The sequence below is a fragment of the Rugamonas sp. FW305-51 genome (assembly GCF_058786935.1).
Map to the genome: position 1 here is coordinate 1 of NZ_JBYSZG010000006.1, position 56,715 is coordinate 56,715.

General features: G+C 65.9%; 51 protein-coding genes (1 of these 51 only partly in view). 20 read left to right on the plus strand and 31 right to left on the minus strand.

The features are described 5' to 3' along the window. On the plus strand, positions 1–1,589 hold a 1,589-nt coding region (locus AC3WOS_RS06145), incomplete at its 5' end, for an alkaline phosphatase family protein (protein WP_492714991.1). A 206-nt stretch (positions 1,590–1,795) separates the two neighbouring features. Here the strand turns inward: AC3WOS_RS06145 and AC3WOS_RS06150 are convergent. Together AC3WOS_RS06150 and AC3WOS_RS06155 are read right to left on the minus strand one after the other, a co-directional pair. Further along, positions 1,796–2,107, minus strand: coding sequence for a PsiF family protein (locus AC3WOS_RS06150; RefSeq protein WP_492714992.1), 312 nt, complete (start codon positions 2,105–2,107; stop codon positions 1,796–1,798). A 74-nt stretch (positions 2,108–2,181) separates the two neighbouring features. Further along, complete coding sequence (locus tag AC3WOS_RS06155) at positions 2,182–2,598, minus strand: YidB family protein (protein WP_492714993.1); 417 nt, start codon at positions 2,596–2,598, stop codon at positions 2,182–2,184. 202 nt (positions 2,599–2,800) lie between these two features. Between AC3WOS_RS06155 and AC3WOS_RS06160 the strand changes: the two genes are divergently transcribed. Continuing rightward, on the plus strand, positions 2,801–3,463 hold the full coding sequence (locus tag AC3WOS_RS06160; protein WP_492714994.1) for a glutathione S-transferase family protein: 663 nt from the start codon (positions 2,801–2,803) through the stop codon (positions 3,461–3,463). A 5-nt stretch (positions 3,464–3,468) separates the two neighbouring features. Here AC3WOS_RS06160 and AC3WOS_RS06165 read toward each other — a convergent pair whose 3' ends face one another. Further along, the gene (locus tag AC3WOS_RS06165) at positions 3,469–4,374 is read right to left on the minus strand and encodes a DMT family transporter (protein ID WP_492714995.1); all 906 of its coding nucleotides are present in this window, start codon (positions 4,372–4,374) and stop codon (positions 3,469–3,471) included. A 249-nt stretch (positions 4,375–4,623) separates the two neighbouring features. On the opposite strand from AC3WOS_RS06165, the gene AC3WOS_RS06170 reads away from it, so the two are divergent. From AC3WOS_RS06170 to AC3WOS_RS06190, 5 genes are all read left to right on the plus strand, one after another. Next, positions 4,624–5,637 carry a porin gene (locus AC3WOS_RS06170; RefSeq protein ID WP_492714996.1) on the plus strand — a complete coding sequence of 338 codons (1,014 nt, stop codon included), beginning with the start codon at positions 4,624–4,626 and terminating at the stop codon, positions 5,635–5,637. A 99-nt stretch (positions 5,638–5,736) separates the two neighbouring features. Further along, the gene (locus AC3WOS_RS06175; RefSeq protein WP_492714997.1) at positions 5,737–5,946 is read left to right on the plus strand and encodes a DUF3460 family protein; all 210 of its coding nucleotides are present in this window, start codon (positions 5,737–5,739) and stop codon (positions 5,944–5,946) included. 93 nt (positions 5,947–6,039) lie between these two features. Next, complete coding sequence (locus AC3WOS_RS06180; protein ID WP_492715183.1) at positions 6,040–6,918, plus strand: segregation and condensation protein A; 879 nt, start codon at positions 6,040–6,042, stop codon at positions 6,916–6,918. 43 nt (positions 6,919–6,961) lie between these two features. Beyond that, positions 6,962–7,801 carry a pantoate--beta-alanine ligase gene (gene panC / locus AC3WOS_RS06185; RefSeq protein WP_492714998.1) on the plus strand — a complete coding sequence of 280 codons (840 nt, stop codon included), beginning with the start codon at positions 6,962–6,964 and terminating at the stop codon, positions 7,799–7,801. 252 nt (positions 7,802–8,053) lie between these two features. After that, the gene (locus AC3WOS_RS06190; RefSeq protein WP_492714999.1) at positions 8,054–8,779 is read left to right on the plus strand and encodes a transposase; all 726 of its coding nucleotides are present in this window, start codon (positions 8,054–8,056) and stop codon (positions 8,777–8,779) included. Between the two features lie 290 nt (positions 8,780–9,069). On the opposite strand, the gene AC3WOS_RS06195 is transcribed toward AC3WOS_RS06190, so the two are convergent. The 16 genes from AC3WOS_RS06195 to flhD form a co-directional block, all read right to left on the minus strand. Next, positions 9,070–10,278: an EAL and HDOD domain-containing protein gene (locus tag AC3WOS_RS06195; protein WP_492715000.1), complete on the minus strand. Its 1,209-nt coding sequence runs from the start codon at positions 10,276–10,278 to the stop codon at positions 9,070–9,072. A gap of 55 nt (positions 10,279–10,333) precedes the next feature. Next, on the minus strand, positions 10,334–10,981 hold the full coding sequence (gene cheZ / locus AC3WOS_RS06200) for a protein phosphatase CheZ (protein WP_492715001.1): 648 nt from the start codon (positions 10,979–10,981) through the stop codon (positions 10,334–10,336). Between the two features lie 4 nt (positions 10,982–10,985). After that, on the minus strand, positions 10,986–11,375 hold the full coding sequence (gene cheY, locus AC3WOS_RS06205; RefSeq protein ID WP_008450066.1) for a chemotaxis response regulator CheY: 390 nt from the start codon (positions 11,373–11,375) through the stop codon (positions 10,986–10,988). 125 nt (positions 11,376–11,500) lie between these two features. Continuing rightward, positions 11,501–12,571, minus strand: coding sequence for a protein-glutamate methylesterase/protein-glutamine glutaminase (locus tag AC3WOS_RS06210; RefSeq protein ID WP_492715002.1), 1,071 nt, complete (start codon positions 12,569–12,571; stop codon positions 11,501–11,503). A gap of 36 nt (positions 12,572–12,607) precedes the next feature. After that, positions 12,608–13,204 carry a chemoreceptor glutamine deamidase CheD gene (gene cheD / locus AC3WOS_RS06215; RefSeq protein ID WP_492715003.1) on the minus strand — a complete coding sequence of 199 codons (597 nt, stop codon included), beginning with the start codon at positions 13,202–13,204 and terminating at the stop codon, positions 12,608–12,610. 9 nt (positions 13,205–13,213) lie between these two features. Continuing rightward, on the minus strand, positions 13,214–14,086 hold the full coding sequence (locus tag AC3WOS_RS06220; protein WP_492715004.1) for a CheR family methyltransferase: 873 nt from the start codon (positions 14,084–14,086) through the stop codon (positions 13,214–13,216). 52 nt (positions 14,087–14,138) lie between these two features. Continuing rightward, positions 14,139–15,839, minus strand: coding sequence for a methyl-accepting chemotaxis protein (locus tag AC3WOS_RS06225; protein ID WP_492715005.1), 1,701 nt, complete (start codon positions 15,837–15,839; stop codon positions 14,139–14,141). A gap of 133 nt (positions 15,840–15,972) precedes the next feature. Next, positions 15,973–16,461, minus strand: a complete 489-nt coding sequence (locus AC3WOS_RS06230; protein ID WP_492715006.1) for a chemotaxis protein CheW — start codon at positions 16,459–16,461, stop codon at positions 15,973–15,975. 29 nt (positions 16,462–16,490) lie between these two features. Continuing rightward, positions 16,491–18,719: a chemotaxis protein CheA gene (gene cheA, locus AC3WOS_RS06235; RefSeq protein WP_492715007.1), complete on the minus strand. Its 2,229-nt coding sequence runs from the start codon at positions 18,717–18,719 to the stop codon at positions 16,491–16,493. A gap of 45 nt (positions 18,720–18,764) precedes the next feature. Beyond that, positions 18,765–19,130, minus strand: coding sequence for a response regulator (locus tag AC3WOS_RS06240; RefSeq protein ID WP_492715008.1), 366 nt, complete (start codon positions 19,128–19,130; stop codon positions 18,765–18,767). Positions 19,131–19,201: 71 nt separating this feature from the next. Continuing rightward, positions 19,202–19,750, minus strand: coding sequence for a chemotaxis protein (locus AC3WOS_RS06245; protein ID WP_492715009.1), 549 nt, complete (start codon positions 19,748–19,750; stop codon positions 19,202–19,204). Between the two features lie 45 nt (positions 19,751–19,795). Further along, positions 19,796–20,722, minus strand: coding sequence for a flagellar motor protein MotB (motB, locus tag AC3WOS_RS06250; protein ID WP_492715010.1), 927 nt, complete (start codon positions 20,720–20,722; stop codon positions 19,796–19,798). Between the two features lie 49 nt (positions 20,723–20,771). Beyond that, entirely contained in the window at positions 20,772–21,632 is an 861-nt protein-coding gene (gene motA / locus AC3WOS_RS06255; protein ID WP_492715011.1) for a flagellar motor stator protein MotA, read from the minus strand. A 187-nt stretch (positions 21,633–21,819) separates the two neighbouring features. Next, positions 21,820–22,611 (minus strand): class I SAM-dependent methyltransferase, encoded by a 792-nt coding sequence (locus AC3WOS_RS06260; protein WP_492715012.1) that lies wholly within the window; start codon positions 22,609–22,611, stop codon positions 21,820–21,822. 40 nt (positions 22,612–22,651) lie between these two features. After that, a complete protein-coding gene (gene flhC, locus AC3WOS_RS06265; RefSeq protein WP_492715013.1) occupies positions 22,652–23,197 on the minus strand; it encodes a flagellar transcriptional regulator FlhC in 546 nt (181 codons plus the stop codon). Positions 23,198–23,269: 72 nt separating this feature from the next. Beyond that, positions 23,270–23,587, minus strand: a complete 318-nt coding sequence (flhD, locus tag AC3WOS_RS06270) for a flagellar transcriptional regulator FlhD (protein ID WP_008450090.1) — start codon at positions 23,585–23,587, stop codon at positions 23,270–23,272. A gap of 656 nt (positions 23,588–24,243) precedes the next feature. On the opposite strand from flhD, the gene kynU reads away from it, so the two are divergent. The 4 genes from kynU to AC3WOS_RS06290 all read left to right on the plus strand — a co-directional run bounded on the left by kynU (position 24,244) and on the right by AC3WOS_RS06290 (position 27,724). Further along, the gene (kynU, locus tag AC3WOS_RS06275; protein ID WP_492715014.1) at positions 24,244–25,494 is read left to right on the plus strand and encodes a kynureninase; all 1,251 of its coding nucleotides are present in this window, start codon (positions 24,244–24,246) and stop codon (positions 25,492–25,494) included. Between the two features lie 14 nt (positions 25,495–25,508). After that, positions 25,509–26,402 carry a tryptophan 2,3-dioxygenase gene (gene kynA / locus AC3WOS_RS06280; protein ID WP_492715015.1) on the plus strand — a complete coding sequence of 298 codons (894 nt, stop codon included), beginning with the start codon at positions 25,509–25,511 and terminating at the stop codon, positions 26,400–26,402. Positions 26,403–26,484: 82 nt separating this feature from the next. Then, positions 26,485–27,030 (plus strand): RBBP9/YdeN family alpha/beta hydrolase, encoded by a 546-nt coding sequence (locus AC3WOS_RS06285; protein ID WP_492715016.1) that lies wholly within the window; start codon positions 26,485–26,487, stop codon positions 27,028–27,030. Between the two features lie 100 nt (positions 27,031–27,130). Then, positions 27,131–27,724: a CHRD domain-containing protein gene (locus AC3WOS_RS06290; RefSeq protein WP_492715017.1), complete on the plus strand. Its 594-nt coding sequence runs from the start codon at positions 27,131–27,133 to the stop codon at positions 27,722–27,724. Positions 27,725–27,878: 154 nt separating this feature from the next. On the opposite strand, the gene htpG is transcribed toward AC3WOS_RS06290, so the two are convergent. Then, positions 27,879–29,798, minus strand: coding sequence for a molecular chaperone HtpG (gene htpG, locus AC3WOS_RS06295; protein ID WP_492715018.1), 1,920 nt, complete (start codon positions 29,796–29,798; stop codon positions 27,879–27,881). Positions 29,799–30,299: 501 nt separating this feature from the next. On the opposite strand from htpG, the gene AC3WOS_RS06300 reads away from it, so the two are divergent. Beyond that, positions 30,300–30,734, plus strand: a complete 435-nt coding sequence (locus AC3WOS_RS06300; RefSeq protein ID WP_492715019.1) for a phosphatase PAP2 family protein — start codon at positions 30,300–30,302, stop codon at positions 30,732–30,734. Here the strand turns inward: AC3WOS_RS06300 and AC3WOS_RS06305 are convergent. Together AC3WOS_RS06305 and AC3WOS_RS06310 are read right to left on the minus strand one after the other, a co-directional pair. Then, positions 30,703–34,047 (minus strand): thioester reductase domain-containing protein, encoded by a 3,345-nt coding sequence (locus AC3WOS_RS06305; RefSeq protein ID WP_492715020.1) that lies wholly within the window; start codon positions 34,045–34,047, stop codon positions 30,703–30,705. The genes AC3WOS_RS06300 and AC3WOS_RS06305 overlap by 32 nt on opposite strands. A gap of 71 nt (positions 34,048–34,118) precedes the next feature. Continuing rightward, positions 34,119–35,645, minus strand: coding sequence for an aminotransferase-like domain-containing protein (locus tag AC3WOS_RS06310; protein ID WP_492715021.1), 1,527 nt, complete (start codon positions 35,643–35,645; stop codon positions 34,119–34,121). A 114-nt stretch (positions 35,646–35,759) separates the two neighbouring features. Here AC3WOS_RS06310 and AC3WOS_RS06315 point away from each other — a divergent pair, with 114 nt between their 5' ends. The 5 genes from AC3WOS_RS06315 (at position 35,760) to AC3WOS_RS06335 (ending at position 41,496) form a co-directional block, all read left to right on the plus strand. Continuing rightward, positions 35,760–36,728 carry a threonine dehydratase gene (locus tag AC3WOS_RS06315; protein ID WP_492715022.1) on the plus strand — a complete coding sequence of 323 codons (969 nt, stop codon included), beginning with the start codon at positions 35,760–35,762 and terminating at the stop codon, positions 36,726–36,728. A gap of 151 nt (positions 36,729–36,879) precedes the next feature. Further along, a complete protein-coding gene (locus AC3WOS_RS06320) occupies positions 36,880–37,809 on the plus strand; it encodes a DMT family transporter (protein WP_492715023.1) in 930 nt (309 codons plus the stop codon). A 180-nt stretch (positions 37,810–37,989) separates the two neighbouring features. Further along, on the plus strand, positions 37,990–38,451 hold the full coding sequence (locus AC3WOS_RS06325; RefSeq protein WP_492715024.1) for a RidA family protein: 462 nt from the start codon (positions 37,990–37,992) through the stop codon (positions 38,449–38,451). A 101-nt stretch (positions 38,452–38,552) separates the two neighbouring features. Further along, the gene (locus AC3WOS_RS06330; protein ID WP_492715025.1) at positions 38,553–39,746 is read left to right on the plus strand and encodes an aminotransferase-like domain-containing protein; all 1,194 of its coding nucleotides are present in this window, start codon (positions 38,553–38,555) and stop codon (positions 39,744–39,746) included. 391 nt (positions 39,747–40,137) lie between these two features. Further along, entirely contained in the window at positions 40,138–41,496 is a 1,359-nt protein-coding gene (locus AC3WOS_RS06335) for a diguanylate cyclase (RefSeq protein ID WP_492715026.1), read from the plus strand. A gap of 12 nt (positions 41,497–41,508) precedes the next feature. On the opposite strand, the gene AC3WOS_RS06340 is transcribed toward AC3WOS_RS06335, so the two are convergent. From AC3WOS_RS06340 to AC3WOS_RS06350, 3 genes are read right to left on the minus strand one after another with little or no spacing between them, the layout of a single operon-like run. Next, entirely contained in the window at positions 41,509–43,071 is a 1,563-nt protein-coding gene (locus AC3WOS_RS06340; protein ID WP_492715027.1) for an FGGY-family carbohydrate kinase, read from the minus strand. 6 nt (positions 43,072–43,077) lie between these two features. Further along, positions 43,078–44,766: a glycerol-3-phosphate dehydrogenase/oxidase gene (locus AC3WOS_RS06345; protein WP_492715028.1), complete on the minus strand. Its 1,689-nt coding sequence runs from the start codon at positions 44,764–44,766 to the stop codon at positions 43,078–43,080. After that, entirely contained in the window at positions 44,763–46,373 is a 1,611-nt protein-coding gene (locus AC3WOS_RS06350) for an FAD-binding oxidoreductase (RefSeq protein ID WP_492715029.1), read from the minus strand. The genes AC3WOS_RS06345 and AC3WOS_RS06350 overlap by 4 nt, the downstream gene beginning before the upstream one ends. A gap of 132 nt (positions 46,374–46,505) precedes the next feature. Here AC3WOS_RS06350 and AC3WOS_RS06355 point away from each other — a divergent pair, with 132 nt between their 5' ends. Continuing rightward, complete coding sequence (locus AC3WOS_RS06355) at positions 46,506–47,543, plus strand: AraC family transcriptional regulator (protein WP_492715030.1); 1,038 nt, start codon at positions 46,506–46,508, stop codon at positions 47,541–47,543. Between the two features lie 15 nt (positions 47,544–47,558). Here AC3WOS_RS06355 and AC3WOS_RS06360 read toward each other — a convergent pair whose 3' ends face one another. The 6 genes from AC3WOS_RS06360 to AC3WOS_RS06385 form a co-directional block, all read right to left on the minus strand. After that, positions 47,559–47,990 carry a hypothetical protein gene (locus tag AC3WOS_RS06360; protein WP_492715031.1) on the minus strand — a complete coding sequence of 144 codons (432 nt, stop codon included), beginning with the start codon at positions 47,988–47,990 and terminating at the stop codon, positions 47,559–47,561. An 89-nt stretch (positions 47,991–48,079) separates the two neighbouring features. Continuing rightward, complete coding sequence (locus tag AC3WOS_RS06365) at positions 48,080–49,534, minus strand: cytochrome P450 (RefSeq protein WP_492715032.1); 1,455 nt, start codon at positions 49,532–49,534, stop codon at positions 48,080–48,082. 64 nt (positions 49,535–49,598) lie between these two features. Continuing rightward, complete coding sequence (locus tag AC3WOS_RS06370; protein ID WP_492715033.1) at positions 49,599–50,537, minus strand: sulfurtransferase; 939 nt, start codon at positions 50,535–50,537, stop codon at positions 49,599–49,601. A 161-nt stretch (positions 50,538–50,698) separates the two neighbouring features. Then, positions 50,699–50,899, minus strand: a complete 201-nt coding sequence (locus AC3WOS_RS06375; protein ID WP_492715034.1) for a hypothetical protein — start codon at positions 50,897–50,899, stop codon at positions 50,699–50,701. Positions 50,900–51,027: 128 nt separating this feature from the next. Continuing rightward, positions 51,028–53,850, minus strand: a complete 2,823-nt coding sequence (locus AC3WOS_RS06380; RefSeq protein WP_492715035.1) for a M16 family metallopeptidase — start codon at positions 53,848–53,850, stop codon at positions 51,028–51,030. Positions 53,851–53,947: 97 nt separating this feature from the next. Next, a complete protein-coding gene (locus AC3WOS_RS06385) occupies positions 53,948–55,351 on the minus strand; it encodes an MFS transporter (RefSeq protein ID WP_492715036.1) in 1,404 nt (467 codons plus the stop codon). Positions 55,352–55,475: 124 nt separating this feature from the next. On the opposite strand from AC3WOS_RS06385, the gene AC3WOS_RS06390 reads away from it, so the two are divergent. Both AC3WOS_RS06390 and AC3WOS_RS06395 read left to right on the plus strand, forming a co-directional pair. Further along, positions 55,476–56,342, plus strand: coding sequence for a LysR family transcriptional regulator (locus AC3WOS_RS06390; RefSeq protein ID WP_492715037.1), 867 nt, complete (start codon positions 55,476–55,478; stop codon positions 56,340–56,342). 61 nt (positions 56,343–56,403) lie between these two features. Further along, a protein-coding gene (locus tag AC3WOS_RS06395; protein WP_492715038.1) for an MlaE family ABC transporter permease crosses the window boundary here: on the plus strand, positions 56,404–56,715 show its start. 480 nt of this gene lie beyond the right edge of the window; 312 of the gene's 792 nt are visible here — the first part of the coding sequence; its start codon is at positions 56,404–56,406; the stop codon falls past the right edge of the window.

Consider the following 56,715-nt stretch of genomic DNA (forward strand, 5'->3'; position numbering starts at 1 on the left):
CCCCCGCCCTCCCTGCCGCGCAGCCCAAGCTGGTCGTGGTGCTGGTGGTGGATGGCCTGCCCAACGAGCAGGTGCTGCGCTACCGCGAGCAGTTCGGCCAGGGCGGCCTGCGGCGCCTGATGGACCAGGGCGCGTGGTTCAGCAACGCCCACCAGGCGCACGGCGTCACCGTAACGGCGGTCGGCCACAGCGCCGTGCTGACCGGCGCCTATCCGTACCAGCACGGCATCATCGGCAACAACTGGATAAACCCCGTCACCAAGCAATCGGTCTACTGCACGGAAGACCACAACTACCACTACATCGGCGCGCCGACCAAAAGCGACGACGGCACCTCGCCCGCCCGCCTGCACGTGAGCACGGTGGGCGACGAGCTGCGCTACGCCACCGGCAACCGCGCCAAGGTGGTGACCGTGTCCGGCAAGGACCGGGGCGCCATCCTGCTGGCCGGTAAAACGGGCACCGCCTACATGTACATGGAAAGCACGGGCAACTTCGCCAGCAGCACCTACTACATGCAAAGCCACCCGGCCTGGGTGCAGCACTACGAAGCGAGCAAGCCGCAGGATCGCTACTACGGCAAATCCTGGGTGCCCCTGCTGGCCGATGCGGCCTACGCGGGCGACGCCGCCGACAACCTCACGCCCTCCAAGCCCGGCGTGCGCAACACCTTCCCGTTCTCCTACTACAGCGAGAGCGGCGAACTCGATGCCGGCTATTACAAGCGCCTCAAGAGCGGCCCCTTCCTCGACGAGCTGACGCTGGACTTCGCCCGCGCCGCCATCGAAGGCGAACATCTGGGCGCCAATCCGGCCGGCGTGCCGGACCTGCTGGGCGTGAGCCTGTCGGCGCACGACTACGTGAACCACGCCTTCGGCCCGGAAAGCAAGATGTCGCACGACCACCTGCAGCGGCTGGACCGCATGCTGGCCGGCTTCTTCGGCTACCTCGACCAGCGCGTCGGCCTCGACAACATGCTGGTGGTGCTGACGGCCGACCACGGCTTCCCCAACGTGCCCGAATTCGCCCAATCCCAGCACCTGGACGCACAGCGCCTGGACGGCGACAAGCTGATCGCCGCGCTGAACCAGCACCTGGAAGCGCAATACAAGGTGGGCAAACTGGTGAACGCCTGGTCGCTGCCCAATGTGCACCTGGACTACGCCCTGATCGACAAGAGCGGCCTGCGCCGCGAGGAAGTGGAAAACACGGCCGCCCGTTTCGTGCGGGACCAGGCCGGCGTGGCCGAAGTCTACACCCGCACCCAGTTCGACAACGGCGCCGTGAACGGCACCCGCATCGCCACCCTGATGCGGCGCGCCTGGAACCGGGAAGCGTCGGGCGACCTGATGGTGGTCACCAAGCCCTACTGGTACTTCGGCACGGGCACCACGGGCACCTCGCACGGCTCGCCGTACGCATATGACACCAACGTCCCGCTGATGCTCATGGGCAAACGCTGGATCAAGCCCGGCTACTACGGCCAGTATGCGGAAGTGGTCGACCTGGCGCCCACCTTGGCCAACCTGCTGCACGTGCGTCCGCCGGCCGCCGCCGAAGGCCGCGTCCTGACCGAAACGCTGCGCTGACCGGAAAAATGGGGACGTACCCCATTTTTCCCCTTTTCGCAGTGCGGCGGGCCGTGCGCAGCGACCAGCCCAAGCAGATTAAAAAAGGGGGACGTAACACGGTTTTCAGCTTGCCTGAAAACCGTGTTACGTCCCCCTTATTGAACACCGCGTTATGTCCCCAACCTTTTTAGGGACGGGGTCAGGCGTACCGTCTATTGGTTCCCTTATTTGCCCGAGCTCAGGCACTTCTTCATGAAGACTTTGCGCTCGTCGCCTTTCATCGGACCGGCGTCGGCATTGCAGGTCTTCATCTTGCTCTGCTGGGTGGCAGGCTCGGCGGCGGCGGCCGGTTTGTTGCTCAGGCACTCTTTCATGAAGGCCTTGCGCTCATCGCCCTTTTTGCCTGCGGCGTCCGCGTTGCAGGTGGTCATCTTGCTCTGCTGGGCTGTCTTGGAGGCGGAGGCCGCTTCAGGCGCGGCAGCCAATGCGGCGGTCGACACCAGGGCGGCCAGACATACGGCGATCATCTTTTTCATGAAATATCCTCGTTTTTTGAATTGAATTAAAGTTATTACTGCACCCGCCACGCAGCGCACCGAGCGCCGCGCGGTTATCCCAACAATCGTCCTGCCAGCATGCTCAAGCCTTGCGACAGCATGCTGCCTTCCGGCATCTGGCCACCCGGGCTCAGCTGGTCGATGAGTTGCGGCAGCAATTGCGCCAGGCCGCCGGCAGCATGTTCCGGCGCCACACCGGCTTGCCGCGCCACCTGCGCCAGCTGGTCCGCGCCCAGCGCCTCAGCCAGCTGGCCGGCCGACACCGGCAGATTCGCCCCGCTGCCTATCCACGACGCCACATGGTCGCCCAGGCCGCTCGCCCTGAGCTGTTCCAGCAGGGCCGGCACGCCGCCCGCATTGTCTATCATGGTCATCACGCCGGCCATCAGGCTGCCTTGCGGCGCGCCATCCTGGCCTTGTGCTCCGGCCGCAGCCGTGATCTGCCCCACCAGCTGATCTAGTAATCCCATCATGTTCTCCTGAATTGGCGCTGCGCGGAAAGTGGCCGATATGCCGCCCCGTCAAACTTGCGGCATATTAACAACCTTATGTTACTGCAAATGGATGAGCTGGTAACACGAATTTCAATTGGGACAGCGCCGTGCGCCGCGTCTGCCCAAATTGCGTTAGATTGGCCAGTACGCAAGCATTCTTGGCTCGAGGAGGAAGACGATGTCGCTGACGTTGTACTATCACCCGCTGGCATCCTACTGCCACAAAGTGTTGATTGCGCTATATGAAAACGGCACGCCATTCGAGAAGCGGCTGATCGACCTGGGCAAGCCCGAGGACCGGGCCGAACTGCAAGCGCTGTGGGCGCCGGCCCGTTTTCCCGTGCTGCGCGACCATGGGCGCGCGCGCGACGTGCCGGAATCGACCATCATCATCGAATATCTGGACCACCATTACCCGGGCCACCGTCCGCTGATCCCCGCCGACTGGGACGAAGCGCTCGAGGTACGGCTGTGGGAACGCTTCTTCGACGGCTATGTGCAAGACCCCATGCAGCGCATCGTGGCCGACCGCCTGCACCATGCGCAGGCCGACATGGCGCCCCAGCGCACCATGCTGGCCACGGCCTACGGCATGCTGGAGCGGCAACTGGCATCGCGCACCTGGGTGGCGGGACCGGGGTTCAGCATGGCCGATTGCGCGGCGGCGCCGGCCCTGTTCTATGCCAGCACGCTGCGCCCCTTGCCGGATGACCACCACCACCTGCACGCCTATTTCACGCGGCTGATGGAGCGCCCTTCCGTGCGCCGGGTGCTGGAGGAAGCGCGGCCCTATTTCCAGTTCTACCCGTTCCAGGAAGCGATACCGCAGCGCTTCCGCTAGCTACACTAACGCTTGCCGCGCGACGACACGACGATGCCGCCCACGATCAGCGTGAACGCGGCCACGTGGTAGCCGTGCGGCGCCTCGCCCAGAAAGGCCGACGACATCACGGCCGCGAACAGGGGCGTGAGGTTGACGAAGAAGGCGCCGATGGCCGGCCCCGCCTCGCGCACGCCCTCCCCCCAGCAGCGGAACGCGATCACGGCCGGGCACACGGCCACATACAGCAAGGCCGCCGCCAGCGTCCAGCTCCACTGCACGGGCACGCTGCCCAAGGCCCACTCGCCGGCCGCGAACGCGCCCGACCACACCGTGCCAAACGCCACCTGCGCCAGCAGGAAACTGGCCCAGTTGGCCCGAAGGTCGGCTGGTTCATGGGCTCGCGTCAACAGCCAGCTGTAGAGCGACCAGGCGATGGTGGCCAGTATCATGAACATGTCGCCCGCCACCAGCCGCAGCGCCAGCAGATGCTGCCATTGACCGCGCGCCAGCACCAGCAGCACGCCGGCGATCGACAGCACGGCGCCGGCCACCTGGCGCCGCGTGACCCGCACGCCGAAGAACAGCCAGCCCGTCAACATCATCCACACCGGCATGCCCGAGGCCACCAGCGTGACGTTGATGGGCGTCGAACTTTGCAGCGCCATGTATTGCAGCGCGTTGTACATGCCGATGCCCAGCAGTCCCAGCACGGCGAAGCGGCGCCAGTGCGGCCACAGGCTGCTGCCGCGCCGGAAGATGGGGCCGGCCAGCGGCAGCAGGATCACGCAGGCGATCAGCCAGCGCAGGAAATTGAGCAGGATGGGCGGCACCATCTCGTGCACCAGGCGGCCGACGATGGCGTTACCGGCCCATAACAGGGGCGGGATGGTCAGCAACAGGGCGGTCCGGGGCGTGAGGCGGTGGGTCATGCGGCGTGTCCAGAAAGGTGAATCGAGCAAGATTGAACCCTTGAGCATAACCGATCCCGCCCGGGCTTGCCGGCCGCGCGCGGCCGCCTGGCTGTACCGGCGCCGCCACAGTGCCGGCGCGATCGGCATAATTCACGTCAATTGAAGGTAAAATAAGATTCCGCCTTTTATAACGTTGCATGCGTGTAGTGACCGGTTTTCCGGACGCACCGCCTCCTCCCCTCGCCCGCCGGACTGAAAGGATTTGCCATGCGCCCTACCCTGTCCGGCCTGCCGGCCGCGTTGTTGCTGTGCCTGCCCGCACTGTGCCTGGCACAACAATCGGAGCTGCGGGTCTACGGCATCCTCGACGTATTTGCCGGCAATTCCAACAACAGCGGCGGCGTGGCGACCAGGGCCGTCAACAACGGCGGCATGACGACATCCTATTACGGCATCGGCGGCCATGAAGAGCTGGGCAGCGGGCTGAAGGCCGTGTTTGCGCTGGAAGGCGTGGTACGGCTCGATACGGGCGAATCGGGCCGCTTTCCCAACGACCCCATGTTCTCCCGCGCGGCCTATGTGGGCTTGAGCGGCAGCGGCGGTACCTTCAAGCTGGGGCGGGTGCCCAATCCCCTGTTCCAGGCCTCGGCCGCCGTCAATCCCTATGCCTTCTCGACCCGCTTTTCGCCATTGATGACCCAGCTGTGGAGCGCGCCCTACGGCAGCGCCGTCACGGGCGACACGGGCTGGAGCAACGCGCTGCACTACACCTCGCCCACCTTGGGCGGCGTCACCATCGTGGGGCAATACGCCCCGGGCGAAAATCCCGCCACGCCCAGTCATAACGCGGCCGCCGTGCTGCGCTACGAGGCCGGGCCCCTGCTGCTGCTGGCCGGCGGCCAGCGGGTCGAGGCCGGGCTGGGTATCACGGCCGCCGCGCCGCGCCAGGATACATGGCTGACCGGGGTGGCATACGACCTGCACGCCGTCAAACTGTACGCCAGCTACGACCGCAACCGCACCGACGGCACGGGTCGCCGCACCCGCACCGCCCAGCTGGGCCTGCAAATACCGTCCGGCGCCGGACGCTACCTGTTGTCCTGGGCCCGTTCGCACGAGGAAACCCTGGCCAAACCGCAATTTCGCCGCGACACGGCCACGGCTGGCTACGACTACAGCCTGTCGGTGCGGACCGACGTGTATGCCGTGTTCGTGTACGACAAGCTGAGCACGGCCAGCGACGGCAACACGACGGCGCTGGGCATACGCCACAAATTCTAGCGGCCGGCAGCGCGCACTTTCCTGGCGGCAGCGATAGAATTACCGCCGCCGCGCCGGGCGCGGTAAAATACGCGCTGCAGACTCACCCACCTAGCCAATATGAAACTCACTAAACAACACCAGTTGTACGAATCCGACCACACTTTGTTCATCAAGTCGCTGAAGGCCAAGAACCCCGGTATTGAAAAAGGGCAACAAGAAGGTCGCGCCCTGCTGTGGGACCGTCCGCCCGTGCCGCTGGCCGAGCAGGAACGCCAGCTGGCCTCGGCGGTCAAACAACAAGCCTACGTTTACCAGAACAAGCTCTAAGCACCCCAGGCGGGCACCATGTTGCCAGAGGAAACGGCGAGCGCCGACGCGCTGACGCCGGCCGGGGAAGCCGCGCTGGCCGTGGCCGATCCGCTGGCCGCAGCGCTGGCCGCCACGGCGGCCGTTGCCCTTGCGCAAGCGGCCGCATCGGGTGACGCATCCGGCGCCGACGGCGTCCCGGTCCAGGCCGGTGGCGCCGCCTTGGCACGCCTGTACGGCGAACCGCTGCTGCGCCTGCCGACCGACCTCTACATTCCGCCCGACGCCCTGGAAATCTTCCTGGAAGCGTTCGAAGGTCCGCTGGATTTGCTGCTGTACCTGATCCGCAAGCAGAATTTCAACATCCTCGACATTCCGATGGCCCAGGTCACCCTGCAGTACCTGAAATATGTCGACCAGATCCGCCTGTCCAACCTGGAACTGGCGGCCGAATACCTGCTGATGGCGGCCATGCTGATCGAGATCAAGTCACGCATGCTGCTGCCGCAGAAGAAGGCCGAGCATGAGGACGAGGCCGGCGATCCCCGTGCCGAACTGGTGCGCCGCCTGCTCGAATACGAGCAAATCAAGCTGGCCGCCTACGACCTGAACACGATACCGCAGGTGGGGCGCGATTTCGTGCGGACCCAGATCTTCATCGAACAAAGCCTGGTGCCCCACTGGCCCGACGTGGCCGCCATCGACTTGCAGCAAGCCTGGCTGGACGTGCTCAAGCGCGCCAAGCTGACCCAGCACCACAAGATCAGCCGCGAGGAACTGTCGGTGCGCGAACACATGACGGGCATCCTGCGCAAGCTGCAAAACGCCCGTTTCGTCGAGTTCGCCGACCTGTTCGACCTGGCCGGCGGCGTGCCGGTGCTGGTGGTCAACTTCGTCGCCCTGCTGGAGCTGGCCAAGGAAACCCTGATCGAAATTACCCAGGCCGAACCGTTCGCGCCTATCTACGTGCGTCTGGCCTACTCGCCCGCCTGACGGCCGCCCATCGAATTCTCTTTATGCCCATCGCACCCTAGCCATGAAAATCATCTCCTCCATCGAAGAATTGCGCGACCAACTGAGCGGCCAGCTGCGCACCGCGTTCGTGCCCACCATGGGCAACCTGCACGAGGGACACTTGTCGCTGATGCGGCTGGCGCGCAAGCACGGCGACCCCGTGGTGGCGTCCATCTTCGTCAACCGCCTGCAGTTCGGCCCCAACGAAGACTTCGAGAAATACCCGCGCACCTTCCAGGCCGACGTGGAAAAGCTGGAAAAGGAAGGCGTCTACGTGCTGTTCGCGCCGACGGAAAAGGACCTGTATCCCGAGCCGCAGGAGTTCCGCGTCCGTCCGCCTGACGACCTGGGCAACACGCTGGAAGGCGAATTCCGTCCCGGCTTCTTCACCGGCGTGACGACGGTGGTGATGAAGCTGTTCGCCTGCGTGCAGCCGCGCGTGGCCGTGTTCGGCAAGAAGGACTACCAGCAGCTGATGATCATCCGCAACATGGCGCGCCAGTTCGCGCTGCCGACGGAAATCATCGCCGCCGAGACCTACCGTGCCGACGACGGCCTGGCCCTGTCCTCGCGCAATATGTACCTGTCGGAAGCGGAGCGGGCCGAAGCGCCGGCCCTGTTCCAGAGCCTGAACTTCGTGGCCAACGAAATGCGGGCCGGCCACCTGGACATCTTCCAGCTTGAGCACAAGGCGATGGAAGAGTTGGCCAAGCGGGGTTGGAAGCCGGACTACATCTCGATCCGCAAGCGCATCGACCTGCAGCCACCGAGCGCCGGCGACCTGGCCCAGGGCACGCCGCTGGTGGTACTGGCCGCGGCCAAGCTGGGCGGCACCCGCCTGATCGACAACCTGGAAATCTAAGCCAGGCCGCCACCCGGGGGAAACGGGCAAAAAAATGGGGACGTACCCCTTTTCCGAAAAATGGGGACGTCCCCCATTTCTGCCCTTGGGCGCGCGCTTGACGGCCTGCAAATAGCTAGGCCCGGCTGTCCCTGGCGCGCCCTTGACCAGGTCGCACATGACAATCATTCGCTTGTGCCAAGTCAGCGCCATATCAACATCGACCCGCCGACATCGTGCTAACTTCGGTCAACACGACTAGCGGATCCAATCATGCCTCGCCATGCCCGCATCATCCTCGCCAATGTGCCCATTCACCTGATCCAGCGCGGCCATAACCGGCAAGCCTGCTTCTTCGCCGACCAGGACTACTACACCTACCTGGAATGGCTGCGACGTCATGCGGTGGAATCGGACTGCACCATCCACGCCTACGCATTGATGAACAACCATGTGCATCTGCTCCTGTCCGCGGCCACGCCAACCGCACTGGCCGCCATGATGAAAGCACAGAATCAACGCTACGTCCAACACGTGAACAAGACGTATCGGCGGACAGGCACACTGTGGGAAGGACGGTTTCGTTCCTGCCTGACGCAGGAGGACGGCTATTTTTTCACCTGCCAGCGATATATCGAACTGAACCCGGTACGGGCCGGGATCGTCACCCATCCGGCCGACTATCGCTGGTCCAGCTACCGGGCCAACGCCGAGGGCGAATCGAATCTTCTAGTGCGGCCACATGCGTTGTATTTAGCCCTGGGTGACAATGAGACACAACGCCAGGCGGCCTATCGGGACTTGTTCAGGCACGCACTCCGGCCCGAACTCGTCGAACAGATCCGGCATGCCACCAATGGCAATTTTGCGCTCGGCAATGCGCGGTTCACTGAGGAGCTCGACAAAACACTGAAATGTACGATGACACCAAGAAAAGTCGGCCGGCCGCGTAAAACGACGGAATCAGGATGCAGCTACCTTATTGAGCCGACAGACTGAGCGAAAAACCAGCACAATGCATTCGCATTCTGCGTACTGCCCCCGCCTTCGTAAATGGGGTACGTCCCCATTTCCGAAAAAGGGGTACGTCCCCATTTCAGCGCTACCTGATTGAGCCGATAAACTGAGCGAAATACCAGCACAACGCATTCGCATTCTGCCCGCCTTCGTAAATGGGGTACGTCCCCATTTTCGATGTTACATCCCCATTTGTCCGCCTTCTTGGCATGCGGGAGCCAGAAACAAGAAAACCAGCCGCAGCTGGTCTCGTCTTGTTCGACGGCGAGTTGTCAGCTGGCCACGTTCTGCGCCCAGGCCAGGGCCGACAGGTGGGCTTTGTTCACGTCCAGCGGCGTCAGGTTCAGCGATGCGGCCAGCGAGGCCACCAGCGCGGAATTGAGTTCGCACGCTTCGGCCAGCGCCAGGTAGGGGCCGTACTTGCCGCCGCGCGTGAGCAGCGCCGCGACCACGTCGTCCGACAGCTGGATCGCTTCCAGCACTTCCTTCATCGGTATGCCCAGCAGCCGGTCCAGCAGCGAGAACATGCCGGCCACGAAGATGTTTTCCGCTTCGCTCTTGCCCAGCGCGCCCTGCCCCAGCAGTTCGGCCAGCCGCCCCCGCACCACGGCCGTCTCCAGCAGCACGGGCGAGTAGCCGCTGGTGCTGGCCGTGGCCAGCAGCAACGTGAGCCAACGGTACAGCGGCGTGTAGCCAAGCAGGGTCAAGGCCTGGCGCAGCGACTGCACTTCACGCCCGGCGCCAAAACCGGCCGAGTTGATGAAGCGCAGCAGCTTGTACGACAGCGTAGCGTCGCGCTTGAGTACCGCTTCGATCTGCTGGATGTCGGCGTTCTGCTTCACCATCTGCATCAGCTGCATGATGATGGTCTGGGCCGGGTTCATGCCCTTGGCGTCCGTGCCGGGCCGCGGCGTCAGGTGCAGCTTGCCGACGAAGGCGTCCAGCCCCAGCGAAGCGCAGGCGTCGAAGTCGGCCCAGGTGGTCACGGGCCGCCCCACCATGCGCACCGTCGATTGCTTGAGCAGCGCGTAACTGCGCGCCTGGGAGGCCACGTCGGCGCCGGAAAAGCGCACTTCCACGTAGGAGGCAATGGTGGGCAGGCGGTTGCCGATGCGGGCCAGGTCTGCGTCGCGCAGCAAGATGCCCACGCCGCCCGCGCGCAATGCCTGCACGGCCTGCAGCGTGGTGGGATTGGCCAGCTCGCTGGTCTTGATGGACAGCACGGTGTGTTCGGGCGGCATGCTGTGCAGCGCGTCCGTCGACAGCATGGCCGGCACGGCCTGCAGGAACAGGGTCTTGTCGCGCAGCAGCCAGCCGCCGTCGTCGTCGTTGACCTGGCCGGCCACGAAGCCGACCAGCTGCTCCAGGTCGTCCGCCGTGATCGGCGCCGCCGACGATTGCTGCCACGTCAGTTCATACCCGACCACGCGCTGCTTGGGATCGAGCAGCGGTTCACGGACAAGGAAATTGGTTTGATGCATGGTGATCTGTCCAGGGGGCCCAACGAAAACTGCCGGCCACAGCCGGCAGCCTGCCTTAAAAGCCGAGACTGTCGAGCAGGTCGTCGACCTGGCTCTGGTCGGCCACCACGCCCTCGCCGGTCGGATCGATCTGCGGGCCGTTCAGCAAGCCGTTTTCATGCTCCTTGCGCATCTGCTCGGGCGCGAAATCGATCAGCATCTGCACCAGCTGCTGCTCCAGGTTCTGCGCGATCGAGGTGACTTTCTTGATCACCTGACCCGTCAAATCCTGGAAGTCCTGGGCCATCATGATGTCCATCAGATGGGCCTTGGTGGCGCTGGTGGCGACGCCCGTCGCGCCCAGCGCGGCTACCGTCTGCAGGGCCAGCGCGCGCCACTGCGCTTCGCTGGCACCGCCGTCGAGCAAGCCTTGCCAGGCAGCGCCCAGCTGACGGGCTTGCACCGCGATCTCATCTTGCAGGGGGCTGGCCGCGTCCGTGGCGTTCAATACCTTTTGCGCCGCGTCTTCGCTCAGGCGCGCCACGTAGTCGAGGCGGTCGCGGGCATCGGGGATGTCCGAGGCCGCCTTTTCGATCAATTTGTCCAGTCCCAGGCCGCGCAGGCTTTCGTGCAGCGCACGGGTCATGTGACCGATGCGCGACAGGAACTCCTCGCTCGGCTCCGCCATCTGCTGCAGGACGGCGCCGCTGTGATGCTCACCCATGGTGTCAGGCCCCGAGTTTCTCGAAGATCTTGTTGAGCTTTTCGTCCAGCGTGGCGGCCGTGAAGGGCTTGACCACGTAGCCGTTGGCGCCGGCCTGGGCCGCCGCGATGATGTTTTCCTTCTTCGCTTCGGCAGTCACCATCAGCACCGGCAGCTTGGCCAGCGCGGGATCGGCACGGATGTTTTGCAGCATGGTCAGGCCGTCCATGTTGGGCATGTTCCAGTCCGACACCACGAAGTCGAACGATTCAGCGCGCAGCTTGGCCAGCGCCATCACGCCGTCCTCAGCCTCGTCGACGTTGGCATAACCCAGTTCTTTCAACAGATTCCGGACAATGCGGCGCATCGTCGAAAAATCGTCTACTACTAAAAATTTCATCTTTGGATCAGCCATGAATTACTCCGTTGATTCTCTTACGCGGTTGTTAATAGTGACTACAATTGTCAGCAAGTTGTAGGATAGCATTTTCGTTGCTGCAAGGCGAACAAAGTCGCAGTAAAACGTCATCCTTGTCCTGTTTACACGCGTAAAGCGCGCATGCCGTGGGCGGCCAGGTAACCGAGCACCATGCCCGGCAACGCCTGCAGCGCCCCCACCTCGTGCGTGGCGCCGACGGCGATCGCTTCGCGCGGCATGCCGAACACGACGCAACTGGCTTCGTCCTGCGCAAAATTATACGCGCCGGCCGTCTTCATCTCCAGCATGCCGGCCGCCCCGTCCTTGCCCATGCCCGTCAGGATCACGCCCACCGCGTTCTTGCCGGCGCACTGGGCGGCCGAGCGGAACAGCACGTCCACGGAAGGCCGGTGCCGGTTCACCGGTTCGCTCTGCTCGATCTTGGTCATGTAGTTGGCGCCGCTGCGGGTCAGCAGCAGGTGCGAGTGGCCGGGGGCAATGTAGGCGTGGCCGGGCAGCACGCGCTCGTTGCCGGCCGCTTCCTGCACCGAGATCTTGCACAGCGAGTCGAGCCGCTTGGCGAACGAGCGGGTGAAGCCTTCGGGCATGTGCTGGGTGATCAGGATGCCGGGGCAGTCGGACGGCATCTGCATCAAAAATTCGCGGATCGCCTCCGTGCCGCCGGTGGAGGCGCCGATGATGATCAGCTTTTCCGACGAGGTGAGCGGATTGCGCAGCTGGGGCAGCGGCGCGTGGCCGTCCGCGCCGGGCTGGGGCAGCGTGCGGGCCCGCACCCTGGCCTTGGAGGCGGCCCGGATCTTGTCCGTGATCAGCTCCGTGTATTCACGCATGCCGGCCTGGATCGAGATCTTGGGCTTGGTGACGAAGTCCACCGCGCCCAGTTCCAGCGCGCGCATGGTGATCTCGGAGCCGCGCTCGGTCAGCGACGACACCATCACCACCGGCATGGGGCGCAGGCGCATCAGCTTTTCCAGGAAATCGAGGCCGTCCATCTTCGGCATTTCCACGTCCAGGGTGAGGACGTCGGGATTGGTCTGCTTGATCAACTCGCGCGCCACCAGGGGGTCGGGGGCCACGCCTACCACTTCCATGTCGGGCTGGCTGTTGATAATTTCCGTCATGACGCTGCGGATCAGCGCGGAGTCATCGACGATCAGGACTTTGATCTTCATACACGGTCTTTCCGGGCCTGTTGCCCTTTTCTTTTATCAGAACAGATCGATCGCACCGGCCACCGGCGCCACCTTGAGGCGGCTGGCGTACTCGATCTCGCGCCGCGCCAGCGTATCGTTATGGGTCTGCATCAGCTTCTTGACCAGCACCTTGCCGGTGCGGGGGAAGAAATACACCTTGCGCGGGTGGATGTCGTTCAAGTCCTCGGCCACCACGCGGATGCGCTCGACCTTGAGGAAGTTGAGCACGAAGGCGGCGTTACGCTCGCCCACGTTGATGGCGGTGAAGCCCTTGAGCACGGCGCCGCCGCCGAACACCTTGGCCTCCAGGTTCTCGCGCCGGGCGCCGGCCTTGAGCAGGTCGTTGATCAGCACTTCCATGGCGTAGGTGCCGTAGCGGGCCGAGGCCGACACGGGGCTGCCGTCGCCGCCGCCGTCGGGCAGCATGAAGTGGTTCATGCCGCCCAGACCCGTGGTACGGTCACGGATGCAGGCCGATACGCACGAACCGAGCACGGTGACGATCAGCATGTCCTTGTTAGTGTAGTAGTACTCGCCCGGCAGGATCTTGGCGGCGTCACAGTCGAACGTTCTATCGTAATAGACGTTGGTGGCAAATTGTTCGAGGTCCATGTTCTATTCTCATGTGCGTTGCGACGCGAGCCTCTGCACGGCGCCCTGGTGCTGGCCTTCGAGCTCGTACACCGTCTTGCCGCGCAGTTTCAGGGAGTCCGACACGTAGAGGAAGTTCTCCGAGTGGCCCGCGAACAGCAGGGCATGGGGTTTCATCAGCGGCACGAAGCGCGACAGGATCTTGCGCTGGGTCGCCTTGTCGAAGTAAATCATCACATTACGGCAGAAGATGACGTCGAACGGCCCGCTGATCGGCCAGCCGTCGGCCAGCAGGTTGAGCTGCTTGAAGGTGATCATCTGGCGCAGCTCGGGCCGCACCCGCACCAGGCCCTCGCGCTCGCCCTTGCCTTTCAGGAAAAAGCGGCGCTGGCGCTCGGGCGACATCTTCTCGATCCGGTCCATGGTGTAGACGCCGTTGGCGCCCGTGGCCAGCACGTTGGTGTCGATGTCGGTGGCGATGATCTGGCACGGCGGCGTGAGCGTGTTGAACGCCTCGCACATGGTCATGGCGATCGAATACGGTTCCTCGCCGGTGGAACTGGCCGAGCACCAGATGGTGATCGGCCCCTGCAGGTGCTTCACATGCTCGGCCAGCAACGGAAAGTGGTGGGCCTCGCGGAAGAACGACGTCAGGTTGGTGGTCAGCGCATTGGTGAACGCTTCCCATTCCTCGCCCAGGCGACCCGCTTCCAGGTCGTCCAGGTACTTGCCGAAACTGCCGATGCCGGTGGCGCGCAAACGCCGCGCCAGCCGGCTGTACACCATCTCCTGCTTGCTGTCGGCCAGCGAGATGCCGGCCCGTTTGTAGATCAGGCCGCGGACCCGTTCAAAGTCCTTGGCGTTGAAATCAAACTCCTTGACGGTGTCTTTACTATGCGGCATTTGTCTTACCCTTCACTCTATCCTGCAACAATGCCTGGCTTGCTACGCTTGCTTAAAACTCTTCCCAGTCGTCGCCGGGCGCCGCGGCGGCCAGCTTCTTGGGCGTGGCCGGACGGGCCGTCACGGCCCGCACCGGCACCGGACGCGGCGCCGCCACGGCCGGCGCGGCCGGACGCACCGGCGGCGCCGGACGGCGGCTCTGCTCGTCGTGCGACAGCTTGAAGATGCTGACCGCCTCAGCCAGCTTGTGGGCCTGTTCCTGCATGCTCTCGGCCGCCGCCGCGGCCTGTTCCACCAGGGCCGCGTTCTGCTGCGTCATTTCGTCCATCTGGGTGATGGCCTGGTTCACTTCCTCGATGCCGTTGCTCTGCTCCTGGGTGGCGGCCGTGATTTCGCCCATGATGTCGGCCACCTGCTTGATCGAGGTCACGATCAGGTCCATGGTCTGGCCAGCCTCGTCCACCAGCTTGCTGCCGGCATCGACCTTGTCCACCGAGTCGCCGATCAGTTCCTTGATTTCCTTGGCGGCGCCGGCCGAACGCTGGGCCAGGTTGCGCACCTCGGCCGCCACCACGGCGAAGCCGCGGCCCTGCTCGCCCGCGCGGGCCGCTTCCACGGCCGCGTTCAGGGCCAGGATGTTGGTCTGGAAGGCGATGCCGTCGATCACGCCGATGATGTCGACGATCTTGCGCGACGATTCCTTGATCGAACCCATGGTGTCGACCACCTGCGACACCACGGTGCCGCCCTTGACGGCCACCGACGATGCCGACACGGCCAGCTGGTTGGCCTGGCGCGCGTTGTCCGCGTTCTGCTTGACGGTGGAAGTCAGTTCCTCCATCGAGCTGGCCGTCTCTTCCAGCGAGCTGGCCTGCGATTCCGTGCGCGAGGACAGGTCGGCGTTGCCGGAGGCGATCTCCTGCGAGGCGACGGTGATGGTCTCGGTGCCCGAGCGTACTTCGCCCACGGTCTTGACCAGGCTCTCGTTCATGTCCTTCAGTGCCTGCAGCAGTGCGCTGGTCTCGTCACGGCCTTCCACCGTCACCTGCGAGGTCAGCTCGCCGGCCGCCACTTTCTGCGCCACTTCCAGCGCGCCCGACAGCGGCACGGTGATGGAGCGGGTGATGATCAGCGCGCAGCCCACGCCCAGCGCCACGGCCACCGCGCCCAGGCCGAACAGCATCAGCATGAGCTGGGTGTCGGCGGCCACCGAGCCGTCCATCACGTCCTTGGCGGCGGCCTGCTGGATGTCGACCACCTTGTTGATCAGGGCCAGCGTCTGCTGGTTCAGCGGGTCGATGCGGCTGGCGATCACCTTGGCCGCGCCTTCGCTGTTAAAGGCCAGCACCTGGCCGATGGCTTCCTTGAAGGCCGCATCGGTGTCGGTGTCGAGCGTGGCGATGTCGGTCAGGATCTTCTTTTCCGCCTCGTTCAAGCCCAGGCTCTTGAGCTGGCCGATGGCCGTCTCGTACAGTTTGCGCTGCTCCTTGACCTTGGCCTCTTCCTTCTGCATCAGGCTCACGTCCGACTGCAGGCCGATATTGCGCATGGCGATGCCCGTTTCCAGCATCGCGCTCTTCATGATGGCCGCCTGCAGGCTCTTGGCGGTCGACAGCTGCAAGCCCTTGGTCAACTTGGCCTTGTTGCTGTAATTGAGGAAGTTGGCCGACAACACCATGGCCACCAGGATCAGCAGGATGACGCCGAAGCCCATCATCAGCCGGGATCCAATCTTAACATCGCGTAAATTCATTTCAGTTCTCCCCTTGTGCCTGCTTGTTATACTGCGCCCCGGACACTACCCGGGTGCTTGCCGTCCTCCGGCTCTCTGCGGAGCGTCGCCGGCGTGTTATGCGTTGCCGCTTGCGCGGCGCCAGATGCCCGCCTCAGGCGGCCAGCGTTTCGATCAATCCCATCTCCGGGCTCGACATCAGTTTGTCGATGTCGACCAGGATCAGCATGCGCTCGTCGATCGTGCCCAGCCCGATCATGTAATCGGTGCTGAAGGCGGTGCCCATTTCCGGCGCCGGCTTGACCTGCTCCGGCGTCAACGTGGTCACGTCCGACACCGAATCGACCACCATGCCGACTATGCGTCCGCCGATGTTCAGGATAATCACCACGGTAAATTGGTCGTAGACCGGGGTGCCCAGGTTGAACTTGATGCGCATGTCCACCACCGGAATGATGATGCCGCGCAGATTAATGACACCCTTGATGAACTCCGGTGCGTTGGCGATCCGGGTCACGGTCTCGTAGCCGCGGATCTCCTGCACCTTCAGGATGTCGATGCCGTATTCCTCCGAGCCCAGCGTAAAAGCCAGGAATTCGTGGCCGGCGATCTCTTTTGCCCCTATGGTAAGCGCTTCTGCCATGATGCGTCCCTATTTATAAATCAATGAATTCATGAAAAGATCGATTCGTCGGCCAGTTGGCGCGACGAGCGTATCAAGGCCGCCACATCGAGGATCAGCGACACGCCGCCGTCACCCAGGATGGTGGCGCCGGAAATGCCGGCCACCTTGCGGTAATTCGATTCCAGGTTCTTGACCACCACCTGCTGCTGCCCCACCAGGTCGTCGATGAACAGGCCGGCCTTGCGCCCTTCGGTCTCGATGATGACGACGATGCCCTCGGACGGGCAGGTAAAGCGCGGGGTGATGTCGAACATCTGGTACAGCGGCACCAGCGGCAGGTATTCGCCGCGCACCTTGACCACCTTGCCCTTGCCGCTGATTTCCTTGACGTCTTCCGGCGCCGGCTGCAGCGATTCGATCACAAAGCCCAGCGGCAGGATGTAGACTTCCTCGCCGACCCGGATCGACATGCCGTCCAGGATGGCCAGCGTGAGCGGCAGCGAGATCGAGATGGTGGTGCCGAAGCCCTTGGCCGAGCGGATGTCGACCACCCCGCCCATGGCGGTAATGTTGCGCTTGACGACGTCCATGCCCACGCCGCGGCCGGACACGTCCGTCACCTGTTCGGCCGTCGAGAAGCCGGGCGCGAAGATCAGCTGCCAGACGTCGGCGTCGGCCATGGTGTCGCTCACCGGCAGGCCGCTTTGCATGGCCTTGGCCAGGATCTTCTCGCGGTTCAGGCCACCGCCGTCGTCCGACACTTCGATGATGATGTTGCCGCCCTGGTGGCTGGCCGACAGGAACAGGCGGCCGGCGTCGGTCTTGCCGGCCGCGCGCCGCACTTCCGGCATTTCGATGCCGTGGTCGATGCTGTTGCGCACCAGGTGGGTGAGCGGATCGACGATGCGCTCGATCAGGCCCTTGTCGAGCTCCGTGGCGGCGCCGTTGGTGATGAAATCGACTTTCTTGCCCAGCTTGGCCGCCAGGTCGCGCACCATGCGCGGGAAGCGCGAGAACACGAAGTCCATCGGCATCATGCGGATCGACATCACCGCTTCCTGCAAATCGCGCGTGTTGCGGGTCAGCTGGCTGACGGAGTTGAGCAGGCGCTCGTGCACCATGGGGTCGAGCGTGTCGACCCGCTGCTCGATCATGGCCTGGGTGATCACCAGCTCGCCCACCAGGTTGATCAGCTGGTCCACCTTCTCGATCGAGACGCGGATCGACGACGACTCGGCGCCGGGGGCGGAGCCACCGGCCTTCTCTTCCTTCTTGCCCGGCTTTTTCTCGTGCTCGTCGGCGTGCTGCGCCACCACCACGGGCGGCGCCTCGGCCGGCAGGCCGGCAGCGGCCCGGATCTGTTCGATGGGCTGGAAGAAACCATAGCCGCGCGCATCGTCCGCCCCTTCGGCGGCGGCGGCGCGGATTTCGGCTAGCGGCTGGAAGAAACCATAGCCGGCCCCCGCCGGCGCGGCCGTGGACGCAGCCGCCGGCGCGGCCGGCGTCAGCTCCACCGGGTCGAAGAAGCCGTAACCGAGTTCCTCCTCCGTCCTGGCGCGCTGCGCCTGTTCCAGGCTGGCCTGCTGTTCCGTCAGGGCCGGCAGTTCCGTCACTACCATCTGGTCCGGATTGAGCACGAAGGAGCAGATGGCGATGATGTCGTCCAGGCTCTCGTGGGTGGTGACCACCATCGCGTTGCGGTCCTGGTCGAGCGGGGTGATGGACACATGGCCCATCAGGCCCAGCTCCGCGCCCAGGGCCGTCACCTCGCGGTGCACCATGGACGGCAGTTCCAGCCGGTAGCGCCGCCCGCCGCTGTGGTCGACGGCGGCGGCCGCCTCGGGCGCGTGGAACGAAGGCGCGATCGGAGCCAGCGCGGCCACCGGCGCGTCCTGCGACAGCGATTGCAGCATCATGCGCACGTCGGCCACGGCGTCCTGGTCCACCTCGGCGCCGTGGCGGTGGCCGTCCAGCTGCATCTTGAGGATGTCCTTGGCCGCCAGGAAGGCGTCCACGTGCTCGGAGGTGAGCGCCATCTCGCCCTTGCGCACGCGGTCGAGCAGGGTTTCCAGGATGTGCGTCACTTCCGTCATGTCGGTCACGCCGAACGTGGAGGCGCCGCCCTTGACGGAATGGGCGGTGCGGAAGATCGCATTGAGGTCTTCGGCATCGGGGGCGTCGATGTTGACGGCCAACAGCAGCCGCTCCATTTCAGCCAGCAGTTCCTCGGCTTCATCGAAGAAGACCTGGAAAAACTGGCTAATATCGATGGTCATGGTGATACTCCGTGAAGTTCGCTTTGCATCAGTGCACTCGCTTCATCAGCCGATGACCTTTTTCACAACCTCGATCAGGCGCTGCGGGTCGAACGGCTTGACCAGCCAGCCGTTGGCGCCGGCGGCGCGGCCCTTGGACTTCATTTCGTCGGACGATTCCGTGGTCAGCATCAGGATCGGCACCTTCTGGTAGGCCGGCAGTTCGCGCAGCAGCTTGATCAGCTGCAGGCCGTCCATGCGCGGCATGTTCTGGTCGGTCAGCACCAGGTCCACCGTTTGCAGCTTGGCTTTTTCCAGACCGTCCTGGCCGTCGACCGCCTCCACCACCAGGTAGCCGGCCGCCTTGAGGCTGAAGGCCACCATCTGGCGCAGGGAACTGGAATCATCAACTGCAAGTATTGTTTTAGCCATCTTTGCTCTCACTCTTCAATTCCGGGGCCAGGCGGCCCCCTCTTTTTAAACGATCGATACGCCGCACCGGGCTAGAACAGCTCGATGTCGCCGCTCTCCAGGTGTTTTTGACTGACGGCCTTGCGCAGCACGCTGCGCAATTCCAGGCTCTGTATCGCCAGCGCCATGCTGACCTTACCCAGCAAGGCCACGATTTCCTCGTTGTCGCTCTCGGGCAGCATCTCGGCGCCATGGGCGCCCAGGGTGCCAAGAAATTCGCGCAAGCCCGTCACGCGCTTCAGGGTGCGATCGATCAGCTGGCTCGTCATGTCCTGGAACTGCATGCTGGTGATGGCCGCGTTGACGTGGCTGCCCACCTGGGCGTGCAATGCCTCCAGCCTGGCCTTCTGCTCGGCCGTGGGCGTGCCGCCGGCCAGCAGCAGGCGGATGGTGTCCTGTTCCGCCTCCACGGCCTGGTGGATGGCCATGAAGTTGAAGGTCAGCTTTTCGATCGCTTCCTCCAGCAGCAGGCCGGTCTGGATCAGGTCCGTCTCCACCTCCGTCAGGTGGCGCCGCCCATGGTCGGACACGCCGGACAACAGGCGTTTGACATGTGAGCCAAGTATCTTTTTTCTCGTCATAACTGTCTCGTTGTTCTGCTCATACTGTGCGCACCGCGCCGGCCATCATTTGCCGGCCGCGGCGGCCGCCGCCCTGGTTGCGGGTTCGGCCGGGCCGACGTCGATTTTGGCGCCGTCGCGCATCACGTTTTCTTCCGTCTTCTTGTTCATCACAATGATGCTGATGCGGCGGTTGATCGGGTTGAAGGGGTCTTGCTTGTCGAGGTGGGCGGCCGACGCCAGGCCCACCACGCGCAGGATCTTGTTCTCGTTCATGCCGCCGGCGATCAGGGCCCGGCGCGACGCGTTGGCGCGGTCGGCCGACAGTTCCCAGTTGCTGTAGCCGGCGTCGCTCAGGTAGGGCGTCGAATCGGTGTGGCCGGACAGGCCGATCTTGTTGGGCACGTCGTTCAGCACGAAGCCGATCTCGTACAGGATGTCGCGCGTGTACGGCTGCAGCTCGGCCTTGGCCAGCGCGAACATGGGCCGGTTCTGCTCGTCGACGATCTGGATCCGCAAGCCTTCGCTGGTAAAGTCCAGCAGCAGCTGGTTCTTGTACTTCTTGAGCAGCGGGTTGGACTCGATCTTCGATTCGATCTTTTCCTTGAGCGCCTGCAGGCGCAGGGTTTCCTCGTGCTCGAGGGCCTGCTTGGCGGCCGTCAGGTTGTAGCTCTTCTTGATGGCAGGGTCGTCCGTGGCCTTGACCTGGCCTTCCTTGCGCGTCAAGTCCTTGCCGCCGCCGGGGATGACGGAGGAGCTGTCGCCGCTGCCGGCGCCGCCCTGCATGGCCACCTTGAGCGGGGTCTTGAAGTATTCGGAGATGCCGTTCAGGTCGCCCTTGGTGGTCGATCCGAGCAGCCACATCAGCAAGAAGAAGGCCATCATGGCCGTCACGAAGTCGGCGTACGCGATCTTCCACGCGCCGCCGTGGTGACCACCGCCGCTCTTCTTGATGCGCTTGACGATAATTGGCCGCAAGCCTTCTTCAGCCATGTCGTGTCCTTGTGATGTGCATACCCGAGATCATACCGTGCGACAGGGCTTACTTCGACTTCGATTTCTTGATATGGTCCTCTAACTCGGCAAAAGTAGGACGTTCCGTCGAGTACAGCACCTTGCGACCGAACTCGACCGCCAGCGCCGGCGCATAACCGTTCAGGCTGGCCAGCAGGGTCACCTTGACGCACTGGTACATCTTGGTCGACTCTTCCAGCTTCTGTTCCAGCAGGCTGGCCAGCGGACCGACGAAACCGTAGGCCAGCAAGATACCGAGGAAGGTGCCGACCAGCGCGTGCGCGATCAGGATGCCGAGCTCGGCCGGCGGAATGCCCACCGATTCCATCGTGTGCACCACGCCCATCACGGCCGCCACGATACCGAACGCCGGCATGCCGTCGCCCAGCTTGGCCAGCGCGTGCGACGGCACCATGCCTTCGTGGTGGTGGGTGTCGATCTCGTTATCCATCAGATTTTCGATCTGGAAGGCATCCATGTTGCCCGACACCATAAGGCGCAGGTAATCCGTCATGAACTCGACGATATGATGGTCGTGCAGCACGCCAGGATACTTGCTGAACAGGGGACTCTCATGCGGCGCATCAATATCGCCTTCGATCGACATCAAGCCTTCCTTGCGCACCTTGGACAGCACGTCGAACAGCAGCGCCATCAGTTCCATGTACAGGTCTTTGGTGTAGCGCGAGCCCTGGAGCAGGGTCGGCAGCGCGGCCAGCGTGGCCTTGATGGCCTTGCCGTTGTTACCGACCAGGAAGGCGCCCGCCGCACCGCCACCGATCATCACCAGTTCCAGCGGCTGCAGCAGCGCGGCCAGATGGCCGCCATTGAGCGCAAAACCGCCGAACACGCCAGCGCAGACTACGATATATCCGATTATGACTAACAAGTGCGCTGACTCCCCTCATTACGCTGCGCCGCAACATCGACTCCGTCACGACGGTGAACGCGGACGCCGGATGCGCGAAGAGGGACAGAATGTAAGCTCATCCGCCCTCTGAATTCATTAAATTTATACGTGGAACTACAATAACGTGAGAATGGCGACCCGGCAAGTAAATAACGCCAAATGATGCTTAAAAGTACCATGCGTACAGAGGGGGGCCGCCCGCTATGGGAAACAGGGTGCGGTCGGGGTCGCGGGCGGCGATGGCAAACTCATAACTGAGCAAAACGGCGCCAGTCCGCATTTCCGCTGACGCCTTGCGCCACAGGCCGTCCATGGCGGCCGGCGACAGGTAGGCGAACACGACGTCGAATTGAGCGAAATCAAGCAATTCGTAATCGCCGCGCACGAAACGGGCTGCACTGCCGGCCAGCTTGGCCCGCGCCGCGCTCACCAGCCATGGCAGCGGCGCCAGTTCGATGCCCAGGCAGGCCGCGTCGGGACGGCGCCGGGCCAGGTACAGCACCAGCCCACCGAGGCCGCTGCCGATGTCGATCATGCGCACGGGCCCGGCCGGCAGCAACTGCTCGACGGCCTGCCAGACGGCCAGCCGCGACGGGTAATACGGTACCTGGGTGCGGAAGGTGGACCAGTACAGCACCAGCAGGAACAAGAAGGCGAACAGGAACAGCGACGGCGGCAGCCGCAGCGCGCTGGCGCCCAGCAGGGCAACGGGGAACAGCAACTGGATGGGACGCCACCACGGCGCCAGGCCCAGCTTGTAGGTGGCCATGGCCGCCAGCGCGCCCTGCAGCAGGGCCACCGTCAGCAGTGTGACGGGCAGGCGCAAGGTGGCGAGCAGGTAAACGAGGAACAGCGTGGGCAGCACGGCCACGCACTGGATCAACAGGGCTTGTACGGCGGGTGCGCGCAGCAGGCGGCCGGGCCGCGACGGACGGAGGGGACCGGCGGGCCGGCTCACGCCCTGCCCCGCCCGGCCTTGATGGATGGAGCGCCTTGCCTCACGCGGCCAGGGCGTCGGCGTCGCGCGACTTCTTGGTCTTGCCGGCGCGCGAAGGCATGTGGCACAGGCCGCAGACATAGCAGCCGTTCAAATCCATGCAATTGACGACGAACTTGCCCTGGCATTTGCCGCAGGGGGCCAGTTCCAGCATCTTGCTGCCGAAGAAGCGCACCAGGGTCCAGGCGCGCGTCAGCGACAGCAGCGGCTCCTGGCCCGGTTCCGGCGGCATCTGCTCCAGATACAGCTTGTAGGCCTTCATGATGGCTTCGATGCCCGTGGCGCCGGCATGGTCGACCAGAAACTTGTAGATATTGATGAACAGCGAGGAATGGATGTTCGGCTGCCAGGTGAGGAACCAGTCCGTCGAGAACGGCAGCATGCCCTTGGGTGGCGACACCCCTTTCAATTCCTTGTACAGCTTGAGCAGGCGCTCGCGCGACAGTGACACTTCCGATTCGAGCAACTGCAGGCGGGCGCCGAGCTGGATCAGTTCAATCGCAAGCTGGATTTCCTGCGCTTCCGATACGACACTTTTCTTGGCCATGATGGGGCTCCTCGATGTTGCTAGCTGCTTGCTGGCGGGTTGCTGGGTAAGGCGAACTGAAAGGCGACGCGCTTAAGCGATCTCTTCCACCGCCTGGCCGGCCATCAGGATGGCGGCGTGGGACTGGGCCAGCACGCGGTCCTTATTGTAGTTGGTCAGCATGGACAGGATGGCGCTGTCGTCGAAGCGGAAGCGGGCCAGCATCATGTTGCCGCCTGCCAGCTTGAGGATCTGGGCGTTGCTCATGCCCTCGATCAGGTCGGCGATTTCGGCCGCGATACCCAGGCGGAAGATTGCCGTCACCTTGTCCGCACGAATCATCTGCTGAGCCAGCATCAGGTAGCTCAGGTTAGCGTCGCGAATTTCGGCCATCATATCGTTAGCAGTCATTTCCATCTCCTCGATCCGTTATCTTCACTGCGGAACACAATTGCGTTTCCAGTGAGATACATTCTGCGGGAGCAACAAAAATACCAGTAGAGGCGACTCTCTGTATTTTCCGTCGGGAAATAGCGGGTGCGACCTGTCGGTGTTTGTCTTACAAACACTCGCAGATCGGTCTCCTACGCCCTTGCGGCGCGGGTTTCAAGCGGTCGGGAAGCTTCAAAAACATCCTGTCCTAAGCATCAAAATAGTGCGTTACAGCGACTCTTTTTTGCTACATCTAACCCGGTTACGGCAGCCTCTTCAGGAACTTTAGGGTCTGGACGAAAAAAATTGAAAATATTTTCGATTTTTTACATCCACCTGCCGGGCCGGCTCTGAACACCGCTCAACTACCTTTTTGCGGCTTTCATGAAACTGGTAACGGCACGGTTTTATGGAACTTTAGGGTTTTTTTGATTTTTTTTGAAAAAAACTCAAAATAATTGGCCAGCACCCCGCAAAGCCCCTGTTCATGCGGGTTTGCGGGCGGCCGGATGATGCGCCGCAGGTCCGCGCCCGGCCCTTTTCTGGCTAAAACGAAGAAAAAATTGCTACACTCGCGGCTCAGGCCTTAAATGTTGAGGCCTCAAGTATTTCCTCTACCCGAAGAAAGTTACTTAATGACTAATCGCACAGACTGTCAGGAACGCGACGCGCACGATCCGCTCGCCGCCCTGCGCGACCAGTTCGACTTGCCGCAAGGCGTTATTTATCTGGATGGCAACTCCTTGGGCGCCCGTCCCAAGGCGGCGCTGGCCCGGGCCCAGGACGTGATCGCCCGCGAATGGGGCCACGACCTGATCCGCAGCTGGAATACGGCCGGTTGGTTCGACCTGCCGCGCCGCCTGGGCGACCGGCTGGCGCCCCTGCTCGGTGCCGCCGCCGGCGAAGTGGTGGTGACGGACACCACCTCCGTCAACCTGTTCAAGGCGCTGGCCGCCGCCCTGCACATGCAGGCCGCGGACCCCGAGCGGGCCGGGCGCCGCATCATCGTCACCGAGCGCAGCAACTTCCCCACCGATATCTATATGGCGCAGGGCCTGTCATCCTGGCTAGAGCGGGGCTACGCCGTGCGCCTGGTCGATTCGGTGGACGAGCTGGCCCAGGCCATCGATGCCGACACGGCCGTCGTCATGCTCACCCACGTCAACTACCGTACCGGCTACCAGCACGACATGGCCGCCACCAGCGCCCTGGCCCATGGCCGCGGCGCCCTGATCGTGTGGGACCTGGCCCACTCGGCCGGCGCCGTGCCGGTCGACCTGCATGGGGGCGGCGCCGACCTGGCCGTCGGCTGCACTTATAAATACCTGAACGGCGGCCCCGGCGCGCCGGCCTTCATCTGGGTGCCGGCCCGGCACCAGGCCCGCTTCCGCCAGCCGCTGTCGGGCTGGTGGGGGCACGCGGCGCCGTTCGCCATGGCGCCCCAGTTCGCGCCCACGGACGGCATCGGCCGCGCCCTGTGCGGCACCCAGCCCGTGGTGTCGCTGGCCATGGTCGAATGCGGCCTGGACGTGTTCGCGCAGACCACCATGGACGCCATCCGCGCCAAGTCGCTGGCGCTGACCGACCTGTTCATCGCGCTGGTGGAACAGCGCTGCGCCGCCCATCCGCTGGAACTGGTGACGCCGCGCGAGCATGCGCGGCGCGGCAGCCAGGTCAGCTTCACCCATCCCCACGGTTATGCCGTGATGGCGGCACTGATCGCGCGCGGCGTGATCGGCGACTACCGCGAGCCGGCCATCATGCGCTTCGGCTTCACGCCGCTGTACACCAGCTACGCCGACGTGTGGGATGCGGTCGAGATCCTGCGCGACATCCTGGACCGGCAAGCCTACGACGTGGACGCCAAGCGCGACGCCGTGACCTGATAAGAGAGAACACCATGACAGAACAGAACCAAGCACCGGCCGCCGGCGGCTGCCCGCACGCGGCCGGCGCAGGCCAAGCCACCCCGGACGCCCAGTGGCACGGCGCCCAGATGGACTTCAGCAAATCGATGAGCTACGGCGACTACCTGGGCCTGGACCAGATCCTCAACGCCCAGCACCCGCTGTCGCCCAACCATAACGAGATGCTGTTCATCGTCCAGCACCAGACCAGCGAACTGTGGATGAAACTGATGCTGCACGAGATGCACGCCGTGCGCGCCCACCTGCAGGCCGACGACCTGGCGCCCGCCTTCAAGATGCTGGCCCGCGTGGCCCGCATCATGGACCAGCTGGTGCACGCCTGGGACGTGCTGGCCACCATGACGCCGCCTGAATACACGGCCATCCGCCCCTATCTGGGCGCCTCGTCCGGCTTCCAGTCCTACCAGTACCGCGAGATCGAATTCATCCTGGGGAACAAGAACGCGGCCCTGCTGAGCGTCCACACCACCACGCCGGAAGTATTCCAGCTGCTCGATACGGCGCTGCGCACGCCGTCCGTGTACGACGAATCCGTACGCCTGCTGGCCCGTAACGGCCTGGCCATCGCGCCCGAGCGCCTGAACGCGGACTGGACCCAGCCCACCGTGGCGGACGCTTCCGTCAAGGCGGCCTGGCTGGAAGTGTACCGTGACCCCACCCGCCACTGGGCGCTGTACGAGCTGGCCGAAAAGCTGGTCGACCTGGAAACGGCGTTCCGCTTCTGGCGCTTCCGCCACGTGACGACGGTCGAGCGCATCATCGGCTTCAAGACCGGCACTGGCGGCACGGCCGGCGTGAGCTACCTGCGCAAGATGCTGGACGTGGTGCTGTTCCCGGAACTGTTCGCCCTGCGTACGGAACTGTAACGGCACAGCTGCGCTTAGCTGCCGGCGCCGGCGCGCGGATTCGGCTATCATTGCCTTTCTCTCAACAATGAAAGGACTAGGCATGGAACCGCAGGTACTGACGCTGGCCGGATTGTGGAACTCGGGACCGCAGCACTGGCAAACCCGGTGGGAAGCCCAGCATCCCGCCTGGCTGCGCGTGCCGCACCGCGACTGGGACACGCCCGACTGCGCCGAATGGGTGGCCGAACTGGACGCGGCCATCGCCGGCTGCGCACATCCGCCCGTGCTGGCGGCCCACAGCCTGAGCTGCTCGCTCGTCACGCGCTGGGCCGCCTCCGGTTCGCGCGCGCCCGTGGCTGGCGCCTTCCTGGTCGCGCCCAGCGACGTCGATGCGCCCAGCTACCCCGACTGCACCACCGGCTTCCAGCCCATGCAGCTGGCGCCCCTGCCCTTCCCCACCATCGTCGTGGCCAGCACCAACGATCCCTACGTCAGCATCGAGCGCGCCCGGCAGTTCGCCGCCGCCTGGGGCAGCCGCCTCGTCATCATCGGCGACGCCGGCCATATCAACGGCGATGCCGGCTATGGCCCGTGGCCGCAAGGCGAGCAGCTGCTGCTGGAGTTCTGCGCCCAGCTGCAGCGCTGACGGCTTACGTCAGCTGTAGGAACTCCTCCTTTTCCGGGGCGGTCTAACGGGGGCGGGCAGCGGTCTGCCCGCCGCTTCAAGAACCAGGAAAGGAGACAAGATGAACAAGCATATCCAACATGGTGCGGCAGCGCTCGCGCTGCTGCTCTCGACCATGACGGCGGCCCACGCGACCAGCCAGGCATTCCTGCTCGACGGGGCCCATGAGGACCCGCCCAACGCTTCCACCGGCATCGGCGCAGCCGTAATCGATTTCGACGAACTGATGCACCAGCTGCAGGTCACGGTGGCCTACGGCGGCCTGACCGGCACCACCACAGCCGCCCACATCCACTGCTGCACGGCCTCGCCGGGCAACGGCAATGCCCCGGTGGCGACGGAACTGCCCAGCCTCTTCGGCTTCCCGCTGGGCGGCCACAGCGGCGCCTACAGCCACCTGTTCGACACCTCCCTGGCCAGCAGCTGGAATCCCGCCTTCATCGCAGACCACGGCGGCACCACGGCCGGGGCGGAAGCGGCACTGCTGGGCGGCCTGACCAGCGGCGAAGCCTACCTCAACATCCACTCGGACGCCTATCCGAACGGCGAGATCCGCGGCTTCGTCAATGCACCGCCCGTGCCGGAACCGAGCGGCCTGGCATTGCTGGCCGCTGGCCTGCCCGTCATGCTGCTGGCACGGCGACGGCGCAGCTAGCGCCTCCTGGCCGCGCATGGAAAGACCCTGCCTCGCAAGCGGTAAGCAAGCGCAGGCCGTTCCGGCGCCAAAAAAAATGGCGCCATGTCCACTTGCGTGAACATGGCGCCAGTCCGCCATCCCCGGCCAGCAGGCCGGGGCCGGCCTATACCGTTTACTTGGCTGCGCCGTTGAGCAGCATTTCGTTCAGGCGCTTGACGAAGGTGGCCGGATCGCTGAGCGAACCGCCTTCGGCCAGCAGGGCCTGGTCGAACAGGATGTGGGCCCAGTCGTTGAACTGGCTGCCGGCATCCTGATACTTCAGGCGCGTCACCAGCGGATGGTTGGGGTTGATTTCCAGGATGGGCTTGGAATCGGGCGCGCTCTGGCCGGCCGCCTTCAGCATGCGCAGCAGGTTACCCGACAGTTCGTGCTCGTCCGCCACCAGGCAGGCCGGCGAATCGGTCAGGCGGAACGTGACGCGCACGTCCTTGGCCTTGTCGCCCAGCGCTTCCTTCATCTTGGCCACCAGGTCCTTGTAGGACGACTCGGTTTCCTCGTGTTCCTTCTTCTCGGCCTCGTCTTCCAGCTTGCCCAGGTCCAGGCCGCCCTTGGCCACGGACACCAGTTCCTTGCCCTCGTAGTCCTGCAGGAACGACAGCATCCACTCGTCCACGCGGTCCGTCAGCAGCAGCACTTCCACGCCCTTCTTGCGGAAGATTTCCAGGTGCGGGCTGTTCTTGGCGGCCGTGTAGTTGTCGGCCGTGACGTAGTAGATCTTGTCCTGGCCTTCCTTCAGGCGCGCCACATACTGCTCGAACGAGACGTTCTGCTCGTCGTTGTCGTTATGGGTGGAGGCGAAGCGCAGCAGCTTGGACAGGCGCTCCTTGTTGGTGGCGTCCTCGCCGATGCCCTCTTTCAGCACCTGGCCGAACTCCTTCCAGAAGGTGGCGTAATTGTCCTTCTTGTCCTGCTCTTCGGCGTTGGCCAGCTCTTCGAGCATGCCGATCACGCGCTTGGTCGAGCCGTCGCGGATCACCTTGACGTCGCGCGACTCCTGCAGGATTTCGCGCGACACGTTCAGCGGCAGGTCGGCCGAGTCGATCACACCCTTGACGAAGCGCAGGTAGGTCGGCATCAGCTGCTCGGCATCGTCCATGATGAACACGCGCTTGACGTACAGCTTGATGCCGGTACGCTTGTTGCGGTCCCACAGGTCGAACGGCGCCTTGGCCGGCACGTACAGCAGCTGCGTGTATTCGCTGCGGCCTTCCACCCGGTTGTGGGTGTGGATCAGCGGCGCCTGGAAGTCGTGCGAGACGTGCTTGTAGAACTCCTCGTACTGCTCGTCGGTGATGTCGGCCTTGTTGCGGGCCCACAGGGCGCTGGCCTGGTTGATGGTCTCCAGCTCGTCCTTGAGCACGGTTTCCTTCTTCTCGTCGTCCCACTCTTCCTTGCGCATCATGATGGGCAGCGAGATGTGGTCCGAGTACTTGCGGATGATGGACTTGATCTTCCAGCTCGACAGCAGCTCGTCCTCGCCTTCGCGCAGGTGCAGGATGATGTCGGTGCCGCGCGAGGTTTTCTCGATCTGCTCCACGCTGTAGTCGCCCTCGCCGCCGGACTCCCAGCGCACGGCCTCGTTGGCGGCGGCGCCGGCACGGCGGGTTTCGACGGTGATCTTGTCGGCCACGATGAAGCCGGAGTAGAAGCCCACGCCGAACTGGCCGATCAGGGCCGCGTCCTGCTGCTGGTCGCCCGACAGCTTGCCGAAGAATTCCTTGGTGCCCGACTTGGCGATGGTACCCAGGTGCGAGATGGCTTCCTCGCGGTTCATGCCGATGCCGTTGTCGGAAATGGTAATGGTGCGCGCTTCCTTGTCGAAGCTAACCTTGATCTTCAGTTCGTGATCGTTGCCATACAGGGCATCGTTGTTGATCGCCTCGAAGCGCAGCTTGTCGGCCGCATCCGATGCGTTCGACACCAGCTCGCGCAGGAAGATCTCCTTGTTCGAGTACAGCGAGTGGATCATCAATTGCAGCAGCTGCTTCACTTCAGCTTGAAAGCCCAGGGTTTGCTTTTCGTTGTCAGCCATTTTTACCTCTAGTTAGTCTCGGTTGATACAGATTTTGTTGCACGGATTTTCCGAAGGTGGGGATTATATGAGCGAATTCAAGCCCTGAGGAAAAAATGCCTGCCAAAATGTAAAACTTGCATCTTGACGCGTGACAATTGACGTATTTCCCCGCCTGACCTAAGGCCTATATTGAACTGTGCCGGCCACGCGGCGCGCGCCGGCCCGGCGCCGCCAGCGGCTGCACCGGCGTACCTGGTTCGCCAGGCATCCACTCGCAGGAGGGAAGCCATGATCGGCATGGCCATCTGAACGATGCAAGCCACAGAACCACCGCTATCCTTGGGCACCCGGTTAACCTGGAGCACAGGACTCGCCGGGTTTTGGGCGCTGGGCTATTTCGCGGCCGGTATATGGCTGCGTCCAGCGCCTGTTTTTAATCCCTGGTCCTCGTTGGACGACGCCATCCCTTTCGCCGGCCTGGCACTGTGGCCCTATCTGTGCGGCATTGTCTGGATGGGCATGCCGGCTGTACTGCTACAGTCGTCCGCCCTGTTCCGGCACACGGCGCGCAGCTATGCGCTGCTGATCGCCCTTTCCGTCATGTGTTTTGTACTGCTGCCGGCCGAGGCGCCCGAACTGCGCCGCCAGGCCAGTGCCGCCGGCCTGGACCCGCTCACGGCCTTTGCCCTGCGCCATCTGCACGCGATCGACCCGCCGCGCAACCTGCTGCCATCGCTGCACGTGTCGCTGGCGGCCCTATCCGCCGCTGCGCTCGCCCGCAGCGACCTGCGCTGGCGCTTGCCGGGCGGCGTGGCGCTGGCCGTGATCGTGGCGTCGGTCTGCCTGTCCAAGCAGCATACGGTGGCCGACGCGGCGGCCGGCCTGCTGGCGGCCTGGCTGTGCGATCTGCTGGTGCGCCACCTCACTCCCGCCACGCCGGCCCGGTCGCCGTGAGGGGTGCGATCAGGCCCTGCTCCAGCAGGTAGCGCACCAGATAGCTGGCCGTCTGTTCCAGCGACGGGTCGGCCCGGCCATCGGCCAGACTGTCGCGGGCCTGGCGGTAGGCGCTGCTGCTGTAGCGTTTGAGCTGCATGGCGGCGATCTTGTCGGCCGAACGGTTGAAGAAATCGAGCAGCGGATAAACCGGATCGCTGGCCGAACAGCGCAGGTTGAGCTGGTCGATGAAATGGGGAATGTCGTAATAGCGGAAACAGTAGCCGAAGTCGCGCTCGATCACGCGTGTGAGGGCCGTCATGCTGTAATAACGGTCCGCCGTCACATGCAGCGGCACGGCCGGCGCCTGCGCCAGGCGCGAGATGCCGACGATGTTGTGGGCGATCACGTCGGCCGCGACGATGCTCAGCTGGTTAGGCGTGTCGACGGCGATCCCGTGCCGTATCATGAAGGCGAGCATGCGCAGGGCCACATCGTTGGTGTCGCCCGCGCCCTGGGTCGAGACGGAAATCAGCGAGGGCCGGTAAATGCGCACGTCCATGCCGTCGGCGCGGGCCGCCAGCGCCTGCTGCTCGGCCACCCATTTGCTTTGCGCATAGCCGAAGTCCAGCGCGTCCATGCCGGCGTTGCAATCCGATTCCAGCAGCACGCCCTTGGCGCTCCAGCCGAAGATGAAGGTACTCGATACCAGGTGCAGGCAGCGCGCGCCGCTGTCGCGCGCCAGCCGCAGGGCCGTACGCGTGCCCTCCACATTGGCGCCACGCATGGCTTCATATGTCATCACGTAATTGACGCAGGCGCCGTTGTGGAATACCTCGCCCACGCCGTGCACCAGCGCCTGCCATTGGGCCGAATCCAGCCCCCACGACGGCCGCGCCAGGTCGCCGCACACGGCACGCACGCGCGCATGCAGTTGCGCACCCAGCGCTGGCGTGAGCAGGCGCGCGCGCCGCAGGGCCGTTTCCACCCGCGCCATGGCGGCGCCCGGGTCGGGCGCGCGCACCAGCACCAGCAGCGGTTCGCCCCCCTGGGACAACAATTCGGCCAGCAGGAAGGGGCCGAAAAAGCCCGTCACGCCCGTCAGCAGGATGGCGCGCCGCGCTCCATCCGGGGGCGATATCGCCTGCGGTGCCGGTAATAGCGGCAGCAGCGGCGCCGGCGCGCTATCACCGATCCCGGGCAGCGGGCGCGCCCGGTCTTCCAGCATGCGGGCGGCGATGGCATCGTCGAGCGAGCTACGCAGCTGGTCCAGCGCCGCCATGGCTGCCTGTTCTCCCGTATCCGGGCCGTGATCGAGTCCCGCCAGCGCCGCCAGCAGGCTGCGCTGGGACAGCCGCTGCAGCAGCTGCGCATCGAGTGCCTCGGCCAGCGCACCGGAACCGAAGCGGCGCAGCATGTCCTCCAGTTCCAGCTGGATTTCCGTCAGCGCCAGGGAATCGATACCCTGGTCGGCCAGCGCTACGCTGTCGCTGGCAATGCCCTGCCGGGCAAACGCGCGCTGCACGGCGCCGCGCCAGCTTTCCGGCCACGCGCCTAGCTCCCCTTCCGGAGGCTGCGACGCCGCATCGTTGCGCCAGCTGGCCAGCGCTGCGATCTTGCCCGCCTCGAACAAGGCCCGCGTCTCGGCCCGTGCGATCTTGCCGGAGGTGGTCATGGCCACGGCGCCTGGCGCGACCAGATGCAATGCGTCCGGCAGCAGGCCGCAAACGGCGCGTATTGCCAGTGCCATCGAGGCCGGATCGGGCGGCGCATCCGTCCGTTGCGGCTCGGCCAGCACCGTCACGCCGCCGTCGCCACACTGGAACGCGCAGATGCCGCGCGGTCGCACGGCAGCGCCGCTGGCAGCCAGCGCCGCCTCCAGGTCGTCCGGGAAGAAATTGGCGCCGCCTATAATCAGCATGTCCTTGCTGCGGCCGCATACATACAGTTGGCCCTGATAGAAGAAGCCGAGATCGCCGGTACGCAGGTGGCCGGCCCCGCCAGCGTTGTCCTGCGGCGCGGCTGCACCGCCAGCGTTGTCCCGCGGAGCGGCGCCGCCGCCATCCGCGCACTCCGGCCGCCCCAGCAGCGCGCGCGTGGCCGCCGCGTTGTCCCAGTAACCGGGTGTGACGCAGGGCCCGCCGACCAGGATCTCGCCCACTTCCAGCTCCGCCAGCGCCCGGCCGCTGCCGGGCGCGCCTATCCGCACGGAGACCCCGGCCACGGGTGCGCCGCAGCTCGCATATTCCACCGCCCCCGCACCGCCATCCGGTGCGGCCAGCACCAGCGGGCCGGCATGCGGCGTGCGCAGCACGGCGACGCTGCCGCAACCGCCATGGGTGACGTTGAGCGTATTTTCCGCCAGCCCGTAGGCCACCGTGCAGGCGCCGCGCGCCAGGCCGAAGCGGGCGAAGCGGCGATGGAAGCGCCGTATCGTGTCCGGCCGCGCCGGTTCGCCCGCGTTCATCAGCACCCGCAGGCAGGACAGGTCCACACCGTCCAGTTCCGCGTCGGCGACTTTACCCTCACGCAGGCAGTACTCATAACCGAAATTGGGCGAGGAGCTGTAGGTGGCGCCCACTTCCGCGATCAGGCGCAGCCACAGCGCCGGGCGGCGCAGGAAGTCGACCGGAGCAAAGCCGCAGTTGCTGCCGCCGGCGACGATGGGGAAAAGGTAGTAGCCGATCAGGCCCATGTCGTGATGCTGCGGTAGCCAGGAGACGCCCGTAGGCACGTGGTCCAACGTGGCGCGGGCGTTGGCGATCACATTGTCGTGGGTGACCATGACGCCGCGCGGCAAGCCGGTCGAACCGGAGGTGTACTGCAGGAACAGCAGCGGTTCGTGCCGCCGGGCCGGCAGTACCGGATGTACTGGCACTGCCGCCGGCGCCGCAGGGCTGTCGCCCAGCGCCAACAGCGGCCAGGGCGGCGCCGTGCCTGCCGCCGCAAACAGCTGCGCCAGGCGCGCCGCATGCACCTCGTCCGTCAACAGGGCCGCCGCGCCGCAGTTCCCGCCGATGGCGCGCAAGCGGCGCATGGCCGTGTCGCCGGCGCTGCGCGGCAGCGCCACCGGCACCCCGACCAGGCCGGCGCGCGCGCAGGCCAGCAACGCCGCCACGCCCTCCAGCCCGGCCGGATGGGCCAGCAGCACGCGCGCGCCTGGCGCCAGGCCGGGCGTGGCCATCAGCTGCGCCGCCAGCGCCAGCGTGCGCGCATGGAAGCTGCGGTAAGTGTGGCGGGCGCTGACCTGCCCCAGACGGTCGCGGAATTCGAACAGCACCTTGTCCGGCTGCAGACAGGTCCAGTGTTCGAGCAGATCGAAGACGGAATCCATAGGCGTGCGCTCCAGCGATGCACGGCTGCATATGGTAGCCCGTGCAGTGTGAAAATGACGTCCGGTCCTGCTTACGGCTTGTCGTGGCGCGCCGCGCGTCCGCGCGGCAGTTCCCGTTCAAGAAAGCGCCACACCGCCGCATCCTGCATGGCCGCCACGTTGAGGCGCATGCGGGTCGATGGCAGTTGCTGCGGCGAGAACAGGCTGCCCGGCGCCAGCAGCAGGCCTTCGGCCGAAGCGCGCTCGGTCAGGGCGTTGGTGTCGCAGCCGGCGTCGGCCCACACGAACATGCCCGCCGCCGGCACCACATCGATCGTCATCCCCAGCCGCTCCAGCTGCCGTATGGTCTTCACGCGCACGCCATCGAGCCGGGCGCGCACCCGGTCCGCATGCTTGCGGTAGGCGCCTTCGGACAGCACCTTGTACACCACCCGCTCGCCGATGTCGCTGGTGGTCAGGGTCGAGAGCATCTTGCGGTCGGCCAGGCGCTCGGCCCATTCGTACGAGGTGGCGATGTAGCCCACCCGCAGGTTGGCTGCCATGGTCTTGGAAAAGCCGCCCAGGTAGATGACGCGGCGCAGCTGGTCGAGCGCCGCCATGCGCGTGGCCGGCTGCACGGCGCTGCCCGGATGCAGGTCGCAATAGATGTCGTCCTCCACGATGACGAAACCGAATTCCTCGGCCAGCCGCAGCACCTGGAACGCCTTGGCCGCCGACAGCGAGGTGGAACTGGGATTGTGCAGCACCGAATTGATAACGTACAGCTTGGGCCGGTGGATGGCGGCCAGCTGGGTGAGCTGGGCGATGTCGGGCCCGTCGGCCAGGCGCGGCACGCCCACCACCTTGGCGCCCAGCGCGGCGAAGGAGCCGAACATCAAGAACCAGGCCGGGTCGTCGACGAAGACGGTATCGCCGGGCCGCAGGAATTCGCGCGCCACCAGGTCCAGCGCCTGGGTCACGCCGGCCGTGGTGACGATCTGTTCCGGTTCGGCGCCAATTTCCAGCTCGGCCAGCTTGCGCTGCAATTGCTGGCGCAGCAGCAGCGAGCCTTGCGGCACGCCGTAATTGAGCAGCAGGCCAGGATGCTGGCGGCTGACAGCGCGCAGCGCATTGGCGACCGTGGGGCCGTCCAGCCATTCGGCCGGCAGCACGCCGGAGCCGGGCATTTGCTGGTGCGGCACCTGGCGGAACATATTGCGCACCAGCCAGACCACGTCGATCTGCTTGGCGTCAAAGCGCTCCTGCGGCAGGCTCGCCGCCTGCCCGGCGCCTGGCGCCGCCGCGGCGGGGCCAAGCGCGGCCCGCTCCCGCACATAGAAGCCGGCACCGCGCCGCGACTCCAGGTAGCCGCGCGCCACCAGTTTGTCGTAGCTGGCCACCACCGTGAAGGCGGACACGCCATGGCTGGCGGCGAACTGGCGGATCGAAGGCATGCGCGCGCCGCCCCGCAGCAGGCGGTCGTCGATGCGGGCCGCCACCGAGCGGACGATCTGGTCGATCAGCGATTCGCCCGATTCGCGCGATAGCAGCGCCACCAGCGCCACCGGCCGCGCCTTGCCGGCACGCGCGGGGGCGTCCGAAGACAGTGTATTGGTCATATTACCGTCACAGTATCTAAAATTATATGGAGAAGTGTATTGGGACTGTACTGGTATTGTCGCTTAGGATACACCTGCGATCCACACAAAGCCACCACCTGAGGAGTCCAAGCCATGCACCTGCCCACCTGTTCCGACCTTGATGCCGCCGGCGCCACCGTCTACGCCGCCATGCCGCCCACGCCACAATACAGCTGGCCCCTGCTGAACGAAGCACTGGGCGCCGAAACGTGGATCAAGCACGAAAATCATACCCCTACCGGCGCCTTCAAGGTACGCGGCGGGCTGGTCTATGTGGCAGCACTTGCACGCCGTTTGCCCGGCGTCAAAGGCATCGTGCTGGCCACCCGCGGCAACCATGGCCTGTCGCTGGCCTATGCGGCCCGGCGCCACGGCCTGCAGGCCACCATCGTGGTCCCGCACGGGAACAGCACGGAGAAGAACGCCGGCATGCGCGCGCTGGGCGCCCAACTGATCGAGCATGGCGACGAGTTCCAGGCCGCACGTGAGCATGCGCTGATGCTGGCAGAGCGCGACGGCCTGCACATGGTGCCCTCCTACCATCCCGACCTGATGGCCGGCGTGGCCACGGCGTGGGTGGAACTGCTGCGCGCCCGCCCCGGGCTGGACCTGCTGCTGGCGCCGATCGGACAGGGCTCCAGCATCTGCGGCGCCATCGCGGCCAGGAACGCGCTGGGACTGAGCATGCCCATCATCGGCGTCGTATCGCAGCACGCGCTGGCCTACCAGCTGTCGTTCCGGGCCCGGCGCAGCGTCGAGTCGCCCGTCACCACCGTGCTGGCCGACGGCCTGGCCTGCCGCGTGCCCGATCCGCATTCGCTGGCCATGATCCTCGACCAGGTGCAGGACGTGGTGGCCGTCAGCGACGAGCAGGTGGCCGCCGCCATGCGCCTGTATCACCGCGCCACCCACAACGTGGCCGAAGGGGCCGGCGCCGCCGCGCTGGCCGCCGCCCTGGCCCTGCAGCAGGACCCGGCCTGGCGCGGCCGCAGCATCGGCCTGCCCCTGAGCGGCGGCAATGTCGATACGGCCATGCTGGCGGGCGTGCTGCAAGGCGCCTGAACACCGGCATCGCGCGCCGGCCCACTGTACCGGCACGGCACCGTCGTCCGGTACAGACCATGCAAGCGGTACCGGCCAGCCTGGCGGCGCAGGCCGGCGGGCCAGTACCGTTTTTTCAAGCGACACTAAACGTCATGAACAGGAATATGCCATGCAAGCACAACCGACCATTACCCGGCCCCTGGCCTCCACCTCCCGCCTGGGCGACGATGCCGCCGGCATGCTGCTCGGGCTGATCGCGGTGGCCATGTTCAGCCTCACCCTGCCCTTCACCCGGATGGCCGTGGCCGACCTTGATCCGGCCTTCGTGGCGCTGGGCCGGGCCGTGGCGGCGGCCATCTGCGCCGCCCTGTGGCTGCGCTGGAACCGCACGCCATGGCCGCCGCGCTCCGCCCTCATGCCGCTGGCCTGCGTGGCCGGCGGCTGCATCGTCGGCTTCCCATGGCTGACGTCGATCGCCATGCGCACCGTACCGGCCGCCCACGGCGCCGTACTGGTCGGCATGCTGCCGCTGGCCACGGCCGTGTGGGCCGCCCTGCGCGGAGGCGAGCGGCCCTCGGCCGGCTTCTGGTGCATGGCCATGCTCGGCTCGGCGCTGGTGGCCGGCTTCGCCCTGCGGGGCAGCGGCGGCAGCCTGCGCCCGGCCGACCTGGCGCTGCTGGCGGCCGTGCTGCTGGCGGCCATGGGCTACGCGGAAGGCGGCAAGCTGGCCCAGAGCCTGGGCGGGCAGCAGGTGATCTGCTGGGCCCTGGTGCTGGCCGCCCCCGTGCTGGCGCCGGCCGTGGCCTGGCTGGCCTGGCACGATCCGGCCCGCCTTGCCGCCGCCGGCGCCCGCGCCTGGGCCGGTTTCGCCTACGTGTCGCTGTTCTCGATGTTTATCGGTTTCTTCTTCTGGTACCGCGGCATGGCGCTGGGCGGGGTGGCCCGGGTCGGCCAGGTGCAGCTGGTCCAGCCCTTCCTGACGATGCTGGGCGCGGCCCTGTTGCTGGGCGAGGCGCTGGAATGGGAAACCATGCTATTTGCACTGGCAGTGATCGTTGTGGTGGGCGCGGGCCGCAAAATGCAGGTAAAGCGGCGCTAAAACCGTAGAGAATTCTGATTTTGCCCGCTTTGTGGGCATCGCCCCCGGCACGACGTACAATATCGGTCTGCCGCGCAGGGCGCGCCCGCTATGCCAGCCGCACCAGATCGCACATCCACGGCCACAGACACGCACTATATAAACCCGTCGCTCGTTCGACTTTACTTTATTGGATCCCTCATGTCCGTCTACGAAAAACTGAAAGCCCTCGACATCACCCTGACCGCGCCCGCCGCGCCGGTAGCCGCCTACGTCATGTACGTCCAGAGCGGCAACCTGGTATTCCTGTCCGGCCATATCGCGCGCAAGGCTGACGGGTCGCCGTGGGTGGGCCAGCTGGGCAAGAACATCAGCACCGAAGAGGGCAAGGCCGCCGCGCGCGGCGTGGCCGTGGCCCTGATGGGCACCCTGCAGGAAGCCGTGGGCGGCGACCTGACGCGCGTGCGCCGCATCGTCAAGCTCACCAGCCTGGTGAACTCGACGCCCGACTTCACCGAACATCACCTGGTCACCAACGGCGCCTCCGAGTTGCTGGGCGAAGTGTTCGGCGACGCCGGCAAGCACGCGCGCGCCGCCTTCGGCGTGGCCCAGATTCCGCTCGGCTGCTGCGTCGAGATCGACCTCGTGGTCGAAGTCGCCTGATTCGCGGGCGGCGCCCCCCCGGCGCCGCTCTTCCGCAGGCCGCCACAAGCGTGCCTGACCATAGCCCGGGCCGCGCCCGGCATCCACTCAGTGAGACATGTATGAAAATTGAAAACCCGAATCCGATGCCGTGGCGCTTCGCCGAGCGCGCGCAGCAGATGCAAAGCTCCTTCATCCGCGAGATCCTGAAGATCACCCAGCGTCCCGAGATCATCTCGTTCGCCGGCGGCCTGCCCTCGCCCGCCACCTTCCCGGTGGCCGAAATGAAGGAAGCGTTCGACCAGGTGTTGACCGACTCGGGCAACGTGGCGCTGCAGTACGGCCCCACCGACGGCTACCTGCCGCTGCGCCAGTGGATCGCCGACTCGCTGTCGGCCAACGGCGCCAAGATCGTGCCGGAACAGGTGTTGATGACGTCCGGCTCGCAGCAGGCGCTGGACCTGCTGGGCAAGGTACTGATCGACGAAGGCAGCCGCGTGCTGGTGGAAACGCCGTCCTACCTGGGCGCGCTGCAGGCGTTCTCGGTGTACCGTCCCGAATTCGTGTCGGTGGAGACGGACGACCACGGCCTGGTGCCGTCGTCGCTGGACAAGGTGGCGCAAGGCGCGCGCCTGCTGTACGCCCTGCCCAACTTCCAGAACCCGACCGGCCGCACGCTGTCGGTGGAACGCCGCCAGCAGCTGGTGGAAACCTGCGCCCGCCTCGGCCTGCCGCTGATCGAGGATGATCCGTACGGCGCCCTGAGCTACAAGGGCGAGCCGCTGCCGAAGATGGTGGCCATGAACCCGGACGGCGTGATCTACATGGGTTCCTTCTCCAAGGTGCTGACCCCCGGCATCCGCCTGGGCTACGTGGTGGCCCCGCTGCCGCTGGTGCGCCGCCTGGAACTGGCCAAGCAGGCGGCCGACCTGCACACTTCGCAGCTGACCCAGATGGTGGTGCACCGCGTGATCAAGGACGGCTTCCTCGAGCGTCACATCCCGCAGATCCGCCACCTGTACGGCGACCAGTGCCGGGTCATGCTCGAGGCAATGGCCGAACACTTCCCGGCCAGCGTCAAGTGGACCAAGCCCGAAGGCGGCATGTTCATCTGGGTCACCCTGCCCCAGCACATCAACGCCATGGAACTGCTCGATGAAGCGATCGCCAACCAGGTGGCCTTCGTGCCGGGTGCGCCGTTCTACGCCAACGAGCCGGAAACCAATACCTTCCGCCTGTCGTTCGTGACGGTGCCGCCGGAGCGCATCCGCGCCGGCATCGCCATCCTGGGCAAGCTGATCGCCGCCAAGGCCTGATGCTCCCTGCTCCCGCGCCGGCGCCCCGGGCCCGGGATTGCCTCCAGGCACCATACCTTGAGGCAAAGATTTATCACCAAAAGTAACAAAAATTCCGTAAAGAAATTGCAACCATGTAATAATGGTATGCAAATTCGTGCAATTACGGCAGTTCCGCATGAAATCTGAAGTTTTCCTCGATTCACCCCGCATATTTTTTTACAATTACACATTGCAAAGCGGTATTATTTGAACGGATAGTCACCTTACCGTCAGGCCAGCCTTTGTACGCAAGCGCACAACATTACGCCCTCTGCCTCTGCCCCGCTACCGCCATCACGGCCGCGCCGCACGGTGCTGCCGGCGGCCGGCATGCGCCGGCAGCTGGCCGCCCCCACCAGGACCCCATGCAATGAACCGAGCAGGATTGAGCTTTGCGGCGCGGCGCGACGCCGCCATCCTCATCGTGGATGACGCCCCGGACAACCTGGGCATGCTGCGCAAGCTGATGGTGCAACAGGGCTACCAGACCTTTGTCGCCACCTCGGGCGAGCGGGCGCTGCAGATCGCGCGCCGGGTCCATCCGGACCTGATCCTGCTGGACGTGGTCATGCCCGGCATGGACGGCTTCGAAACGTGCCGCCAGCTCAAGAACCATGCCGCCACCGAGCGCATCCCCGTCATCTTCATGAGCGCGCGCACGGAGACGGAGGACGTGGTGGCCGGCTTCGACATCGGCGCCGTCGACTACATCGGCAAGCCGCTGCGCATGGCCGAGGTGTGCGCCCGCGTGCGCACCCAGCTGCAAATTCGCAGCAACAGCGAAACCCAGGAAGAACAGGCCGAACGGCTGCGCACCATCGTCAACAACATGGCCGAGGGCCTGCTGATCATCGAAGCGGACGGCCGCATCCAGTTCACCAACCCGGCCTGCGACAAATACCTGGGCTACCAGGAAAACGAACTGGCCGGCCGTTCCATCACCGACCTGCTCAATCCCCTGGTGGCCCAGGAATACCTGGACTACTTCGAACGCTATTCGGCCGCGCCGCAGGCTGCCCACAGCCATGGCACGCGCGAAGTGATCATCCGCCACCGCAACGGCACCTCCGTATGCATGGACCTGACGCTCACGCCCATGTATCTGCGCCAGCCGCTGTTCATCGGCCTGCTGCACGACATCACGCACCACAAGCAGTCCGAAGATGCGCTGCAGCGCGCGGCCATGGTCGATCCACTGACCATGATCGCCAACCGCCGTCACTTCGACGCCTTCCTGGAAAAGGAATGGCAGCGCTCCCTGCGCAGCGGCCTGCCGCTGTCGCTGGTGGTGCTGGACGTGGACCACTTCAAGCTGTACAACGACACCCTGGGCCACCCGGCCGGCGACGCCTGCCTGCAGCAGGTGGCCCAGGCCATCGCCTCGCACGCGCTGCGCCCGACCGACCTGGCGGCGCGCTACGGCGGCGAGGAATTCGTGCTGCTGTTCGCCGAAACGGACGCCGACTCGGCCTACCTGCTGGCCGAGTCGATCCGCGCCCATGTGGAGTCGCTGCAGCTGCCCCATCCCCGTTCGCCCACCTCGCCCTGGATCACGGTCAGCATCGGCGTGTCGAGCATCCTGCCCTGCCAGCTCGACAGCACCGAATCGCTGTTCGTGGCGGCCGACCGCGCCATGTACGTGGCCAAGGAAAGCGGACGCAATCAGGTGCAGGCCACCAAGCCGGGCAACGCGGCCATGGACGCCGTCAAGGCGTTGGCCACGCGCTGACGGCCTGCATCGCTACAGCTGTTCCGGATAGCCGGTGATGTCGGCGATCTCCGCATACATCGGCTGCAGCCGCTCGTACATCTTGAGGTAGACGCGCCGGTACAGGCGGTCGTACATCTTGCGGTTGGCTGCGATCGGCTGGAACACGCGGCCGGTGCGCGTCATGGCGCGGATGGCGCTGTCGAAGTCCGGATGCAGGCCCAGGCCGGCCGCGATCGCAATCGCCGCGCCCAGGCCCGACGTTTCGTACACGTGGGCGCGCGCCGCGGGCAGGCCGAAGATGTCGGCCGTCAGCTGCATGGCCGCGTCGCTTTGCGAGCCGCCGCCGGCCACGCGCAATTCCGTTACCGGTACGCCGCTGCGCTTTTCGATCCGCTCCTTGCCCTCGCGCAGCGCGTAGGCCAGGCCTTCGAGGATGGCGCGGTACATGTGGGCGCGCGTGTGCACGTCGCCGAAGCCGATCATCGCCCCCTTGGCCTCCGGCCCCGGCACCTTGATGCCGGGACTCCAGTACGGCTGCAGCATCAGGCCCATGGAACCGGGCGGCACCTGTTCGACCAGCTGGTCGAACATGGCTTCCGGCGCCGTACCGCGCTCGCTGGCCGTGGCCTGCTCCAGGTGGCCGAACTGCTCCTTGAACCAGTTCACCATCCAGTAGCCGCGGAAGATCTGCACTTCCGTGCTGTAGGCGCCGGGAATGGCGGCCGGATAAGGCGGGATGAAAGGCGTGACCTCCACGTATTTCCTGGTCGTGGTGTTGATGGTGGCCGTGGTGCCGTAGCTCAGGCAGCCGATGTGCGGCGCCAGGCCGCCGGCGCCGATCACCTCGCACGCCTTGTCGGCGGCGGCTGCCACCAGCGGCGTGCCCTGCGGGATGCCGGTGGCCTCGGCGGCGGCGGCCGTAATGGCGCCAATGACGGTGCCCGGCTCCACCAGCTCCGGCAGCATTTCCGGCTTGATGGCCAGCGCCTGCCATTTCCAGTCGCGCTTGCCGGCCCAGCGGTGGCGCTTGTAGTCGAACGGCAGATAGGCCACCTGCGAGCCGATGGAATCGACCATGCGCCCGCACAGGCGGTAGTTGAGAAAGCCCGACAGCAGCAGGAACTTGTCGGTCCTGGCCCAGATGTCGGGCTGGTGGGCGGCGATCCAGTTGATCTCGGCCTCGCGCCGGAAGTATTCGATGGTGCCGCTCACGCCGGCCACCTTGAAGGCCGTGCGCCACAGCGCGTTCAAAGGCGGCACCTGTTCGGTGCGGCGCTGGTCCAGCCAGGTAATGGCGGGACGCAGCGCATTGCCGTCCGCATCCAGGTTGATCACCGTGCCGCGCTGGGTGGTGACGGCCACGCCCTTGACGGCGGACTTGGGGATATCCGTTTCCGCCCACAGGCGCTGGCAAGCCACGCACACGGCCTTCCAGTAGCCGTCGGCGCTGTGCTCGGCCCAGCCGGGATTGTCCGAGAAATACGGTTGCAGATGGACCTGCGTCTTGGCCGCCAGGTTGCCGTTCAAATCGAACAGCAGCGCGCGCACGCTCTGGGTCCCGTTGTCGATGGAGAGGAGGTATTGTTCGGCCATGTCGTTCTAATTGGTGGTGGCACGCTGCGCGGGCAGGCTGTAGTGGCTGGCCCATAATGCCAGATAGGTGCGCTGTTCGTCATCCCAGCGCTCATCGCTCCAGCCCAGTTCCGGCTGGCAGATGGCGCGCACGCGCGGCAGGATGTCCGCCCCGCCGCCGCGCAGCTGGATGCCGATGCGGCTGCGGCGCAGCAGCAGGTCGTCGAGCTTCTGCACCGATTCGCAGCGGGCCGCCCAGCGCAGCTGGACCCACAGCGTCTCCGTGCCGGCGATGGTGGCCAGCTCGCCCGGCTGGGCCGCGTCCACCAGCTGTTGCGCCAGGGCGCCGTAGCGCCCCTGCAGGCGCGCCGCCTGCGTGACGGACAGGCGGCGGTCGTAGCGCAGCGGCGCGGATGGCTCGAAGATGGGGCGCGGTTCCAGCCCGTCACGCCAGTCCGGCAACAGCGTGGCGGCCTTGCGCAGCGCATCGAGGGCGATCACGCGGAAGGTCGTCATCTTGCCGCCGGTGACGGTCAGCAGGCCGTCCTCCAGCCACAACGCGTGGTCGCGCCCCTCCTTGGATGGGTCGCTCTTGCCGCTGTCGATCACGGGCCGCACGCCGGCGTAGCTGGCCAGGATGTCGCTTTCCGTCAGGTTCGATTGCGGGAACTGGTCGTGCAGCGCCGCCATCAGGTAATCGACTTCGGCGCGCGTGATGGCCGCTTCGCGCGCCATGTCTCCGCGGTGGTCGACGTCGGTGGTGCCCACCAGCGTCACGCCCTCCCAGGGGAAGGCGAACACGGGACGGCCGTCTGCCGGGTGCATCAGGCTCACGGCCTGCGCCAGCGGCAAGCGCCAGGCCGGCAGCACCAGATGGCTGCCGCGCAATGGCCGCAGCCGCGGCGCCGCCCCGCCCTGCGCCCGCAAGCCGTCGGCCCAGGCGCCGGTGGCGCTGATGACCAGCCTGGCCCGCACTTCGTGCAGCTGGCCCGTCACGCCGTCGCGCACGCGCACGCCGCGCACCTGGCCGGCCTTGCCGCCGATATGATTGACCTTGCTGTTGTCCGTAGTATTGCCGCTGCCGGCAGCGTTGGCGTTGGCGTTGGCGTTGGCGTCGTTATCCTGGCGCAGCAGCGATTCCACGGCCATGTAGTTCAGCGCCACACCGCCGTGCTGCTGCGCCTCGCGCAGCACGCGCAGCACCAGGCGCGCATCGTCGGTCTTGGCGTCCGTGTAGCACATGCCGCCCTGCAGGCCGGCGCCGGAGATATTGGGCGCCAGCGCCAGGAATTCGTCATGGCCGAAGTAATGGCGCGCACGCTGGCCCGCCATCAGATCGTAGATGGCCAGGCCGATGAGGAACATGCGCCGGCCCGGCTTGCGTCCCACGTAGTCACCGAAGGCGAAACTTTGCGGTTCCACCAGCCCGGCCGCGTCGCGCAGCAGCTGCTGGCGCTCGTGCACGGACTCGCGCGTCAGGCCGAACTTGCCCTCCTTCAGGTAGCGCAGGCCGCCATGCACCAGCTTGGACGAACGGCTGGACGTGCCCCACGCGAAGTCGCGCTGTTCGACCAGCAGCGCCTTCAGGCCGCGCCGTGCCGCCTCCAGCAGGATGCCGGCGCCCGTGATGCCGCCGCCGATCACGATCAGGTCCCAGTCGCGCGCCAGCAGCTGCGCCGCGCCCGCCCGTCCGCCGCTGTTCCAGTGCGCGCTCATGACGCGCGGCCCTCGGACGGCAGCAGCTTGCCCGGATTCATGAGCTGCTGCGGGTCGAAGTGGCGGAACAGCGCGCCCATGGCGCTCAGTCCCAGTTCGCCCTTTTCGGCCGCCAGGTAGGGTGCATGGTCACTGCCCACGCCGTGCTGGTGGCTGATGGTGCCGCCGTTGGCCACGATGGCCTGGCTTACCGCCTGCTTGAGCGTGCGCCAGCGCGCCAGATCCTGCTCGAAATTGCCGGCCAGGCGGTAGACGAAGGTGGTGTACACGCTGGCGCCCTGGGTGTACAGGTGCGACAGGTGGGTGTAGGTATGCACCTTTTCGCCGTGCTGGCCCAGCGCCGCCGTGGCTGCCGCTTCCACGGCCTGCATCATGCCGGCCACGCGCGGCCAGTCGACCGCCGTTTCCACCGTGTCGATGGCGTAGCCGTGCTGCCAGGCCGCGTTGCGAAGATAAACGTTGCGGAAGCGGTTCTGCTTCCACTTGTCGCCCATGTGGCGGCCGATATGCGCGCCGCCATGCCGGCGCGTGATGGCCAGCGCATCCTTCAGGGCCGCCTTCGCGGCGCCCTTGCGGCCGCTCACGCCTATCATCAGCATGCACTTGCCCTCGCCGCAGCCGCGCAGGCGCAGCCACGTTTCCAGCGCGCCGATCAGGGTCTTGTGGCCGGCCAGCGCCAGCATGGTGACCGTTTCCAGCGGATTGGACAGGCGCAGCATCGACAGCGACAGGCCAGCCTGCACCACGGCGCGCACGGCCTGCTCGGCCTTGTCCCAGCTGGGGAAGAACACGGCGTGGAAGGCTTCGTAGTCCGGCAGCGGCGTCACGCGCACGGTCGCTTCGGTCAGGATGCCGAGCCGGCCTTCGGAACCGAGCACCACTTCGCGCAGGTCGGTGCCGGCGGCCGACGCCGGGAAGGTGGGAATGTCGAGCGTGCCGGCCGGCGTTTCCACCTTGCCGCCCCTGAACATCTGCTCGATGCGGCCGTAGCGCAGCGATTGCTGGCCCGACGAGCGCGTGACCACCCAGCCGCCCAGGGTCGAGTACTCGAACGACTGGGGGAAGTGGCCCAGCGTGTAGCTGTGGGCCCGCAGCTGCGCCTCCAGGTCCGGGCCGAACACGCCGGCGCCGAAAGTGGCCAGCTGCGACTGGGTGTCGAGACTGAGCAGGTTGCGCAAACGGGTCAGGTTCACGGCCAGCACGGGCCGCGCGCCGGCCGGCGCCGTCAGATGGCCTGCCACGCTGGTGCCGCCGCCCTGCGGGATCAGCACCACGTGGTGTTCGGCCGCGTAGACCAGCAATTCGCGCACCTGTTCCGCGCTTTCCGGGTAGGCCACGCCGTCGGGCGCCGTGTCGATGGCGCCGTAGCGCAGGCGCAGCCAGTCCGGCAGGCTCTGGCCCAGCGCGTTGCGCAGGCGGACGGCGGCGGCCGTGTCGATCAGCCGATGGGGCGCCAGCCGCGATGGGCGCAACTGCGCGCAGGCTGCCTCGAAGGCGGCATCCGGGAACGGCGTGCCGCTCCCGATGCGCTGCGCCAGGAAGCCCAGCGCATCCTCGCCCAGCGCGAATTCAATCGTATCGTCACCCCAACCGTTCCAGCGTCTCATCGTTTTCCTGTCCACGTTGCGGCGCGCTGGCAGCAATTGTTATACTGGCGCGCACCTGGCTAATCATGGCAGCAGAATAAGACAGAACCCACACGAGGTATTGCGTATTCATGACATCCGCATTGTTCGATCATGCCAAGCCCCACGCCTGAACTGCGCGCCCCGCGCGGCGGCCGCGTGGCCGGCTCCTATCTGCAGCCGCTGCTGGAGGCGGCCGCCGCGCGCGGCGTGCAGGCGGCCGGCCTGGAACGGGCCGCCGGCCTGCCCGCCGGCGCCCTGTGGCCGCTGCCCGAGTCGCTGGCGGCCGACGACTACGTGCGCCTGCTCGACGTGGGCGCCGCACTGGCGGACGATCCCCACTTCGGCCTGCACGTGGGCGAGCGCTTCAAGCTGGGCACCTACAATGTGTACGGCCTGATCCTGCTCAGCTGCCGCGACTTCGGCCAGGCCTTCGAACAGACCATGCGCTACGAGCAGCTGGCCCACGACCTGGGGCGCTCGGCCCTGCAGGTGAGCAGCGGCATGGCCCACTACACCTGGCATTGCCACTACGGGCCGGGCCGGCGCCACCTGACCGACAGCGTGTTTGCCGGCATCCGCGTGTTCGGCAACTGGCTGGCCGGGGTGACGCTGCCGCCGGCCGAACTGGCGCTCAGCCACGACGGCGGCGACCCGGCCGGTCACGGGGAATATGTGCGCCTGTTCGGCGCCCTGCCCCGCTTCGGCGCGCCGGCCAACACGGCCAGTTTCGACGCCCAGCTGCTGTCCTGGCCCGTGCCGAACGCCGACACTGGCCTGTATCCGGTGCTGCAGCAGCACGCCGAACAGCTGCTGCAACTGCGGGCGCGGTCCGGCAACGACGTCACCCAACAGGTGCATGCGGCGATCGTGCGCAACCTGGCCCAGGGCCAGGTCAGGCTGGCGTCGATCGCCGACGAGCTGAAACTGTCGCCGCGCACGCTGCAGCGCAAGCTGAGCGAGGCCGGCGCCACCTTCCAGCAGGTGCTGGACCAGGCCCGCTTCGCGCTGGCGCGCGACTATCTGCGCCAGCCGGAACTGAGCCTGGTCGATATCGCCTTCCTGCTCGGGTATCAGGAACAGAGCGCCTTCAACCACGCCTTCAAGGAGTGGTCGGGCATGAACCCGGGCGCCTTCCGCGAGCGGGGCTAGAACGGGGCCCGGCCGTCAGGTGAAGTTGCCGCGCACCCGGATGAAGGGGCCGATGCATCTGTGCGTGTCGCGCTCGAAGCACATCAGGAACATATTGCCGCTGGGGTGGAACAGGATGTAGCTGGTGGCCACATGGCCTACTTCCGTCACCTCGCCCGAGCAATCGGGCTTGCCGTTGTCCTTGACGACCTTGTCGACCTGTTTGTAGAAACCCAGCGCGTCGGGCTGGTCGGCGATGTCGAAGGTCGATTCGGCCACTTCCTCGTTGCTCGTGACGAGGCTGCTGCCATCGTCGCGGATGCGGTAGGTTTCGCTGCAGGAGCCGTCGGCCAGCGTGATCTGCCAGGTGCCGATCAACGGATGGTCGTGCCGCAACGGCGCCGCCTGCGCTGCCGCGGCGGCCAGCGCCGCCGCGAGCACGAAGCCGGGGGCGATTTTCTTGAACATGCAGGCCTCCGCAGACGATGACCACATACCCATGCCGGGTGGTTGATGAAATCAAGCTAGCCAGGTAATAGCCTAGCACTTTTTCCGCTTCAGGTCTGGCGCGCCTGCAGCATCACCGGCAAGGCGCTGGGCGAATTGGTGAAGGTGAAGGTTTCCCTGGCCGGCGCCGCGCCGGGCACGGGCACGATGGTGAAATGGCGCGCCAGCATCGCCATCACCATCTTGATCTCGGCCATGGCCAGGTAGCGTCCCGGGCAGAAGCGGGGCCCGCCGCCGAACGGGAACAGCTTGCGGCCCGGATCGTCGCCCCGCTCCGCCGTGCCCTCCAGCCAGCGCTGGGGCAGGAAGGCGTCCGGCTGCACCAGGTCGCAGTCGCGCTGGGCCGCCAGCCGCGTCATGGTGAAGATGACGGTGCCGGCCGGTACGGCCACATCGCCCAGCATCACGTCGCGCGTCGGTTCCACGGCCAGGAACGGCGCCACCGGCTTGAGCCGCATCGATTCGCGGGTAGCCGCGTCCAGGTAAGTGAGCTGGTCCAGCAGGCGATAGTCGCGCAATACGGGCTGCTCGCCCAGCACGCGGTCGGCCTCGGCCGCCAGCGCCGCGCCGGCGGCCCGATCGCGCGCCAGGAAGTCGATCAGCCAGGCCGTCGTGTTGGAGGTGGTGTCCTCGCCGGCGAACACCATGGTGATGGCGTTGCCCACCACGCCAGCATCGGTGAAACCGGAACCGGGTTCGTCGCAGGCGGCCACCAGCGCTTCGAGCATGTTGGACGGCTTCTGGCGCAAGGCCGGATTGTCCGCCAGGCGCTGCCGGGTCTGCGCGATGAAGCCGGTGACGGCTTGCTGGACGCGGGCGGCGGCGGCGTCGGCCTCGCGGTCGGGCGCGCGCTTGAACAGCGACACGCGCCAGTACGGCAGCGCCGTCGTCAGGCGCCGCGCCACCCGGTTGAACAGGAACTCGATGTCGCGCTGCAGGGGATTGTCTTCCAGCTCCAGGGTGTTGATGTCCTGGCCCATGGCCAGCCCTATCGTCACGTCCAGCGTGTAGGCCTTCAGGTCGCGCAGCACGTCCACCGGACGGCCCGCCGCGATGGCCGCGCTCCAGCGCCGCTGCAGCCGTTCGGTCATCATGCCCAGGGTGGGGAAAAAGCCGTGGATCACTTCCGGCGTCAGGGCCCGCATCACCAGCTTGCGCTGGCGGCGCCAGTCTTCACCCTCGGCCGTGAACAGGCCGCGCGTGCCCACCTCCTCCAGCATCTGCGCCGTGCGCGAGGAGCGGCGCATGACGTCGGGCCGGTCGCGCAGCAGGCCGGCGATGACGTCGCGGTCGGAGGTGACCAGGAAGTTCTTGCGCATGATGCGGAAGCGGTACAGCGTGCCGTACTGACGGCCCCAGTCTTCCAGCACCTGGTGCAACGGCTGGCGGTTGATGGCCGCGATGCTGCCCGTGAAAGGGCGTCCCTTCGGCCCCGGCAGGTCGGCGATGCGCCGCTGCGGCGCCGGCGGCGGCGCCAGTGCGGCCATGCCCTGCGTGATACCCATGCTGCCCTTGTCCATCATGTCTCCCCAAGATGACGTACACGCCGGCATGGTAACGGCCGGCGCCTTAGCTCGTTCCCGTGCGGCAGACGACGGGATTGGCCGGATCGCCGCTCCACTCGCACCAGCCGCCGTCATACACGCTGATGTGCTGCCAATCCATCAGCCAGGCGTAAAAGAAGGCCAGCGAAGCGCGCCAGCCGGTGCCGCAATAGAACGCCATGCGTTGGCGCGGGTCTATGCCCGCTTCCCGCCACAGCCGGCCGATTTCGCCGGCCGGTTTCATGCTGCCGTCGGCACGGTGGAACTCGCTCATGCTGTTCACATCGTCGTCGTTGCCGGCCCGGCCCCAGCGCGCGCCCGGAATGTCGCCCCGCGCGGCGATATAACTATAACCCGAAATCTTGCCAATATACTCATTCCAGGTGCGGATGCTGACCAGCGCGCCGTCCGGCTGCTGCAACAGGGCGCGCGCCTGGTCGATGCCGATCAGGTAATCGGGGCGGGCCGGGAACGGCACGCCGAAGCCGGCCACGCCGGGGTAGCGCCGCGGCGCGCCCGGCACGGACGGATGACCGCCCGCCTGCCACAAGCCGTAACCGCCGTCGAGCAGGCGCACGTCGCGCACGCCCGCGTACAGCATCAGGTGGGCCGCGCGGGCGGCGGCCAGGTTGTTGCGGCCATAGAGCACCACCGTGCTGTCGTGTCGGATGCCGCAATCGAGCAGCAGGCGCAGCAAGGCCTGGTCACACACCTTGTTCCACAGGGGCGCCTGTTCCAGCTGGTTGGTATCGATGTAGCCGGCGCCGGGAATGTGGGCCTGGGCGAATTGGGCATCGCCGCCGCAGCCGACTTCGAACAGGCGCCAGTCCGGCGGCGGGGCCGCCGCCACCGGCTCGCCGGCCAGCGCGGCGGCCAGCCAGGCGGGCGTGACGAGCTGGCGCCAGCGGACCAGGTCCGGGCGGAATGCCGGTACAGCCAGATTGTCGTGCGGGTCGGACTTCATGAAAATGGGCGCCGGGGCGCCGCACCGGCGTATGCCGTCGATGCGCTGGAGCGCACGACGAATGCCGATCGGCGCCAGGGGCGCTTTGGGAGATGGCCGCTATTGTACGTCAGGCCGCCGCGCGGGCCGGCGCAGGGACCTGGCCCGGGCCCGGGATCAGATCAGGCCAGCGCTTCCTTGGCCGCTTCCTCCGGGCTCAAGCCGTCGTAGAACAGGTCCGTGAACCACTCCACTTCGTCCTCGATGTGCTCCTGGGCCTGCTCCTGCGTGGCACCGCCGGCCACCAGGAAACCTTCCACTTCGATGCACCACTGGATCAGTGCCATCGTTTCCGGGTCCAGCTCTTCTTTTTTCTTCGCCATGGTCTTGCCTCTTGCACGTTCGGGGTGAGTATCAGCCAACAGTGTAGCAGTTCCGCCGCACCGCCCCAGCGAATAGAGCTTTTCCTCCAATCGGCAAGGCAATGTGGCAAAAAACACCATCCTGCCCGTCACCGGGCGGGATAGAGCACCACTTGCAGGTAGTTATCCATGTCGAAATAGCGGCGCGCTGTCTGCTTCAGGTCCGCCGCGCGGATGGCGCCGGCCCGCTGTTCGTAAGTGAGCAGGGCCGCCGGATCGGTACCGTTCACGAAAGCGTGCTGCAACTGTCCGAGCCAGTATCCGTTCTCGCGCAAACCCTTGCGGTAATTCTTGGACCAGTTGGCGCGCACCTTGTCGAGGTCCGCCGGCACCACGCCCTGCTCCTTGACCCGGGCGATTTCCGCGAAGGTGGCGGCGATCACCTTGTCCACATTCTCCGGTCCGCACGGCAGGTTGATGTTGATGGCGTAGCCGCCATAGGGAATCTTGGTCAGCGAGCCGGCCATGCCGCCGCCGTAGATCAGGCCCAGCTTCTCGCGCAGCACTTCCACCAGCTTGATGTTGAGCGCTTCGATCAGGGCCTGCAGGCGCAGCTGCTCGTCGTCCGAATAAGGCGCCTCGCCCGTGAACGTGATCGAAATCGTGCTCTTGGGCTCGGCCCCCATGCGCACTTCCTTCCTCACCACGCCCTTGACCGGCCGCACGCCCCAATCCTTGTACTGTACCGGCACGTCGGGCGTGGGCAGGCCGCCCAGGTAGGTGGCCAGCAGCGGCTTGATCTGCTCCACGTCGAAACTGCCGACCAGGAAGAAGGTGAAGTCCCTGGCGCTGGACAGGCGGCTGCGGTAGATGTCGAACACCCGGTCCAGGTCGATGCGGTCGAAGTCCTCCGGCCGCGGCGCCCGCGCCACCCGCGCATTGTTGTTGTACAGGGTGCCGACGATGGTGTCGCCGAATACGGCTTCCGGGCGCGACAGGCTGTTGCGGGCCAGCTCCTTCTGCTTGCCGATGAACGATTCAAAGATGGCGCGGTCGCGGCGCGGCTCCGTCATCTGCAAATAGGCCAGCTGCAGCATGGTTTCCACGTCGTCCCGGCCCGATTGCCCGCCCAGCATCTCACTGAGGTTGCTGACGGTGGCGCTGGTCTGCGCGGCCTTCCCCGCCAGTACCTTGCCCAGGTCCGCAGGCGAATAGTCGTGCAGTCCCATTTGGCCCACGATGGCGCTGGCGTAGCGCGCGTTGACGATATCCTGTTCGCCGAACAGCGACTGGCCGCCAAAACGCAGCGCCGACAGCAGCACCTGGTCGTTATTGAAATCGGTCGGCTTGAGCACGACCTTGACGCCGTTGCTCAGCGTGAGCCGGGTCAGGCCTAAGGCCGGGTCCACGCTCTGGCTGACGATGGTGCCGGCCTTGGGCGGCTGGGCCATCAACGCGCTGGCGTACACCTTCTCGGCCTGGGCCTGGACCGGCTTGCGCTCGGCCGCCTCCACCGCCGCCAGCAGTTCGGCCGAGGCGGGGATGGGCGTTTCTGCCTGGTCGCTGCCGCCGTAGATCACCAGCTTGTTGCCGCCGGACGGAATCTCGGCCCGTGCCATCGCATTGACTTCGGCCAGCGTAATACCGGGCACCAGCTGACGTGCGTAATCGTATTCGTTGGCGATGCCAGGAATAGGCTCCTGCTCCAGGAAGTGGCGGATGTACTCGGCGGCGTAGCCGGCCGAATCGGACTTGTCGCGCTCGTTGTAGCCGCGCTCGAAACTGCGCAGCATATTCTTCTTGGCCCGTTCCAGCTCGGAGGCGGTAAAGCCGTACTGGCGGGCCCGTTCGTCTTCCTGCACCAGCGCGGCGATGGCCGGCGCCGCGCCGCCCTTGCCCAGCACGGCCCCGGCGCGGAACGAACGGTAGCCGCGCGCCACCTTGGTCATGCTGCTGCCGCCCTGGATGAACGGCGGGTTGGCCTGCTGCGTCAGTTCATACATGCGCTGGCCCAGCATGGCGCCGTACAGCCCCTCGACCAGGCTGGCGCGGTAGTCGCCCACCGTGCCGTTGGCCGGCTTGGGCTCGATGCCGTAACGGATGTAGACCCCGTTGGCATTCGCTTCCTTGTCCGTCACCACCACGCCTTCGGACGCCTGGCGCTGCGGAATGACGGCATACTCGCGGACGCGCTCGTGGGCCGGGTTGACCAGCGCGCTGAAATGGCGCTCCACCAGCTGCTGCACCGTACCCGGGTCGACGTCGCCCACCACCACCACGGCCATCAGGTCGGGCCGATACCAGTCGCGGTAGAAACGGCGGATGGCGTCGGGCGCGAAGGTCTTGAGGATGTCCTCTTTACCGATCGGCATACGCTGCGCATAACGGGAACCATTCATCAGCTTGGGCATCAACACCTTGTTCATGCGGTCTTCCACCCCTTTGCCCAGGCGCAGCTCTTCCAGCACGATACCGCGCTCGCTGTCGATGTCGGCATCGTTGAACGACAGGCCGTGGGCCCAGTCCTCCAGCACCTGGAAGCCCTGCTCCAGCGTTTCCGGCCGATCGGTGGGGATGGGCAGCATATAGACCGTCTCGTCGAAGCTGGTGTAGGCATTCAGGTCGGCGCCGAACTTCACGCCTATGCCCTGCAGGTAGGACACCAGCTCGTTGCGCTTGAAATGGGTAGAGCCGTTGAACGCCATGTGTTCGGTGAAGTGGGCCAGGCCCTGCTGGTCCTCGTCTTCCAGGATGGAGCCGGCCTTGACCACCAGCCGCAGTTCCAGCTTTTGTTCCGGCCGGCTGTTCTTCTGGATGTAGTAGGTCAGGCCGTTGGCCAGCCGGCCCACCTTGACCTGCGGCCCGATGGGCAGCGGATCGGCCAGCGCCAGGGGGGCGCCGCCGGCATGGGCCTGCAGGAAGCAGGCCAGCAACAGGGCGGCGACAACGGTGCGCAAGGGGCGTGGACTCATCTTGAATGCAAATTGATTAACGAGAGCCGTACAGTACACCGAATTGTACCGGCCCGGTTGAACCACACAGCACGCTGCCCCACTCCCCCGTGCCGGTTCACTCCCCCGCGCCGGACGGACGCCCCAGCCGCACGTACCGGTACACCAGCAGCCAGGCGCCCGCAAAGGCCAGCGTGATCAGGCCGAACGCGAGCGGCAGGCGCCAGCGCCACTCGGGCACCATGTGCAGCACACTCCCCATCAGCGCCACGCCCACCAGGGCGCCGATCTGGCGGTTGGCGTTCAGCGCGGCGGCCGCGCTGTTGGCGTGGCTGCGGCCGGCCACCAGCATCACAGTGGTCGTCATGCCGGGGATGACGATGCCGATTGCCACATTCATCACCATGGCGCCGCCCGTCAACAACCAGTATGGCGTAGCCGGCCCCAGGTTCATCAGCGCCAGCGCCGCCGCCGTGCCCACGGCCAGCCCGTACAACATGGGCAGACGGGTGCCCACGCGCGCCATGATGCGGCCGGACACCGTATTGCCGACGGCGTAGCAAGCCATCATCGGCAGCAATTGCAGCCCCGTGTGCAAGGCATCCGCCCCGCCAACCTGTTGCAGGAACAGGCTCAACAGGAACAGCTGCCCATACACGGCCAGGTTGATCAGGAAACCGACCCCGCTGGCCGCCACGAACGCGGCCTTGGCAAACAGGGCCCGCGGCAGCATAGGCAGCGCGCCATGGCGTTCGCGCTGTACCAGTACGGTGGCAGTGAGCAGCGCGCACAGTCCCGCCAACGCTACCGGCACGGACGTCCAGCCCAGTACCGGTCCCTCGATCAGCACGAAACTGAGGGCGACCAGCGTCGCCACGCCCAGGCCGTGGCTCAGCAGAGGCAATGCCCGCGCATGGCGCGGCATGGCCGGCACCAGGGCCTGCGTCAGCACAATGCCCAGCAGGCCGATGGGCACGTTGACCCAGAACACCCTGCGCCAGCCGAACGCATGGACCAGCACCCCGCCCACCAGCGGCCCGATGGAAGACGAGCAGCCGACGATGGCCGTCCAGCTGCCCAGCATGCGGCTGCGGGTACGGTCGTCGTCGAACGAATGGGTCAGCAGGCTCAGGGAACTGGGCATGAACAGGGCCGCGCCGGCCCCTTGCAACAGGCGGGCCGCGACCAGGGCCGGGCCGCTGGCGGCCAGCGCGCACAGCGCGGAGCTGAGGATGAACAAGGTCAGCCCGCTCTGGTACACGGTGCGCGCGCCGTAGCGGTCAGCCAGCGCGCCGCCGGCCAGCAGCAGCGCGGCGAAGGTCAGCGTATAGCCGTCGACCACCCACACCAGGCCGCTCAAAGGCACGCCCAGGCTGACGGCGATATCGGATAGGGCTGTGTTGACGGCCGTGACGTCGATCATGGCCATCACAAAACCGAGGGCCAGCGTCAGCAGCACCAGCATGGCCGGCACGGGCCGTTTCCCGGCCGCGACGCTGTTCGAGAGTGGGCTAGTCGCCATGGAAGTTCCTTTACTTTTGGAAAACATTGTCAGCCATGGTAGACCGCTTGCCACATGCAGTAAATACGCATAAGATCGGCGCCGTGATGCAAAAATGCATCACACATCCAACGGAGCACCGAGCATGGACTGGGACAACGCCCGCATCTTCCTCGCCATTTACCGCGCCGGCACGCTGCGGGCGGCCGCCGGCCAGCTGCAGATCGACCAGGCCACCGTGGGCCGCCGCCTGGCCGCGCTGGAAAAGTCGCTGGGGGCGCGCTTGTTCCTGCGCACCCCATCGGGCTACCTGGCCACGCCGGCCGGCGAACTGGCCGTACGCGCGGCCGAGCTGATGGAGCAGGCGGCCGACCAGTTCCAGCGCGAGCTGCTGGGCATAGACAACCGCCTGTGCGGGGTGGTCCGCCTGAGCACCTCGGACATGCTGGCCAGCCATTCCGTGATCGCCGCCATGCAGCAGCTGCATGCGGCGCACCCGGCGATCCGCGTCGTGCTGTCCACCAGCATGGAAATCACCAGCCTGACGCGGCGCGAAGCCGACCTGGCCGTGCGCACCTTGCGGCCCACCGATCCGGACCTCATCTCGCGCCACCTGATCAAGCGCAGCTTGGGCCTGTACGCCACGCCCGCCTATCTGCAGCAACGGGGCGAGCCGCAACGGGGCACGGCGCTGGCCGGCCACGACATCGTGATCTACCAGCGCAACGTGGCGCCCCGCCACCGCGAGCGCATCTGCGGCGAACCGGTGGCCAACGCGCGCGTGACGATGGAAGTGAACAGCGGCCTGATGCTGCTGGAGGCGGCCAGCGCGGGCCTGGGCATCGCCGAGCTGCCCTGCCACATGGCCGACGCCGATCCGCGCCTGGTGCGCCTGTGGCCGGAGCGGGCGGACCATTACGACGTGTGGCTGGTCATGCACAGCGACCTCAATCGCAGCGCCCGCGTGCGCGCCGTGGCCGACGCCATCATCGCCAGTTTCGCCGCCGAATAAAGGGCCGGGTTTGCGGCGACGGCGTGCGCCAGGGCGGCATCGGAAATGCTAAGATGACAAGATGAACCCATCCACATCCACCCTCGCCGCCTTGCGGCGCCTGGAAGCGGCCGCCCATGCATGGCTGGCCAGCTGGTGGCGTCTGCTGCATTTCGCCGTGCGCATGCTGGCCCTGGCGCTCACACCGTCCAGCTACGGCAGCGCCAACCGCGCCCTGCTGGCGCGCCAGGTGGTGCAGGCCGCCGCGCCCAACCTGCTGTGGTTTACGGTGCTGTCGGCCCTGGTGAGCGTGGTGTTGATACGCATCGTCGTCGTCACCTCGCAAAGCTACGGCCTCACGCGCTACGCGCTGGCGCTGGTGGTGCGGGTGCTG

Excerpts from the sequence above, each read along its gene's own strand:
- AC3WOS_RS06150 (WP_492714992.1), bottom strand. The coding sequence starts at position 2,107 with ATGAAAAAGATGATCGCCGTATGTCTGGCCGCCCTGGTGTCGACCGCC.
- AC3WOS_RS06155 (WP_492714993.1), bottom strand. The coding sequence starts at position 2,598 with ATGGGATTACTAGATCAGCTGGTGGGGCAGATCACGGCTGCGGCCGGA.
- AC3WOS_RS06160 (WP_492714994.1), top strand. The coding sequence starts at position 2,801 with ATGTCGCTGACGTTGTACTATCACCCGCTGGCATCCTACTGCCACAAA.
- AC3WOS_RS06165 (WP_492714995.1), bottom strand. The coding sequence starts at position 4,374 with ATGACCCACCGCCTCACGCCCCGGACCGCCCTGTTGCTGACCATCCCG.
- AC3WOS_RS06170 (WP_492714996.1), top strand. The coding sequence starts at position 4,624 with ATGCGCCCTACCCTGTCCGGCCTGCCGGCCGCGTTGTTGCTGTGCCTG.
- AC3WOS_RS06175 (WP_492714997.1), top strand. The coding sequence starts at position 5,737 with ATGAAACTCACTAAACAACACCAGTTGTACGAATCCGACCACACTTTG.
- panC (WP_492714998.1), top strand. The coding sequence starts at position 6,962 with ATGAAAATCATCTCCTCCATCGAAGAATTGCGCGACCAACTGAGCGGC.
- AC3WOS_RS06190 (WP_492714999.1), top strand. The coding sequence starts at position 8,054 with ATGCCTCGCCATGCCCGCATCATCCTCGCCAATGTGCCCATTCACCTG.
- AC3WOS_RS06195 (WP_492715000.1), bottom strand. The coding sequence starts at position 10,278 with ATGCATCAAACCAATTTCCTTGTCCGTGAACCGCTGCTCGATCCCAAG.
- cheZ (WP_492715001.1), bottom strand. The coding sequence starts at position 10,981 with ATGGGTGAGCATCACAGCGGCGCCGTCCTGCAGCAGATGGCGGAGCCG.
- cheY (WP_008450066.1), bottom strand. The coding sequence starts at position 11,375 with ATGGCTGATCCAAAGATGAAATTTTTAGTAGTAGACGATTTTTCGACG.
- AC3WOS_RS06210 (WP_492715002.1), bottom strand. The coding sequence starts at position 12,571 with ATGAAGATCAAAGTCCTGATCGTCGATGACTCCGCGCTGATCCGCAGC.
- cheD (WP_492715003.1), bottom strand. The coding sequence starts at position 13,204 with ATGGACCTCGAACAATTTGCCACCAACGTCTATTACGATAGAACGTTC.
- AC3WOS_RS06220 (WP_492715004.1), bottom strand. The coding sequence starts at position 14,086 with ATGCCGCATAGTAAAGACACCGTCAAGGAGTTTGATTTCAACGCCAAG.
- AC3WOS_RS06225 (WP_492715005.1), bottom strand. The coding sequence starts at position 15,839 with ATGAATTTACGCGATGTTAAGATTGGATCCCGGCTGATGATGGGCTTC.
- AC3WOS_RS06230 (WP_492715006.1), bottom strand. The coding sequence starts at position 16,461 with ATGGCAGAAGCGCTTACCATAGGGGCAAAAGAGATCGCCGGCCACGAA.
- cheA (WP_492715007.1), bottom strand. The coding sequence starts at position 18,719 with ATGACCATCGATATTAGCCAGTTTTTCCAGGTCTTCTTCGATGAAGCC.
- AC3WOS_RS06240 (WP_492715008.1), bottom strand. The coding sequence starts at position 19,130 with ATGGCTAAAACAATACTTGCAGTTGATGATTCCAGTTCCCTGCGCCAG.
- AC3WOS_RS06245 (WP_492715009.1), bottom strand. The coding sequence starts at position 19,750 with ATGACGAGAAAAAAGATACTTGGCTCACATGTCAAACGCCTGTTGTCC.
- motB (WP_492715010.1), bottom strand. The coding sequence starts at position 20,722 with ATGGCTGAAGAAGGCTTGCGGCCAATTATCGTCAAGCGCATCAAGAAG.
- flhC (WP_492715013.1), bottom strand. The coding sequence starts at position 23,197 with ATGGCCAAGAAAAGTGTCGTATCGGAAGCGCAGGAAATCCAGCTTGCG.
- flhD (WP_008450090.1), bottom strand. The coding sequence starts at position 23,587 with ATGACTGCTAACGATATGATGGCCGAAATTCGCGACGCTAACCTGAGC.
- kynU (WP_492715014.1), top strand. The coding sequence starts at position 24,244 with ATGACTAATCGCACAGACTGTCAGGAACGCGACGCGCACGATCCGCTC.
- kynA (WP_492715015.1), top strand. The coding sequence starts at position 25,509 with ATGACAGAACAGAACCAAGCACCGGCCGCCGGCGGCTGCCCGCACGCG.
- AC3WOS_RS06285 (WP_492715016.1), top strand. The coding sequence starts at position 26,485 with ATGGAACCGCAGGTACTGACGCTGGCCGGATTGTGGAACTCGGGACCG.
- AC3WOS_RS06290 (WP_492715017.1), top strand. The coding sequence starts at position 27,131 with ATGAACAAGCATATCCAACATGGTGCGGCAGCGCTCGCGCTGCTGCTC.
- htpG (WP_492715018.1), bottom strand. The coding sequence starts at position 29,798 with ATGGCTGACAACGAAAAGCAAACCCTGGGCTTTCAAGCTGAAGTGAAG.
- AC3WOS_RS06300 (WP_492715019.1), top strand. The coding sequence starts at position 30,300 with ATGCCGGCTGTACTGCTACAGTCGTCCGCCCTGTTCCGGCACACGGCG.
- AC3WOS_RS06305 (WP_492715020.1), bottom strand. The coding sequence starts at position 34,047 with ATGGATTCCGTCTTCGATCTGCTCGAACACTGGACCTGTCTGCAGCCG.
- AC3WOS_RS06310 (WP_492715021.1), bottom strand. The coding sequence starts at position 35,645 with ATGACCAATACACTGTCTTCGGACGCCCCCGCGCGTGCCGGCAAGGCG.
- AC3WOS_RS06315 (WP_492715022.1), top strand. The coding sequence starts at position 35,760 with ATGCACCTGCCCACCTGTTCCGACCTTGATGCCGCCGGCGCCACCGTC.
- AC3WOS_RS06320 (WP_492715023.1), top strand. The coding sequence starts at position 36,880 with ATGCAAGCACAACCGACCATTACCCGGCCCCTGGCCTCCACCTCCCGC.
- AC3WOS_RS06325 (WP_492715024.1), top strand. The coding sequence starts at position 37,990 with ATGTCCGTCTACGAAAAACTGAAAGCCCTCGACATCACCCTGACCGCG.
- AC3WOS_RS06330 (WP_492715025.1), top strand. The coding sequence starts at position 38,553 with ATGAAAATTGAAAACCCGAATCCGATGCCGTGGCGCTTCGCCGAGCGC.
- AC3WOS_RS06335 (WP_492715026.1), top strand. The coding sequence starts at position 40,138 with ATGAACCGAGCAGGATTGAGCTTTGCGGCGCGGCGCGACGCCGCCATC.
- AC3WOS_RS06340 (WP_492715027.1), bottom strand. The coding sequence starts at position 43,071 with ATGGCCGAACAATACCTCCTCTCCATCGACAACGGGACCCAGAGCGTG.
- AC3WOS_RS06345 (WP_492715028.1), bottom strand. The coding sequence starts at position 44,766 with ATGAGCGCGCACTGGAACAGCGGCGGACGGGCGGGCGCGGCGCAGCTG.
- AC3WOS_RS06350 (WP_492715029.1), bottom strand. The coding sequence starts at position 46,373 with ATGAGACGCTGGAACGGTTGGGGTGACGATACGATTGAATTCGCGCTG.
- AC3WOS_RS06355 (WP_492715030.1), top strand. The coding sequence starts at position 46,506 with ATGCCAAGCCCCACGCCTGAACTGCGCGCCCCGCGCGGCGGCCGCGTG.
- AC3WOS_RS06360 (WP_492715031.1), bottom strand. The coding sequence starts at position 47,990 with ATGTTCAAGAAAATCGCCCCCGGCTTCGTGCTCGCGGCGGCGCTGGCC.
- AC3WOS_RS06365 (WP_492715032.1), bottom strand. The coding sequence starts at position 49,534 with ATGGGTATCACGCAGGGCATGGCCGCACTGGCGCCGCCGCCGGCGCCG.
- AC3WOS_RS06370 (WP_492715033.1), bottom strand. The coding sequence starts at position 50,537 with ATGAAGTCCGACCCGCACGACAATCTGGCTGTACCGGCATTCCGCCCG.
- AC3WOS_RS06375 (WP_492715034.1), bottom strand. The coding sequence starts at position 50,899 with ATGGCGAAGAAAAAAGAAGAGCTGGACCCGGAAACGATGGCACTGATC.
- AC3WOS_RS06380 (WP_492715035.1), bottom strand. The coding sequence starts at position 53,850 with ATGAGTCCACGCCCCTTGCGCACCGTTGTCGCCGCCCTGTTGCTGGCC.
- AC3WOS_RS06385 (WP_492715036.1), bottom strand. The coding sequence starts at position 55,351 with ATGGCGACTAGCCCACTCTCGAACAGCGTCGCGGCCGGGAAACGGCCC.
- AC3WOS_RS06390 (WP_492715037.1), top strand. The coding sequence starts at position 55,476 with ATGGACTGGGACAACGCCCGCATCTTCCTCGCCATTTACCGCGCCGGC.